The organism is Stappia sp. TSB10P1A (assembly GCF_900185725.1).
Taxonomy (GTDB): Bacteria; Pseudomonadota; Alphaproteobacteria; order Rhizobiales; family Stappiaceae; genus Stappia.
In genome coordinates this window covers 54,456-95,297 of sequence record NZ_FYAU01000003.1, presented here as the reverse complement: position 1 = coordinate 95,297, position 40,842 = coordinate 54,456, and the positions used below count along the sequence as shown (strand labels likewise).

The window sequence follows — 40,842 nt, the reverse complement described above, 5'->3', positions numbered from 1 at the left end:
CGGCGAGCCCGCCGGTGGCGGTCGCCGCGACCGCGCCCGCCGCATCGCCGGCGGCGGTCACGCCCGCCGCGAGTGCCGCCACGGCGACGACCACGGTCGCCACCGGCCCGGCGGCCGATGCCGCCACGGCGCAGAAGTCGGCCTTCGCCCCGACCGAGGAGCCGTCTTCGGGCGGCTTCTTCAGCCGGCTGTTCTCCGGCGGCGGCTCGAAGACGGCGGAAGCGGCCGAAGGCACGCCGGCGCCGGACGCACCGGTTCCCGCCGCCAAGCCGTGATCGCCAAGCCCTGATCGCCAAGCCTGATCATTGGGGTCGTTGTGGGTTCTACGCCCAGATCGCCATGCGAAGGCCCCTTGCGTCGCGCTCCGGCGCGCCCGGGAACGGCGTGGCGCGCCCCTGCGCGATGCGCTCGGCGATCACCGCGTTGACGCAGGCGTCGATCAGATCGTCGCGGCCGGCCCCTCTAGGCGGGCGCTGGCGCAGGAAGGCCTCGTCATAGCCGTAACGGCCCAGCAGGGCGATGCGTTCCTCGATGCCGGGCATGCTGGCCGTGCTTTTCACCTTCTTCGGCAGGCTCATCGCCCGTTCGCCGTTGAGCCGCCAGAAGGCAAGCTCCGGGTGGACCTCGAAGACGCGCGCCTCCAGCGCCGGGGTCATCACGGCGTCGATCTCGCGGATCTTCGGGAAGAGGTGGAAGGCCTGGCGCGAGACCTTGCGCGGCGGATCGGAGGTGGCGAGCGCGGCGGCGCAGGCCGCGCCATAGTCCTCGCAGAAGACGGCGGCGCGCGCCGGCACGGAGAAGACCGAGGACTGGCGCTCACCGAGCAGCGGACGCACACAGCGCTCCGGCCCGCGTCCGCCAGGGCCGGCGCGCTCCGGCAGGCCGATGGGCATGTCGACGGCAAGGACGGAAATGCCGGGATCGGCGAGAAGCTCGGCGAAACGCGGGAGCTGCAGCAAGGTGTGGCGCGGCGGGGCATCCTGCGCCGTATATTCGCGCAGGACCGCGATCCACCCCAAGCGGCAGCCATCGATGCCGGCGACCCGCAGCATCGCTCCCCCCGCGTCCCGGCCGCTCAGGCGCGCAGCGGCGCGTCGAGCACGCGGCGGCAGGAGACCAGCGCCATCGGGTTGACCAGCGAGGATTGCTCGTCGGCCAGCAGCAGGTCGCGGGCCCGCCGCTTGACCGAGCGGGCGACCATCTCGAACACGGTGGCGGCGGAGCGCATCAAGGCGCTCTCGTCGTCGAGCCCGGCCAGCAGCGCGGCGGTGAAGGCGGCGGCCATCAGGTCGCCGGTGCCGTGCGGCGCGTCGGGCACCAGTCCGTGCTCGGCGGCGATGGTGGCGCGCGGCGTCACCAGCAGGTTGCAGGTGGCGTTGCGGCGCAGGGCCGGGGCGGAGGTGACCAGCACCCGCTGCGGCCCGAGCGCGCGGGCGGCGGCGATGGCCTCGGCCTCGCTCTCGATCCGGCGCCCGCTCATCCATTGCAGCTCGAAGAGGTTGGGCGTCGCCACATCGGCGAGCGGCAGCAGCGTGTCGCGCACCGCCGCGGCGGTTTCCGGCGGCACATAGAGATCGCCGTTGTCGCCGCTGATCGGATCGCAGAGATAGAGCGCGCGCGGATTGGCCCTGCGCACCGCCGCGACGAGGCGGGCGACGGCGGCGGCCTGTGCCGGACTGCCGAGATAGCCGGAGACGACGGCGCCGATGCGCGGCAGCAGATCCGCCGTGATCAGGTTCTCGGCGAGGGCATCGAAGCCCGCATCGTCCTGGACATGGCGGTGGCCGCGCCCCTCGTCGGGATTCCAGGGCAGCAGGATGGTGGGCAGGAACCAGACCCGGTGGCCGAGCCGCTCCAGCGCGAAGACGGTGACGCGGCCACCGACGGATCCGCGCACCACCTGGGAATTGACGACGAGGATGTCGCGCGCGTCCGTCGCGGCGGGGGTGAGCGTGCTCATTCGGCGGCGGACCGTTCGGAGCCGAAGCGGGTGCGGATATAGTCGTCGACCATGGTCTTGAAATCCTCGGCGATGTTTGGCCCGCGCAGGGTCGCGACCTTCCTGCCGTCGACGAAGACGGGGGCGGAGGGCGCCTCGCCGGTGCCGGGCAGCGAGATGCCGATATCAGCGAACTTGCTCTCGCCGGGGCCGTTGACGATGCAGCCCATCACCGCGACGTTGAGCGCCTCGACGCCGGGATATTTCTCCCGCCACACCGGCATGGAGCGGCGGATGTCGTCCTGGATGTCGCGGGCGAGCTCCTGGAACACGGTGGAGGTGGTGCGGCCGCAGCCGGGGCAGGCGGCAACGACGGGAATGAAGGCGCGGAAGCCCATCACCTGCAGCAGCTCCTGCGCCACCTGCACCTCGCGGGTGCGGTCGCCGCCGGGCTCGGGCGTCAGCGACACGCGGATCGTGTCGCCGATACCCTGCTGCAGCAGGATGCCCATGGAGGCGGCGGAGGCGACGATGCCCTTGGTGCCCATGCCGGCCTCGGTGAGGCCGAGATGCAGGGCATAGTCGCAGCGCGCGGCGAGATCCGCATAGACGGCGATCAGGTCCTGCACCTGGCTGACCTTGGCCGACAGGATGATCTTGTCGCGGCCCATGCCGAGCTCCTCGGCCCTGGCGGCGGAGAGCAAGCCGGAGCGGACGATCGCCTCGCGCATCACCGCGCCGGCGGAAACGGGGGCGGGGCTGGCGGCGTTCTCGTCCATCAGATGGGTGAGCAGTTCCTGGTCGAGCGAGCCCCAGTTGACGCCGATGCGCACCGGCTTGTCGTGCTTCAAGGCGATCTCGACGATCTCGGAGAACTGCCGGTCGCGCTTGTCGCGAAAGCCGACATTGCCCGGATTGATGCGGTATTTCTCCAGCGCCTCGGCGCAGGCCGGATGATCGGTCAGCAGCTTGTGGCCGATATAGTGGAAGTCGCCGACCAGCGGCACATGGACGCCGATCCGCTCCAGCCGCTCGCGGATGCGCGGCACGGCGGCGGCGCTCTCGTCGCGGTCGACGGTGATGCGCACGATCTCCGAGCCGGCGCGGGCCAGCGCCGAGACCTGCGCGACGGTGGCGTCGATATCGGCGGTGTCGGTGTTGGTCATCGACTGGACGACCACCGGGGCGCCGCCGCCGACCGTGACCGAGCCGACCCTGACCGGCACCGAGACGCGCCTTGCGGCCGGTCCGGCCTGCGTTTCGCGGATGGGGCTGTTGCTCTGCATGTCGCCGACCTGTCCCGATCTTGCGGCAGATCGCGCCGCCGCCTCGCAAGGATACCGCCGATTGAATAGGGCGCGCCACGGTGTTTCGCAAGGCCGCCGCCGCCTCGCTTGACGCGGGCGGCGCGAGACCGCATCTGAAAGGGGCCGCTCGCGGGGACCGGCAACGGGGGGAGCCCGACCATGCTGCTACTGATGCTCAGCCGGACGCTCGATCTCGCCCGCGACCGGCTGGGCGCGCTGTTCGCCGCCGGCTGGGGCTACATGCTGCTGCTGTTGCTCCTGAACCTTGCGATCAGCCGCCAGATGATGCCGGAAACCGGCTTCTCCACCGGCTCCTACATGCTGGAGCCGCTGCCGGGCGAAGCCGCCGCGGCGGCGCGCGAGCGGGCGCTGCGGACGCTGGTGGTGCTGGCCAATGTCGCCACCGGCTTTTCCATCGCCGTCGCCTATCTGCGGCGGGTGCTGCTGGGCGAGCGGGCGTTTCCGCTCGCCTTCGGCCGCCGCCATTTCAAGGTGGCGTGGAAGCTGCTGCTGCTCGGCGTCCTGTTCGTCGCGTTCTTCCTGCCCTTGCTGCTGCTCGGGGCGATGCTGGCGCCGGTGACGGGTCCGCTCGGGGCGCTGCTGCTGCTGGCGAGCCCCTTCATCGCGCTGATGCTGGTGCAGCGCCTGTCGCTGGTGCTGCCGGCGGCGGCGCTCGACGACACCATGTCGCTGAAGGACTCCTGGCACCTGACCGCCGGGATCGGCTGGGCGCTGGCCTTTGCCGCGCTGGCGGTCTCCCTGCTCGCCGGGCTGGCGGCCGGGCTGTGGGTCGGCCTGGTGTCGCTGATCGGCGATGCCTTCGTGCCGGCCACCGGCATGGCCGCAGAGCTGCGCTCGGCGCTGGTGCCGATGGGGGTGATGGTGATCGTCGCCTGGCTGTTCGGCTCGCTGCACGCCACCGCCTATGCGCTGACGCGCGAGCGCTTCGTGGAAAAGGTCGGCCTCAGTCTCGCGGATGCCGAACGGGCGGCACAGCGGCGGGCCGAGGCGGAGCGGGCGCGGGCCCGCGCGGCGGTGCGTTCGGTGCTCGGCGACCGCTCCGGGCGGGAGTGAGATCCCGCGCAGGACGCCGGCCCTGCGATCATGACTTGCCTGAGGCACCCGCCTGTCGCAGAACTGGACAGTCTTTTTGAAGGGGGCTCCATGTTTGCAAGGACAACCGGCCGGCTGTTTACCGGCACGTTCAAGGCGCTGTTCGGCGATTTCGACGGCTTCGTGCGCATCGTCTGGGCCTGGTATGCGCTGGTGGCCGTGCTTGCTGCGCTCGGCCAGCTTGTCGGCGGCGAGTCCCCCGTCGTCGCCGCGGTGGTGACGCTGGTGTGGCTGTGCTCCTCCGCCTCCATTGCGGTTGCCTGGCACCGCAACCTGCTGCTGGGCGAGCGGCCGGCGGCGTTCAACCTGACCTTCGGACGGCGGGAGATCGCCTATCTGCTGAAGACGCTGCTGATCGCCCTGATCGCGGCGGTGCCGGCCCTCGTGCTGATAACCCTTGCCAGCGCCCTCGTCACGGTGGGGGTCGTGGCGCTGAGCGCGTTGGTGGTGCTGGCGGTGTTCCTCGTGCTGCCGCCGATCATGCGGCTGTGCCTGGTGCTGCCGGCCACCGCGCTGGACGAGCCGCTCGGCTTCGGCGAGGCGTTTTCCCGCAGCGCCGGCCTCGGTGTGCCGATGGCGCTGGCCGGCGTCGCCACCGGCCTGTGCGTCGGCGCGCTGGATCTCGGGCTGGCGCAGCTCGCCGGCCTGCTCGGCGGCGGGGCGGCCTTCGGCGCGATCGCCGTGTTCATCCTGTCGCTCGGGCTGCAGATTGCCATGACGGCGCTGCAGATCGGCATCCTGACCGGCGGCTATTACATCCTGCGCGAGCGCCAGATGGCGCCGCCGGCGCACACGCCCCCCGACTGAGGACGGGCCGTGAGCCGCCCGCGTGCGGCCGCGTTTCGGCCGGGGCTTGTTGCAGCGCAGCGTGATCTCATGTTCTATGTGGCGGCCTGCCGCCGGACGCTTTCCTGAGGCGGGCGCACCGCCACGCGCCGGCGGCACCGATTTTCGGACCGTTTCCAGCGTCCGCCAGGACAGGAGATCCCTTCGCATGCTCACCAACAAGTCCGCCCTCGTCACCGGCTCCACCTCGGGCATCGGCCTTGCCATCGCCCGCATCTATGCGGCGAACGGCGCCAATGTGACGATCAACGGGTTCGGCGATGCCGAGGCGATCGAGAAGGAGCGCGCCGGTATCGAGAGCGAGTTCGGCGTCAAGTGCCGGTACTCTGCCGCCGACATGACCAAGCCGGCCGAGATCGCCGCGATGGTGGCGGAGGCCGAGGCGGCGTTCGGTTCGCTCGACATCCTCGTCAACAATGCCGGCATCCAGCACGTCTCGCCGGTCGAGGAGTTTCCCATCGAGAAGTGGGACGCGATCCTCGCGATCAACCTGTCCTCCGCCTTCCACACGATCCGCGCCGCGGTGCCGGGCATGAAGACGCGCGGCTGGGGCCGGATCATCAACACCGGCTCGGCGCATGCGCTGGTCGCCTCGCCGTTCAAGAGCGCTTATGTGGCGGCCAAGCACGGCATCGCCGGCCTCACCAAGACCATCGCGCTCGAGGTCGCCCAGTGCGGCATCACCGTCAATGCGATCTGCCCGGGCTATGTCTGGACGCCGCTGGTCGAGCGGCAGATCCCCGACACGATGAAGGCGCGCGGGCTGACCGAGGAACAGGTGAAGCGCGACGTGCTGCTGGCCGCGCAGCCGACCAAGGAATTCGTCACCGTCGAGCAGGTCGCCTCGCTGGCGCTGTATCTCGCCGGCGACCAGGCGGCCTCGATCACCGGCACCATGCTGCAGATGGATGGCGGCTGGGTCGCCCAATAGGCCTTTCAGGACAGTCAGCGGCTGCGGATCGCCCGGCACAGCGCCGGGCGAGGACGCCCGCGACATATCCCCGACCGATCCAACGAGAGACCCGAGGTAACCGATGAGCAAAGGCCCCAAGCCGATCAACCTCGCCCTGCAGGGCGGCGGCGCGCATGGCGCCTTCACCTGGGGTGTGCTCGACTGGATGCTGGAAAGCAACCGTTTCGTAATCGAGGGGATCAGCGGCACCTCGGCCGGGGCGATGAATGCGGTGGTGCTGGCCGACGGCTTCCACAAGGGCGGCGAGGAGGGGGCGCGCGAGGCGCTGGAAAAGTTCTGGAAGGCGGTCAGCGACCAGGCCTGGCTGAGCCCGCTGCGGCGCTCGCCGATCGACATCATCATGGGGCAATGGAGCCTCGACATGTCGCCGAGCTATCTCGCCTTCGACATCGCCTCGCGCTTCGCCTCGCCTTACGAGTTCAACCCGCTCAACATCAACCCGCTGCGCGACGTGGTGGCGAAGGCGGTGGATTTCGAGGCGGTGCGCGCCTGCGACCGGATCAAGGTCTTCGTCAGCGCCACCAATGTGCAGTCGGGCAAGATCAAGGTGTTTTCCGACGGCGAGATCACGCTCGACGCGGTGATGGCCTCGGCCTGCCTGCCGCATCTGTTCCAGGCGGTGGAGATCGACGGCGTGCCCTATTGGGACGGCGGCTACATGGGCAATCCGCCGCTGTTCCCGCTGTTCGGCACGACCGGCACCAGCGACACGGTGCTGGTGCAGATCAACCCGGTGGAGCGCAAGGAGACGCCGCGCACGGCGCGCGAGATCCTCAACCGGCTCAACGAGATCACCTTCAACTCGACGCTCTTGCGCGAGATGCGCGCGATCGAGTTCGTCACCCGGCTGATCGAGGACGGCAAGCTCGACCTGAAGCACTATCAGAAGGTCCATATGCACCGGATCTCGGCGGTGGAGCTCAACCCGTTGCAGGCCTCGTCCAAGGTCAATGCGGAATGGCGCTTCCTGACGCATCTGCGCGACATCGGCCGCAAGGCGGCGCAGGACTGGGCGGATGAGAATTACGAGGCGGTCGGCACGCGCTCCAGCGTCGATCTGCGCACCGAATTCCTGTGAGGCACTGTGCGGAGTGATTCGCCGGACGGGGGACGAGCCGCGACCCGGCCGGCATTTTCCGCGCTTCGTTAACCGGTCTTAACCGGCTTCGCGCTTCGCCTCGCGGAATGCGTCGCAGGACCGGTTAGCGACCCGTTAACGGGGGCGATATCTTGGGCTCGGGAAGGGTGCGCGCACCAGATCTGCGAAAACCAGCGTGCCAACGATTTGGCAAGGGTTTTGCTCCATCATTGGCACGCTGATAGTCAGGTTGTGCGTCGTCAGCGATTGGCGGACGAGGGAAGGCGGCAAATGCGACCCCGCTGTCTTCCTTCGTCCCGCCAGCATCCGTCCCGCCAGCATCCGTCCCGCCAGCATCTCATCCGGACACATGAGCTTCATGCTCCGGATTGCGACTGCCGAGATCTGCGCAAGGCGCCGTGACGGCTGCAACGTCCGATGATTATTCCCCAAGTCCAGTCGCTTGCGCAACCGGCCCGGCCGGCCATCGCCGGTAAAGGTTACCGCGTGATGACGATTCGCGCATTCTGTTTGCCGGTCTCCAGGATCAGTTCGAACAGGCGGCGGGCATTGTCGGGATGCAGGCGGACGCAGCCGTGGGAGGCGGGGCGGCCGAGATTGCGGATCTCGGTGGTGCCGTGGATGGCATAGCCGCCGTGAAAGAAGATCGCATGCGGCATCGGCGAGCCGTGATACCTGCTGGAGAAATAGCGGCGATACATGCGGCCGGGACGGAAACCGCCGACCGGCGTGCGGTAGCCGCGCCGGGCGGTGGACACCGGCCAGTCGTGGATCTCGACGCCGTTCCTGTAGACGCGCATGCGCTGGTCGGACAGATCGATGCGGGCGGTGATGTCGGCCGCCGCGACCGGCGGCGTCAAGGCCAGGGAGGTGGCCAGGAAGAGCATGAGGAAGAGCAGCAGAGCGCGCACTCGAAAGACGGCCGGCACAGCGGCGCGCAGGGCCTCTGCCCCAGGCCGCCGGGCGCTCGTCGGCGAAGTCTTGCCGGCAAGTTGCCTCATGTCTTCCTCAAGGTTCGGCTGCGACATTCCGGCCCATCCATCCCCAGGATATTAACAGCGAAATATCGGAAGATGCCCTTAAATTGCCGGCCGAATGGCCTTACCTGTCAGGAACGGGAGAGGCGCCGGGCCGACGGGAGAGGTTCGAGATGACAAGATCAAGTGGCGGACTGCAATGCGCGCTCGCCTTCGCCGCGCTGATGGCCGCCGGCCAGGCGCTGGCGGAGACCGATGTGGAGCGGCTGAAGCGCAGCGGCGAATGCGCCGGCTGCGACCTGCGCCTGTCGGAACTGCGCGGCCTTGCCATCGACAACGCGATGCTGGAGCGGGCCAACCTGCGCGAGGCGGACCTCAAGGAATCCGTGCTGACCGGCGCCAATCTCAAGGGGGCGGACCTGCGCCGGACGGAGATGGAGCGGGCCAACCTGGCCGGTGCCGACCTGACGGGCGGATCGATGCGCGGCGTCGACCTGGAAAAGGCGGTGCTGACGGGTGCAAGGCTCGACGGCGCGGATCTGCGCAATGCCGACCTGATCGAGGTCAACCTGGAGGGCGCGAGCCTGGTCGGGGTGGACCTGCGTCAGGCGCTGCTCATCCGCATCTCGGCCGAGGGCGCCGATTTCAGCAAGGCGAAGATGGACAGCGCCAATCTGGAGCGCGCCAACCTGACCGGAGCCAACCTTGCCGGGGTCCGGGTGTCCTATGGCGATTTCGACCGGGTCAGCGCGGTGGGCGCCAATTTCCAGGGCGCCGACCTCACCGGCGCGCATTTTTCCAGCGCCGATCTCACCGGCGCCAATCTCTCCGGCGCCAATCTCGATGGTGCCCTGATGCGCCGGACCCGGCTGGTCGGCGCCGACCTGACGGGCGCGCGCGGCCTCGACGGGGCGCGCATGGTCGGGGCCTGCGGCGATGCGACCACGAAGCTGCCCGCCGGCATCGCGCTCAAGACCTGCAGCGATATGGATGACAAGGACCGCTAAGGCGGTCCTTTGGGATGACAAGGACCGCTGAGGCGGTCCTTTGGGACGACGAGGACCGCTAAGGCGTGGGGTGTGCGCCGGTGTGCCTTCGCCGCCGCTCTGGCAACCAATAGGCCCCGGGTCGCGCTGCGCTTGCCCGGGGTGACCTCGGAGAGGATGCGAGGCGATTCCTCCCTCTCGGAGGTCATCCCGGCCGCGCGCCAGCGCAGAGCCGGGAGCCATTGGCAACCTCGGCAGATATTGTCTCTGCTCCACCCTCCCGAGGCGTCATTCCGGGCGAGCATCGCGCGACCCGTGACCGGGGAGGCACAGCGGTCGTGGGGTGGTTCCGGAGCGTTGCCGCAATCGCCCCCGGCTCTCCGGTCCCGGATCTTCGGCCTTGCGGCCTCGTCCGGGAGGACGCCGGGAGAGGGCGGTGTGTGGGCGAGGCGGACGCGCGCCTTCGCGGGAAGATTGACGCGGCGGCTGCGATCGCCAACAAGATCACGCCATGAGCCGACCCGTCCTGCGCTTCGCCCCCTCGCCCAACGGCCGCCTGCATCTCGGCCATGCCCTGTCCGCGCTGCTCAATGCGCGGATGGCGAGGGCGCTGGGCGGCCGGCTCTTGGTCCGCATCGAGGACATCGACGCTGCCCGCTGCACGCCGGAGCTCGAAGCCGGGGTGCTGGAGGATCTCGCCTGGCTCGGGCTCGACTGGGAACGGCCGGTGCGCCGGCAATCTGAGCATTTTTCCGACTATCGGGCGGCGCTCGACCGGCTGTCGGCCATGGGGCTGTTGCGCAAGACTTTTCTCACCCGCGGCGAGATCGCCCGCGCGGTGGCGCGGCTGGAAGAGACGCGCGGCGCGCCCTGGCCCTGCGATCCCGACGGGGCGCCGCTCTATCCGGGCGACGAGGCGGTGCTGAGCCCGGCCGAGATCGCCGCGCGCGCGGCGCAAGGGGCGCCCTTCGCGCTGCGGCTCGACATGCGGGCGGCGCTCGGCCGCTGCAAGGCGCCGCTCACCTGGCAGGAACTGCCGGACGACGAGGCGCGGGGGGCACCAAGCCGGCTCGCCGCCGATCCGGCGCGCTGGGGCGACGTGGTGCTGGCCCGCAAGGACACGCCGACCAGCTATCACCTGTCGGTGGTGGTCGATGACGCGCGGCAGGGGGTGACCCATGTGGTGCGCGGGCGCGACCTTTATGAGGCAACCGCGGTGCACCGGCTGCTGCAGGTGCTGCTCGGCCTGCCCGAGCCGCTCTACCGTCACCACCGGCTGATCCTGGACGCGGACGGGCGCAAGCTGTCGAAGTCGCAGGGCGACACCGCGCTCGCCGAGTTGCGGGCGCGCGGCGCGACGCCCGACGACATCCGGCGACGGATCGGGCTCGATCCCGACGCCTGACGCCTCAAAGCCCGAGGAAGGCCATCCACAGCACGGTGGAGACGACGGCGAGGCCGGTCGTCAGGGTGATCGAATTCGCCGACATGGCATGGCCGGTGCCATAGCGGTTGGCGAAGAGGAAGGCGTTGATGCCGGTCGGGCAGGCGGCGGTGAGCGTTGCCACCGAAACCCAGAGCGGCGGCAGATGCACCACATGGGCGGCCATCAGATAGACCACCGCCGGCATCACGCCGATCTTCAGCAGGCTGAGCAGCAGGCCGGGGGCGAGGTTGCCGCGAATGCCATAGGCGACCATGCTCATGCCGAGCGAGAACAGGGCGACGGGGATGGCGGCGCTGGCGATGCGCGACAGCACATCGGCGAAGACGCCGGAGACCGGCAGGCCGGTTATCCGCCAGAGGCCGCCGGCGACAATGCCGATGACGATCGGATTGGTGGCAAGGTTGCGGGCGATACCGGCCAGCAGCTCGCCGAGCGGCTTCGCCGCCTGGGTGCCGTCGAGCACCGCCGCGCGTTCCATCAGCACGGCACAGACCACGGTCAGCACCGGCAGGTGCACCGAGATCAGCACGAAGAGCGGCACCAGCCCCTCGTCGCCATGGATCGCGGTGATCAGCGGGATGCCGACCAGCACCGTGTTGGCGAAGGCGGCGCTGATGCCGGCGATGACGCCGGCGCGCGCCTCGCGCCCGAACAGGCGGCGGACGATCAGCGTGCCGAGCGTCCAGGTCACGGCGACGCCGGTGAAATAGGAGATCCAGAAGCCCCAGGGCGAGACGCCGTCGAGCGAGCTCGTCGCCAGCGTGCGGAAGATCAGCACCGGGATCGCGATCACATAGATGAACTGGCCGAGCGCGTCGCCCACCTTGGCCTCGAGGATGCCGAAGCGGGCGGCGGCATATCCGACGCCGATCAGCGCGAAGACCGGCAGCACGATGGAAAGGATCTGGTCGACCATGACGGCTGTTTCGCACGCCCAAGGTGCGTCGACAAGTCGCTGTCAAGCATGCCCGCCATGTTCGCTTGATTTGCCCGGCAGGTCGGGCACCATGGGCCGCGTGCGAAGGCGAGGAAAGGCGGCGCCATGGTCGGAACGAGCGCAGCGGGACCCGGAGGGGAGGACGAGGGCGTCGACCGGCTGGCGGTGCTGCTGCACGACCTGCGCACGCCGCTGTCGGCGATGCGCACGGCCGCCGAACTGATCGGCGCCGATCCCACCACCCAGCGCCAGGCCTCGGCGCTGAGAACCCTCGAAATGGCGATCGACGCGCTGCTGTCGATGACGACGCAGGGCCTTGCCGGCGCCGATCCGGGCGGCGCGGGGGCGCGGGATGCCGCCTCCGACATCGCCTCGGTCTGCGACCTGTTTTCCGCCGACGCCAAGATGCGCGGCCTTACTGAGCGCCACGAGATCGCCGCCGAGCTGTCGCGCTATCGGGTCGCCGATCCGCTGGCGCTGCGCCGCATCCTCTCGGTGCTCTATGACAATGCGCTGAAATACACGGCGGTGGGCGGGATCTCGCTCACCGCCCGCGTGGCGGGCGAGGACGGGGCGGCGGAACTGGAGCTGAGCCTTGCCGACACCGGCATCGGCATCGTCGACGAGGAACGGGATCTGCTGTTCCGCGCCCGCCGGCGCGGCGCGCGGGCGCGCGACACGGCGACGGGCAGCGGCCTCGGCCTGTGGAGCGCCAGCCGGCTGGCGGTCGCCCAGGGCGGCCGGCTGGAGCTGGCCGAGAGCTCGCCGGCCGGCAGCCGGTTCCGCCTGCGCCTGCCGCTGCTGCCCTTCGACGGCGGCGCCGCGCGGCAGAGCGTGGGCGACAATACCAGGGAGGGCGCGAGGGATGGCCTGGACGGAAGGGCGAGTGGGGGGGCGATGCGGCGCGAGGCGCCCAACATCCGCTGCCTGGTGCGCCGGCGGCTGCTGGTGGTCGACGACAACGAGGCCAATCGGAAAATGATGGAGGCGATGCTCGGCGCCTTCGGCTGCGACACGCTGCTGGCGTCCGGCGGACAGGAGGCGCTGGACCTGCTCGCCCGCGAGCCGGTCGACGCGGTGCTGCTCGACATCAACATGCCGGTGATGGACGGGGTCGAGACGCTGGCGGCGATCCGGGCGCAGGCACGCTTTGCCGGGCTGCCGGTGCTCGGCATCACCGCCGCCAGCCTGACGGACCGGGACCGGGAGCGGTTTTCCGGCTTCGACCTGCTGCTGGAAAAGCCGGTGCTGCCGGCGGCGCTGTTCTCCGCCCTCGACCGGGCGATCGCCGCGCGCGCCGGCTGATTCGGGAGCCGATCCGGCGCAGGACTCGTCAGATCACCACGATGCCGGTGTGCTTGGCCTTGTGCTCCGGCTCGACATGGATGGTCGTGCGCGCGCCCGGCACGTCGCGGGAGATCGCTTCCTCGATCCGGTCGCAGATGTCATGGGCGCGCTCGACGGTCATGTCGGCGGGCACCACCAGGTGGAAATCGACGAAGATGACATGGCCGGCGGAGCGGGTGCGCAGGTCATGTGCCTCCAGGGCGCCGTCGCCGGAGGTGGAAATGACCTCGCGGATGCGCTCCTGCAGCGCCGGGGCGACGGCCTCGTCCATCAACCCGCCGAGCGATTCCTTCATCAAGCCCCAGCCCGACCACAGGATGTTGAGCGCCACCAGCGCGGCGAGCAGCGAATCGAGCTCGCGAATGCCGGTCAGCATCACCAGCACCACGCCGGCCAGCACGCCGAGGGAGGACCACACGTCGGTGTAAAGATGCTTGCCGTCGGCGACCAGCGCCATGGAGCGATGGCTGCGGCCGATGCGCACCAGCACGGTGGCCCAGAGGCCGTTGAGCACGGTGGCGAGCGCGTTGACGCCGAGGCCTTCCGGCGTGAACTCGACCGGCTGCGGGTCGAGATAGCTTTTCCAGGCCTCGTGGCCGATCGACAGGGCGGCGAGCACGATCAGCACGCCGACCAGAACGGCCGCCATGTATTCCGCCTTGTGGTGACCATAGGGATGGTTGCTGTCGGCGGGCTTTGCCGCGAACCAGACGGCGAGGAAGGCGGCGATCGCCGAGGCGACATTGACCACCGATTCGAGTGCGTCGGAATAGAGCGCCACCGACCCGGTCCAGCGATAGGCCAGGTATTTCAGCCCGAGGACGGCGATGCCGACGAAGATGCTGGCGAGCGCGACACGCAGGCGAAGGGTCATGGCAGGGCGGCCTCGCGGGTAAAACGGGGTCGGGACCCCGATTGCGGGCAAAGCCCTAACCCGTTTTTTCCGCCAAGACAAACCTCGGTTGCGCGCCGCTCAGTTGATCGCCGCGCCGAGGATCGCGCCCGGCCGGCCGGCCTCCTCGACCTGCACCAGCACGGCGCATTGACCGGCCTTGGCCTTGCGCATCTCGCTGGCGGGCAGGCGGAAGACGGCAGGTCCCCCCTCCCACATGCCGACGGCGCGGATGTCGCGCACCACCTGGTGATAGGTGATCTGCCGGCCGACATTCTCGCCGCGGTCGATCTCCACCTCGATCGGGCGGGAGATGAAGACGAAATAGACCGTCGCCATCTTCGCATCCGCCGGCAAGGCGCCGTCGACACGCACCTCGACGAGATCGCCCGACCGGGTCAGGTCGACGGTGACGGGCAGCGGCGCCTGGCGCTCGAGCTCGCGGTCGATCGCCTCCCGGTCGCTGCCGACCACATGTCTGGCGCCGTTGATGACGACCTGCGGCGTGTAGACGGCACGGTCGCCGCGCGCCTCCGCATAGGCGCGCTGACGGGCGCTGTGGCCGGGCGAGGCCAGCGTGTCGCGCCAGCCGAGATAATCCCAGTAATCCACCGGATAGGTGAGGGCGACGAGGTCGCCGCGCCGGCTGAGCTCGCCCATCAGCTTGTCGGCGGGCGGGCAGGAGGAGCAGCCCTGGCTGGTGAACAGCTCGACGACGGCGCGCTGTTCACCAGCCTGCGCGCCCGGGCCGGCGGCCGCCAGGAGCAGGAGCAGGGACAGAAGAACGTGTCGTGGCGCCCGCATCGGGGATCTGATCATGTCGCGAAAGGCCCAAGGGTTGAGGAGCACCCGCGGCGGGTGCCGCAGCCTGTGAGCCGAACAATAGGGGTGCGCGCCGGCGAAGGCCACTCACGAGGGCTTGAGATCACGCAATCGGGAACGGACATGCGGCTTGCGGCTCAGCCGCCCGGGCTTGCCAGCACCTGTTCGAGCTGCGGCAGGAACACCTCGCGATAGCTCTGCGGCGACAGCGGGCCGATGAACTTGTAGCGGATGGTGCCGGCGGCATCGACGATGAAGGTCTCGGGCACGCCATAGACGCCCCAGTCGATCGCGGCGCGGCCGTTGTCGTCGGCGCCGACGCGGGCGTAAGGATTGCCGAGCGTGCCGAGGAAGCGGCGGGCGTTTTCCGGCTTGTCCTTGTAGTTGATGCCGATCATCTGCGCCTTGCCGGAGCGGGCGAGCTCCTCCAGCAGCGGGTGTTCCTGGCGGCAGGGCACGCACCAGGAGGCGAAGACATTGACGACGCTGACCGTGCCGAGAAGATCGGCGCGGGCAACGCCGGGCACCGGCTGGCCGCCATCGGTGAGATCGGGCACCGGCGGCAGGTCGAACTCCGGCGCCGGCTTGTCGATCAGCGCGGAGGGAACCTGCGAGGCATCCTTGCCGCTGAGCAACTGCACCAGGAAGAGCGCCGACAGCAGGCCGAACACCACCAGCGGCAGCAAGGCCAGCAAGGGCACGCGGCGACGCGGGGCGGGATCGCCCTCCGTCCGCTCGCCGCCCGCTCCGCTTCCGGTGGCGCTCATGTCGGCTCTCCGGCAGAACCGCCTCGCGACGAGCGGCGGCGCACCCCCTCCGCCTCCAGCTTGGCCAGGGCGTCGGTCAGCCGCGACCGGTCGATAACGAGCCAGGCGAACAGGCCGCCGATGGTCGCCAGCGTGATCGCGTAGCAGGTGAGAATGAAGCCCGCATGGGGGCCGAGGTCGAGAAGTTCGGTCATTCGGCGGCCTGCGGTGCGGCAGTGGCGATACGGGTGCTGGCGGTTCCGAGCTGCAGCGTGCGCAGGCGGCGGCGCAGGATCTCGTTGCGCATCGCCAGCAGGTGCAGGATCACGAACAGCAGTGTGAAGGCGAGCGCCATGGTCAGCAACGGCCAGAGGATGGTCGGATGGATGGTCGGGCCATCCAGGCGGATGACGCTGGCCGGCTGGTGCAGCGTGTTCCACCAGTCGACGGAAAACTTGATGATCGGCAGGTTGACCGCGCCGACAAGCGTCAGGATCGCGGCCGCCTTGCCGGCGCGGATCGGGTCGTCCATCGTCCGCCACAGGGCGATCAACCCGAGATACATGACGAAGAGCACCAGCACCGAGGTCAGCCGCGCGTCCCAGACCCAGTAAGTGCCCCACATCGGCTTGCCCCACAGCGAGCCGGTGACCAGCGACAGGAAGGTGAAGGCGGCGCCGATCGGCGCGGCGGCCCGGGCCGAGACATCGGCGAGCGGGTGCTTCCACACCAGGGTGCCGAGCGAGGACACCGCCATGATCGAGTAGCACATCATGGCGAGCCAGGCGGCCGGCACATGCAGGAACATGATCTTGACCGTGGCGCCCTGCTGGTAATCGTCCGGCGCGACGAAGAAGGTCATGTAGAGGCCGGCGGCGAAGGCGAGCGCGCAGGCCGCGCCCAGCCACGGCAGCAGCCGGGCGGAGAACGCCATGAAGCGCGTCGGGTTGGCAAGATCCATCAGTCCCATGGAACTGTTCTAGTGTGGCCGCGTCCCGCTTTCAATCGGGGAGAATGCGACACCTTGGTCTTCGCTCAGTCGGAGGAGAAGCGCAGCGCTGCCGCAGCGGCAAACGGTCCGACCACGGCGGTGATCAGGGTCATTGCGCACAGGTAGAGGAACGGCGCCAGGAACGGGGCCGGCTCGCTCACCGCCGCACCGGCCGCGCTGACGCCGAAAATCAGCACGGGGATCGAGAACGGCACGACGAGCACGGCCAGCAGCAGCCCGCCGCGACGCAGGCTGACGGTCAGCGCCGCCCCGACCGCGCCGATCAGGGTCAGCGCCGGGGTGCCGACGGCCAGCGTCAGCGTCACCGCGCCGATCGCCAGCGGCTCCAGGTTGAGGAAGATCGCCAGCACCGGGACCGCGGCGACCAGCGGCAGGCCGGTGCCGGTCCAATGGGCCAGGCACTTGACGAGGACGACGATCTCCAGCGGTCGCCCGGCCATCAGCACGAGGTCGAGCGAGCCGTCGTCGCGGTCGGCCTGGAACAGCCGGTCGAGGCCGAGCAGGGTGGCGAGCAGGGCACCGATCCACAGCACCGCCGGGCCGATGCGGGCGAGCAGGTTGAGATCCGGGCCGACGCCGAAGGGAATGACCGTGACCACGGCGAGGAAGAACAGCACGCCGATCAGCGCGCCGCCGCCCGAGCGCAGCGACAGGCGCAGTTCGCGGGCGAAGAGGGCGGCGAGCCAATTTCCGGTCGGACCCTCCGTCATGATGCCTCGCACGCCTGCTCGCGCAGGACGGAGCCCACCATCTCGGAGGGATCCGCCGATGGGTCGAGCCAGTTCGCCCGCCCCGGATGGGTCAATCCAAACACCAGAAGGCCTGTCGATGCTTGCCAAGCATAGCTGGACCAACGCCTTCTGTTTCGTTCAACGTATTTCGCGATCTCTTGTGCCGCGCCCAACCTTTTCCTGACAGCCTGGCCAGTCGCGACACCCAGGCAGATGATGGCCCTCGGGCGAAGCCGCTGTATCACGGTCACATGGAATGGCCAGCACTTTCCGATAAGCGTCCGTTCCGTATTGTCATCGATATGGGATCTTTGGCGTGATCTGGCGAAGATGAGGTTGCTTGCTGGAGTCTCTCTCGGCGAAAGGCCAATCTTCGAGAGGAGGTGCTGGACACCCAGTTGCAGCCTGGCCTTACCAGTTGGTCGTCCTGTCCAGCTCTCATCGCAATAGGCCGACCACAGATCCGGAGCTTCGTTGCGCGCGAATTCCACGCACTGCGAAATGGTTTCCCCCGATTGCAAATCCGGGTCTCCGCCGGGGTTCCAGCCCAGGAGATAGACTGCCCCTGTGTTGGCGAAAGCACGCCTGCCGCTGTAGAAAACGCGTCCGCTGACGGTCATCAGCTCTTGCGGGATCTGGTGCGCAAGATCTTCCAGGATGCCGCTCATTCGGGAGCCTCCAGGCGCAGCTTCAGCAGCCCGTCGAGGGCGAGCGGCTGGTGGGTGGCGGCGAGGATCATGCCGCCGCTGGCGCGGTGTTCGTTCATCAGGTCGCAGAGCATCGCCTCGGAGGCGGCGTCGAGCGCGGCGGTCGGCTCGTCGAGCAGCCAGACCGGGCGCGGGATGGTCAGCAGCCGGGCCAGCGCCAGCCGGCGGCGCTGGCCGGCCGAAAGATAGGCGGCCGGAAGATCGGCGGTGTGGCCGATGCCGAGCAGGTCGAGGGCTGCTTGCGGAGACCGCGGGGGAAGTCCGCCGAGCGCCGGCAGGCCGGCCAGGAAATCGCGCCAGAAAGCAAGGTTCTCGGCCACCGACAGGCCCGGCTTCACCGCGTCGAGATGGCCGGCATAGTGGCAGTGCTCGTGCGGCTCGGCCTCGCCGTCGCCGTTCTCCACCCGCACCGCGCCCTCCGCCGGCGGCACCAGGCCGGCGAGCAGGCGCAAGAGGCTCGACTTGCCGACCCCGTTCGGTCCGGTGATCGCCATCGCCTCGCCGCTGGCAACGGCAAGCGAAAGGCCGGCGAAAACCCTGCGGCCGCCACGGTCGCAGGCGAGCTGTTCGGCAAGAAGACGCATCGGCCCCCGGATCTGCTGCCCCGGATCTGCTGCATGTGCCGGGCCGCGGGCTGCCGGCGGCGGCGGTTTTCTCGGCCGGACGGATGGTCTGCCCGGCAGGACGAGGCATGGCATGCAGGCCGGCGGCGATCAAGCGGCAATCCGTCGCTGCCGGCTGACGGGACGGCGCTTGACCTCGCCATAATGACGAGACAGATCGCGCCGCTAACCGCTGGCCCCGCGCGCGGAAATTCGCTATACGGGCGCCAACCCGCACGCGGACACGCTCAAGTGCCCGCAGACGCGAGACGGCAAACCCGGCCGGCGGCGTATCCCAAGACGACGCTTTCCGCCGGGGATGCGCATTCGTTGGGTGTGACGCGGCCATGGGGCCGCTGCCGCCCGAGGACAACAAGGGGACCGCCAGCCGTGACCAAATCACTCGACAGCTTCAAGGCCAGGAAGACGCTCCAGGTCGGTGACAAGACCTACACCTATTTCTCCCTTCCCGAGGCGGAGAAGAACGGACTGGAGGGCGTGTCCAGGCTCCCCTATTCGCTCAAGGTGGTGCTGGAGAACCTGCTGCGCTTCGAGGACAACCGCACGGTGACCGCGGACGACATCCGCGCCGTCGCCAAGTGGCTGGTGACCCGCACCTCCGAGCACGAGATCTCCTACCGTCCGGCGCGCGTCTTGATGCAGGACTTCACCGGCGTGCCGGCGGTCGTCGACCTTGCGGCGATGCGCGACGCGGCCGTCAAGCTCGGCGGCGACCCGAAGAAGGTCAACCCGCTGGTCCCGGTCGACCTGGTCATCGACCACTCGGTGATGATCGACTATTTCGGCACCCAGGACGCCTTCACCAAGAATGTCGAGCTGGAATACGAGCGCAACGGCGAGCGCTACGAGTTCCTGCGCTGGGGCCAGTCGGCCTTCGACAATTTCCGCGCCGTGCCGCCGGGAACCGGCATCTGCCACCAGGTCAACCTGGAATATCTCGGCCAGACCGTGTGGACCAAGGACGAGGACGGCGAGACCCTCGCCTATCCGGACACGCTGGTGGGCACCGACAGCCACACGACGATGGTCAACGGCCTCGCCGTTCTGGGCTGGGGCGTTGGCGGCATCGAGGCCGAGGCGGCGATGCTCGGCCAGCCGATCTCCATGCTGATCCCCGAGGTCATCGGCTTCAAGCTGACCGGCAAGCTGAGCGAGGGCATCACCGCCACCGACCTGGTGCTGCGGGTCGTCGAGATGCTGCGCAAGAAGGGCGTGGTCGGCAAGTTCGTCGAGTTCTACGGCCCCGGCCTCGATAATCTCAGCCTCGAGGACGCGGCGACCATCGCCAACATGGCGCCGGAATACGGCGCGACCTGCGGCTTCTTCCCCGTTGACGACGACACGCTGGAATATCTGCGCTCGACCGGCCGCGACCCCGAGCGCGTCGCCCTGGTCGAGGCCTATGCCAAGGCGCAGGGCATGTTCCGCACCTCCGATGCTGCCGAGCCGGTGTTTACCGACACGCTGGAACTCGACATCTCCACCGTCGTGCCCTCGCTCGCCGGCCCGAAGCGCCCGCAGGACCGCGTCGCGCTCGACGAGGCGGCGGCCAAGTTCGCCGTTGCCCTCGACGAGATCAAGGGCGGCAGCAAGGACCCGTCGACCCTGCCGGAATCGCGCGGCGAATCGCGCTATGTCGATGAAGGCGCCACCGGCGTCACCGGACGGGCGCGTCAGCGTTACGACGTCAACGGCAAGAGCCATGGCCTCGCCGATGGCGACGTGGTGATCGCGGCGATCACCTCCTGCACCAACACCTCCAACCCGTCGGTGCTGATCGGCGCCGGCCTCGTCGCCCGCAACGCGCTGAAGAAGGGCCTCAAGGTCAAGCCGTGGGTGAAGACCTCGCTCGCCCCCGGCTCGCAGGTGGTCACCGACTACCTGAAGAAGGCGGGCGTCCAGGCCGATCTCGACGCGCTCGGCTTCAACCTCGCCGGCTATGGCTGTACCACCTGCATCGGCAATTCCGGTCCGCTCGACCCGGCGATCTCCGAGGCCGTCAACGAGAACGATCTGGTGGTCTGTTCGGTGCTGTCGGGCAACCGCAACTTCGAGGGCCGCGTCAATCCGGACGTGCGGGCGAACTACCTCGCCTCGCCGCCGCTGGTCGTCGCCTATGCGATCGCCGGCTCCCTGTTCGTCAACGTGGCGGAGGATCCGCTCGGCGAGGACCAGGACGGCAACCCGGTCTACCTCAAGGACATCTGGCCGACCAACCAGGAGATCACCGACCTGATCCGCTCCTCGATCACCGAGGAGATGTTCCGCGAGCGCTATTCCGACGTCTTCAAGGGCGACGAGCACTGGCAGGCGATCAAGGTCGAGGGCGGCATGACCTACAAGTGGCCGATGAACTCGACCTATGTGGCCAACCCGCCCTATTTCGAAGACATGACCATGGAGCCGAAGCCGCTCGAGGACATCGAGAGCGCGGCGGTTCTGGGCCTGTTCCTCGACTCCATCACCACCGACCACATCTCGCCGGCCGGCTCGATCAAGGCGGAGGCGCCGGCGGGCGTCTACCTGCTGGAGCACCAGGTCGCCAAGAAGGACTTCAACTCCTACGGCGCCCGTCGCGGCAACCACCAGGTGATGATGCGCGGCACCTTCGCCAACATTCGCATCAAGAACCAGATGGTGCCGGGCGTCGAAGGCGGCGTCACCATGAAGGATGGCGAGCAGAAGTGGATCTACGACGCGGCGATGGACTACAAGGAGGCGGGCACGCCGCTCGTCATCTTCGCCGGCAAGGAATACGGCACCGGCTCGTCGCGTGACTGGGCCGCCAAGGGCACCCGCCTGCTCGGCGTGCGCGCCGTGATCGCCCAGTCCTTCGAGCGTATCCACCGCTCCAACCTGGTCGGCATGGGCGTGCTGCCCTTCACCTTCAAGGAGGGCGAGAGCTGGCAGTCGCACGGCATCACCGGCACCGAGCGGGTGACGATCAAGGGCGTTGCCGATCTCAAGCCGCGCCAGATGGTCGACATCCTGGTGGAGTATGCCGACGGCACCAGCAAGACCATCGAGGTGCTGTGCCGCATCGATACGGTGGACGAGCTGGAATATGTCCGCGCCGGCGGCATCCTGCACTACGTGTTGCGCAACCTCGTCACGTCGTGATCCGCAGGAACGCGGTCTGACGGCCGCCTAGTGCGGTTTTCCGGACGCCACGCAAAAGAACAGAAGGGCCGGCATTCGCCGGCCCTTTGCTTTTGGGGAGGTTGATGCCTTTCCTCGCGCGGTCCGGGAGGACGAGAGGAGAAGGCCGTGCTTGCGGGAGGCGCGAGGCGGGACGGCCTTGGCCACTCCCTCCGCTGTCACGCCTGCGAAGGCAGGCGTCCAGTATCCGCCGGGGCGGATGGCGGCGCGCAGGCAGCAACCTCCGGCCTTGCGGCGGCAACTTTGCGACCTGAGCCGAACCGTTCGGGCTTACTGGTTCCCGGTCTTCGGCTTCGCCGAAACCGGGACGACACTCTGTGGGCGGGGCGGGCGATGTGCTTTCCCCGCCGACTTGCCAAAGATCGTCGCCCTCTTCAAAGCCGGACCAAGAGGCCAGCTCGACACTGTGAGTTGATGACGCAGTGGAAGGGGGCGGGCGGTGCCGAAGGCCCTCAGGGCGCCAGCAGCGCGTCCAGCAGGTCGGCATAGATCGCCTCGACGCGGGCGGCGGCCTGCGCGCCCATGCGGTGGAAATAGGCAAGGCCGGGAGCGGCGTTGACCTCCAGCGCCACCGGCGGCGAAGCGGGCTCCACGAGCAGATCGACGCCGGCAAAGCGCAGGCCGAGCGCGGCGGCGGCGCGGATCGCGGCGTCCGCCGCGGCGGGGGCGAGCGTGTCGGTGATATCACTGGCGCTGCCGCCGGTGGAGAGGTTCGCATTGGCGAGCAGGGCGACGGTCCTGCCCGCCGCCGGGACGCTGGCCGGCGTCAGGCCGCAGGCCGCGAGTTCGCCGAGGATGCGGGGGTCGTCGCCGGCGATGCGGGCGCCCTTGCCGCCGCTGGCGAAGTCCGCAAGGCGGGCGGCGATCAGCGTGGAGAGCGGGCTGACGCCGTCGCCTGTCACAGAAAGAGGGCGCCGGGCAAAGGCGGCCTTGACCTTTCCGTCGAGCACGACGACGCGCAGGTCCTCGCCGGGGACCGCCTGCTGCACCAGCACCCGGTCATGCAGCGCCAGCAGCGCGTCGAGGGCAAGGTCGAGGCCGGCGGCATCGCCGACGCGGGTGACGCCGTCGCCTTCCGAGCCCTCGTTCGGCTTGACGAAAACCGGATAGCCGACCTCTTCGGCGAAGGCGCGGGCCGCCGTGCGGTCCGGCAGGCGCTGCGCGACCGACGGGTTCTTCAGGGCGAGCTGGGCCGTGCGGCGCGCCCCGTGCAGCAGAAGCCCACGCGGCGTCGCGAGCCCGGCGGCGGCCAGGAAGCGGGCGGCATAGTCCTTGTCGCGGGCAAGGGCGGCGGCGCCCGCCCGGTTGATGTCGAAATGGGTGCCCTTGAAGAGATGCCGGCGGCCGGCGGCGTCGATCACCACGCCGGCATAGCCGTAGAGCGGCTCGGTCTCGATGCGCGCGCCGCGCTGCGCGGCGAGGCGCTCGAGGATCTCGACGAAGACCGGCCGTCGCGCCGTCGCCTCGGCTGTGTTCACGCGAAAAGCGCCTGTCGAACGCGCGCCCCGCCTTACTTGCCGCGGCGCTGCATGGTGTTGGCGTTGTAGTCGATGGTGAACAGCGTCGGGTTGGTCGGCCCGTTCACCGTGGTGTTGTAGATCGCCACGGAGGTGTCGTAGCCCTGCGCGTCGGTCACCGTCCACTGCTTCAGCTCGGTGGTCGAGGCATCGAAGATCAGCGTCAGCTTGCCGGTGCCGAAGGTGGAGGTGTCGGCCAGCACGACGGTGACCAGATCCGGCTCGACCGAGACGCTGGCGACCTGCGCATCGGCCTCCAGGTTGATCCGGTCGGCGAGCAGGAAGCGCAGCGGCGTCTCCTTCAGCGGCCAGATGTCCTGGGTGGCGAGCTTGCGGTCCTTGACCGAGACCGACTTGCCGTCGGCGACGATGTCCACCTTGGCCGGCGGGTTGTAGTAGAAGCGGATCTTGCCCGGCCGGGCGAGGTAGAACTTGCCTTCCGCCCGCTCGCCATTGGGCCCGAACTGGATGAAGTCGCCATGCATGGTCTTCACCGAGTTGAAGTAGGAATTCACCTCGGCGAGCTTGGTCTTCTGCTGCGAATCGAGCGCGGCCGCAGCCGGCGCGAGACCGGCAAGGGCCAGCGCGCCGGCGGCGGCAAGGGCAAGCAGGGTGCGGCGGGCGATGCTGGTCATCGAAACGGCTCCGTCGGCTCGGTCTGGCGGGGCGCGGCGCGCCGCCATCATTGTCAGAATGCGCGTTGTCAGGATGCGCTTTGTCAGGATGCGCTAGCAGGCGGCTGTGGCAAAGTTGCGACGGACCGCATCCACCTGCTCCGCGACGTCAATAATCGTCCTCGACGCCGTTCTGCACCAGGATCTCGCGCTTGCCGGCATGGTTGGCGGCACCGACCAGCCCCTCGCGCTCCATCCGCTCGATGATCGAGGCGGCGCGGTTGTAGCCGATCGACAGGCGCCGCTGGATGTAGGAGGTCGAGGCCTTCTTGTCGCGCAGCACCACGGCGACCGCCTTGTCGTAAAGGTCGTTGCCGTCGTCGTCGCCGCCACCGCCGCCGGCGAGCGCGTCATAGGGGCCCTCGCCCCCCTCGTCCTCTTCCGTCACCGCCTCGAGATATTGCGGCGTGCCCTGGCGCTTCAGGTGGCTGACGATGTCCTCCACCTCCTCGTCGGAGACGAAGGGGCCGTGGACGCGCTGGATGCGGCCGCCGCCGGCCATGTAGAGCATGTCGCCCTGGCCGAGAAGCTGCTCGGCGCCCTGCTCGCCGAGAATGGTGCGGCTGTCGATCTTCGAGGTCACCTGGAAGGAGATGCGGGTCGGGAAGTTGGCCTTGATCGTGCCGGTGATGACGTCCACCGACGGGCGCTGGGTCGCCATGATCAGGTGGATGCCGGCGGCACGGGCCATCTGCGCCAGGCGCTGGATGGCGCCCTCGATGTCCTTGCCGGCGACCATCATCAGGTCGGCCATCTCGTCGACGATGACGACGATATAGGGCATCGTCTCCAGCGGCAGTTCCTCGTTCTCGAAGATCGGCTCGCCGGTGTTGCGGTCGAAGCCGGTCTGCACCGTGCGATTGAAGACCTCGCCCTTTTCCAGCGCCTGGGCGACGCGGGTGTTGTAGCCGTCGATGTTGCGCACGCCCATCTTCGACATCTTCTTGTAGCGCTCCTCCATCTCGCGGACGGTCCACTTGAGCGCGACGACGGCCTTCTTCGGGTCGGTGACGACCGGCGTCAGAAGATGCGGGATGCCGTCATAGATCGACAGTTCCAGCATCTTGGGATCGATCATGATCAGCTTGCACTGCGACGGCTCCAGCCGGTAGAGCAGCGACAGGATCATTGTGTTGATGGCGACCGACTTGCCCGAGCCGGTGGTGCCGGCAACGAGCAGGTGCGGCATGCGCGCAAGGTCGGCGATCACCGGCTCGCCGCCGATGGTCTTGCCGAGCGTCAAGGCCAGCTTGGCCTTGGTCTTCTCGTAGTCGGTGGCGGCCAGCAGCTCGCGCAGGAACACCATCTCGCGGCGCTGGTTGGGCAGCTCGATGCCGATGGCGTTCTTGCCCGGGATCACCGCGACGCGGGCGGAGATGGCGCTCATCGAGCGGGCGATGTCGTCGGCAAGGCCGATGACGCGGCTCGACTTGATGCCGGGCGCCGGCTCCAGCTCGTAAAGGGTGACGACCGGGCCGGGACGGACCTCGATGATCTCGCCGCGCACGCCGAAATCCTCCAGCACCCCTTCCAGGATGCGGGCATTCTGCTCCAGCGCGTCGGTGTTGACGGCGGCCTGCTTGCCGGCGGTCTTCGGCTCGGCGAGCAGGTGCAGCGGCGGCAATTCGTAGACGGCGGGGTTGCGCAGGAAGGAGGGCTGCGCCTCCTCGGTGGCGCGGCGGCCGGGCTTGGGACGGCCGGCCGGCGGCACCACGCGGCTGGCGATCTGCGCGGCCGGCCCGCGGCTGACTGGGCCAGCAATGGCGCGCGGCAGCGGCGTCGACAATTCGTCGAGCGGTCCGTCCTCGTCGAGGTCCGGCAGATCGTCGATGGTGACGTCGTCGTCCTCCGCGTCCTCGTCCGGGTCGTGGAACATACGCGGGTCGGCGTCATAGTCGTCGGCGAAGGCCGGCTCGGCGGGCGCTGTGGTGTCGTAGAAGGCATCCAGCCCGTCGTCTTCCCTGGGCAGCAGCTTGCTGGCAAGGCGGCGGCGCAGGGCGGAGAAGCCGCCGCGGCGGCCGACCGGATCCTCGTCCTCCTCCGCGCCCTCAGCCTCGGTCCAGTCCTCGCCGTCCTCGTCGATGAAGGCATCGTCATAGGGGTCGGAGGTCCGGCGCGGAGCGGCGCGGCGGCCGAGCAGGCGGCGGGCATTGGCGCGGGCCAGCAGGCCCCAATGGGTCACGGCACCCCGCAAGGCGCCGAAGCGGCTCTCGCCCGCGTCCTCGTCGTCGTCCTCGTCGCCGAAATCCGGCACCGCGCCGACCGAGCGGGCGTGGTGCGAGGGCTCGGGCAGCGGCGCGCGCACCGGCTCGGGGTCGCGGCCGAGCCAGCCGGCGGCGCGCAGCATGAAGATCGCCGCCGGGACGCCGAGGCCGAGCGTGCCGGCGATCATCGCCATGCCGTCGGTCAGATCATGGGTCAGCAGTGCAGGCAGGCGGTGGACGAAATCGCCGAGGAAGCCGCCAAGGCCGGTCGGCAGCGGCCAGCTCGCGGGGACGGGCAGGGCGGCGAGCGCCCCGGCGGCCAGCAGCGTGCCGAGGCCCCAGAAGACGATGCGGCGGATGGCGATGCGGGTGGCGCGGGCGGCGACCAGGCGCCAGCCCCACAGCACCACGGGGATCAGGAACACGGCGGAGGCGAGGCCGATCGCCTGCATGAACATATCGGCGATGATTGCGCCGGGCTGGCCGAGCGCGTTGCGCACCGGCGCGGAGGTGGCGTGGCTGAGGCTCGGGTCGCCGGTCGACCAGGTGGCGAGCGCGGCGGCGAGCGCGGCGCAGAGCGCGATCAGCGCGAGGCCGGCGGCACCGATCAGGTTGCGCTTGACGAAGCGCTTGAGCGGCGCCTCGGTGTCCTCGAGGCCGAGCGCGGCGGCGCGGCCGCTTCTCAACGGTGTGGCGCGACGCATCCTCTAGTCCCCCAATGTCGCGACCAGGCGGGCCAGGGCCCGCTCGATGGTCGTCACGTCGTCGACGAGGGCGATGCGGATGTAATCCGCGCCCGGATTGCTGGAGGCCCCGTCCAGCGCCAGATAGGCGCCCGGCAGCACCTTGACGCCGGCCTCGGCCCACAGACGGCGGGTCACCGCGACGCCGCCGCCCCAGCGGGCGACGTCGAGCCACAGGAAGAAGCCGGCCGGCGGCACGACGGCGCCGAACAGCGGCGCCAGCAGGCGCTGCGCCACGTCGAATTTCGCGTTGTAGAGCCGGCGGTTCTCGATCACATGCGCCTCGTCGGCGAAGGCGGCGGCCGCCACCGCCTGCAGCGGCATGGAGACCTGCGGCGCCGCAAGGCCGCGAAAGCGCGCCCAGGCGTCCAGGAACGCCGCATCGCCGGCGGCAAAGCCGACGCGCAGGCCGGCAAGGTTCGAGCGCTTCGACAGCGAATTGATGCTGATGACGTTGGCGAAGCCCTCGCCCAGGGCATGGGCGGCCTCCAGCACGCCGGCGGGCGGCGCGTCGCGGTAGATCTCCGAATAGCACTCGTCGGCGATCACCAGGAAACGATGGCGGCGGGCGAGGCGAATCACCTCTTTCCAGGTTTCCAGATCGGCGGCGACGCCCTGCGGGTTGGCCGGCGAGGCGTAGTAGAAGGCGATGGTGCGGTCGAGCAGGTCCGGCGACAGGGTCTCGAGGTCGGGCAGGAAGCCGGTACCGGCGCTCGCGTCGAGCGCCACCAGCTCGGCCCCCGCGACATGGGCGCCGGCGGCATAGGTCTGGTAGAACGGGTTGGGCATCAGCACCGCCGGGGGGGCAGCGACTTTTGCCAGATAATCGCGGGCGCCGAGCGCGGCGAAGGTCAGCCCCTCACGCGAGCCGTTCAGCGGCAGGATGCCGCGCCCGACATCCAGCGTGCCGCCGAGGCGGTAGCGGCGGTCGAGCCAGGCGCCGACCGAGGCGCGAAAGCCGTCGGTGCCGCGAATATTGGGGTAGCGGCTGAAGTCGCCGATCGACCGGGCGAGGATCGGAGCGACGAAATCGGGCACGGCATGGCGCGGCTCGCCGATGGTCATCACGACGGGATCCATGCCCGGCGTGAGGTCGGCGATCAGCTCCGCCAGCCGCTCGAACGGGTTCGCGGAAGGCAGGGACGAAGACCTTGCGGCCTTGGGGGCGGCGTCAGAAGACATTCGGCTCGAACCATTCACCGGGACGCCGCCGGCCCTGCGGCGGCCTTCCCGGCCTGTTGACGTCAGGCCGACCGCGCCGCGGCCCGTCAGGGCGCGGCGGACGGAGGACCGGCTGCGTCGCCAAGCCTATGCGCCGATGGTAAATCCCTCATTAACCAAGCCGGAAACAGCCGCGCCGCCGACGTTTTGCACCGCAGTCAGAAATCGCAGGCGATGCCCTTGATCTCCCAGTCCTCGTAGCGGGTCGGCTCCAGCCCGCCGCGCCCGTCGATCTCGCGCGGCAGGGTCTCGCCCTTGGCGTCGATCTCGTGGCGGCGCGCCTCGGCCTCTTGCAGCGCCCGCTGGGCGGCCGGCGGCAGGTCCTCGAAGCGGCGCGGCGGCGCGTCATCGTTTGCGGCGCCCTGCGTCGCGGTCATGGCGGTGTCTTTGGTCTCGGTCATGCTCCGGTCCCGATCGGTCTGGCTCATTCGGCAGGCGCGCTGCTCTCTTGCAGAATGCCGCGCCGCGCCAACATATAGGAGCGAAGCGGCCGTTGTCGCCCTCCCTGCTCTTCATGCAGGCAGACGGCACGGGTCCCAGCAAACACAGGCAGGCGAGATGAACTACTTCCGCACCGCACTTCTTCTTGCCGCGATGACGGCGCTGTTCATGGGCGTCGGCTTCCTGATCGGCGGCGAAAGCGGCATGATGATCGCGCTGGTCGTCGCCGCGGCGATGAACCTGTTCAGCTACTGGAATTCCGACAAGATGGTGCTGCGCATGCACCACGCGGTGGAAGCCAACGAGCGCCAGGCGCCGGAGCTGTTCCATATGGTGCGCGAGCTCGCCGCACGCGCCGACCTGCCGATGCCCAAGGTCTATATCATCAACAATCCGCAGCCCAATGCCTTCGCCACCGGGCGCAATCCGCAGAACGCCGCCGTCGCCGCGACCACCGGACTGCTGGAAAGCCTGAGCAAGGAAGAGGTGGCCGGCGTGATGGCGCATGAGCTTGCGCATGTGAAGAACCACGACACCTTGATCATGACGCTGACGGCGACGATTGCCGGCGCGATCTCGATGCTCGCCAATTTCGCCTTCTTCTTCGGCGGCAACCGCGAGAACAACAATCCGCTCGGCTTCATCGGCGTGATCGTCGCGATGATCGTCGCCCCGCTCGCCGCCATGCTGGTGCAGATGGCGATCAGCCGCACGCGCGAATATGCCGCCGACCGCATGGGCGCGGAGATCTGCGGCAACCCGATCTGGCTCGCCTCGGCGCTGGGCAAGATCGCCGGCGGCGCGGCGCGCATCCACAATCCGGACGCGGAGCGCAATCCGGCGACCGCGCATATGTTCATCATCAACCCGCTGTCGGGCGAGCGGATGGACAATCTCTTCTCCACCCATCCCAACACCGAGAACCGCATCCGCGCGCTGCAGGAGATGGCCGGCTCGATGGGCGGTGGGGGCGGGTATTCCAGCGCTGGCGCGGCCTATGGCGGCCGCGGCCCTGCCAGCGAGGGACCGGTGCGCCGCGATCCTCCGGGCCCGTGGGGGCGCACGCGCCGCCACGACGACACGGGCAGTGGCGGCGGAAGCTCGGGCCGGAGCGGCCCCTGGGGCTGAAGCGGTCCCGATCGCCTCGACCGTGCTTTAGGGCTTGTGATCGCCTGCCGTTTGCGGGCATACCGGCTATCCTTCCGATGCGGCGGGTCCCTGCGCGCCAAGCGCAAGCCGCCCCTTGAGACGATCCGATCCCGTGAGCGACGACAGCAACGACCGCCCCGCCCGCGCCCGCTCCGCCCGTGCCCGTAAGGGGCCTGGGGGAAAGGGCGCGCGCCCGCGCCGGGAGCCCGACCCGTCGACGGTGGGGCTGGCGGCGCGTCGGGCCGCGGTGGAGATCCTCGGCCGGGTCGTGACCGGACGCCGGCCGCTCGACGACGAGTTGCGGGAGACCGGCGGCCATTCCGGCTTCGCCGCGCTGGCCGCCCGCGACCGGGCCCTGGTGCGGGCGATGCTCGGCACGGCGCTGCGCCGGCGCGGCCAGATCGCCGCGATCCTCGGCCGGCTGCTGGAGCGGCCGGTGCCGGAAAAGACCGGTATCGTTCTGGACATCCTGCATGTCGCGGCCGCGCAAGTGCTGTTCATGGAGGTGCCGGACCGGGCGGCGGTCGCCATCGCCGTGGCGCTGGCCGATGCGGACGACCGGGCGCGCCGCTACAAGGGTCTGGTCAACGCCGTGCTGCGGCGGCTGGTGGCCGAGCGCGACGACCTGCTCGCCGCGACCGCGCAGCCCTGGCGCAACGCGCCGGTCTGGCTGTTCGCCGGCTGGCAAAAGGCCTATGGCGAGGAAGCGGCGCTGGGCACCGCCGAAATGCATCTGCTGGAGCCCAATCTCGACCTGACCGTCAAGGCCGACCCGCAGGGGTGGGCGGAGCGGCTCGGCGGCACGGCGATCGGCGGCAACACGGTGCGGCTTGCCCGGCCCGGCGGGCGAATCGAGGCGCTGGAGGGCTATGACGCCGGGGCCTGGTGGGTGCAGGACGCGGCCGCGGCGATCCCGGCGCGGCTGCTCGGCGATGTCGCGGGCCTGCGCGTTGCCGACCTGTGCGCCGCGCCCGGCGGCAAGACCGCGCAACTGGCGGCGGCCGGCGGCCGCGTCACCGCCATCGACATTTCCGCCCGCCGCCTGGAGCGGCTGTCGCAGAACCTTTCCCGGCTCGGCCTGAGCGCCGAGGTGGTCGCGGCCGACCTTGCCGACTACGAACCGGCCGCCCCGTTCGACGCCATCCTGCTGGATGCGCCCTGTTCGGCGACCGGCACGATCCGCCGCCATCCGGAGGTCGCCTGGAACCGGCGGGCCGAGGACGTTGCGAGCCTTGCCGCCGCCCAGGCGCTGCTGCTGGAGCGGGCAGGCGGCTGGCTGAAGCCGGGCGGGCGCCTCGTCTATTGCACCTGCTCGCTGGAGCCGGCGGAAGGAGAACTCGTCGTCGCCCGCTTTCTCGCCGCCAATCCGAATTTCGCGCGCCTGCCGGTCGAAGAGGCGGAGACCGGTTTCTCGGGTCTGGTTACGGCGGAGGGCGACCTGCGGACCCTGCCGGTGTCGCTGCCGCGCGAGCCGCGCCAGGACGGCGGGCTCGACGGGTTCTTCGCCGCGCGCCTCGTGCGTCGCTGATCCCGGTCGGACGCCTGTTGCATGCGCCGCGAATCCCTCGAATCGTGCTGAAATGGGTAACGGATCGCTAACCCTGTTGCCGGAAACTGCAATTTGCAGGCGAAGTGGATTCGCGAAAGGGATCGGCACGACGACGACGGCGGCGCTGGAGGGAGTGTGGCACAGGTGACGCTAATGTCGGTGACCGAACGGGCACGGGTGTGGCGTCTCCTCGCGCAGACCGCCTGGCAGTCCCTGCTCAGATGGGTGCATGGCGGACCGATGTTCCGCTGGCGGCTGTTTTCCGCCACGCCCGCCCGGCTGATCATCGCCCCGCAGGATCTGCGCACCGCCGACGGCACCAACGCCGCCGACATCTATGCCGGGCGCTTCCTGTTCGCCGGTCAACTGGTCGAGACCTCCGGCCAGTCCCCTTTCGAGGTCGAGCCGCCCTCCGCCGACTGGGCCCGCGCCCTGCACGGGTTCGGCTGGCTGCGTCATCTCAAGGCGGCGGAGACCGTGGTCGCGCGGCAGAACGCGCGGGCGCTGGTCGACGACTGGATAAGAAGCTGCGGCTACTGGCAGCACACGGCCTGGGAGCAGCAGGTGGTGGCGCGCCGGGTGCTGGCCTGGCTGTCGCAGTCGCCGCTGATCCTGGAGGGCTGCGACCGCGAATTCTACCGCCGTTTCCTGCGCTCGCTCGCCCGCCAGGTCCGCTACCTGCGCCGCACCATGAACGAGACGCCGGACGGGGTGCCGCGGCTGCAGGCGGCGATCGCCGTTGCCGCGGCCACCGTCTCGATGTCGGGGCAGGGGCGCTTCGTGCGCCAGAGCCTGCGCCGGCTCGACCAGGAGCTCGCCCGCCAGATCCTCGCCGATGGCGGTCACGTCTCGCGCAATCCGGCGGCGCTGCTGGATATTCTCGTCGACCTGCTGCCGGTGCGCCAGGCGCTGATGGTGCAGGGCATGCCGGCCTCGCCGACGGTGATGCAGGCGATCGACCGGATGATGCCGATGATCCGCTTCTTCCGCCATGGCGACGGCACCTTCGCGCATTTCAACGGCATGGGCGCGACGCCGGCGGACCTCGTCGCGACGATCCTGGCCTATGACGACGCGCGCGGCGGCCCGCCGGGCAACGCACCGCATTCGGGCTACCAGCGCGTTGCCTGCGGTGACACCCTACTGCTGATGGACACCGGCGTGCCGCCGGAGCCGGCGCTGAGCCTGACCGCCCATGCCGGGTGCCTGTCCTTCGAGATGTCGTCGCGGCGCACCCGCATCATCGTCAATTGCGGCGTGTCGAACAGCGAGCGCGGCGCCTGGCGCGCGGTTTCGCGGGCAACGGCCGCCCATTCCACCGCCACCCTCGACGACACCTCCTCGGCCCGCTTCCTGCCGGAGAGCCGCTTCGGCGGCTGGCTCGGCGCGCCGATCCTCACCGGGCCGACCAGCGTGCCGGTGGAGCGCGAGGAGGGGCCGGCCGGCGTGCGCATCGTCGCCAGCCACAACGGCTACCAGGACAGCATGCGCATCGTCCACGAGCGCGACATCACCCTGTCGCAGGACGGCAGCGTGCTGGACGGCATAGACCGCTTCCTGCCCACCGGGCGGATCGGCCGCGACCACGAGTTCGCCATCCGTTTCCACCTGCACCCCTCGATCAAGGCCAGCTCGATCCGCTCGGGTACCGGCATCCTGCTGGTGGCGCCGGATGGCGAGGCGTGGGAGTTCGCCGCGCCGGGCTGTGAGATGGCCATCGAGGAATCCATCTATCTCTCCGACAGTTCCGGCCATCGGCGCTGCGAGCAGATCGTGCTCTACGGCCGGCTTGCCCATCGCCGGGAGGCGGCCTGGCAGTTCTGCCGCACCGCGTCCGGGCGGGCGATGCGGCGGCGGGTCAGCGACACGGCCAGCGGCGAGTTGGACCTGTAGCCAGAGCGGCCTTCTGCCGCGCCTTGCGCATTTTTTACCCAATCCCCCTTCGTCGGCTTCCGGTTTTCCGCGCTTCGTGCTAGGCGCACCAACATCACTGTCCCGCCGAAAACCCGAAGGACCCTCCGCAATGGCCGTGGTGTCGAAACGCATCCCCGTTCCCGATCTCGTTCGCGTCAGGCGCGCGCTGCTCTCCGTCTCGGACAAGACGGGCCTCGTCGAGTTCGCGACCGCCCTGGCCGGCCTCGGCGTCGAACTGGTCTCCACCGGCGGCACGCGCAAGACGCTGTCCGATGCCGGACTGACGGTGCTCGACATTTCGGAAGTCACCGGCTTTCCCGAGATCATGGACGGGCGCGTCAAGACGCTGCATCCGGCGGTGCATGGCGGGCTGCTCGCCATTCGCGACGATGCCGAGCATGCCGCGGCGATGAAAGACCACGGGATTACCGGCATCGATCTCGTCTGCGTCAATCTCTATCCCTTCGAGGAGACGGTCGCCTCCGGCGCCGATTTCGCGCTCGCCATCGAGAACATCGACATCGGCGGTCCGGCGATGACCCGCGCCGCGGCCAAGAACCACGCCTATGTGACGATGGTCAGCGATCCGGCCGACTATGCCGAGGTGATCGAGGCGCTCGGCGAGAACGACGGCCAGGTACCGCTGGCGCTGCGCAAGCGGCTGGCGCAGAAGGCCTTCGCCCGCACGGCGGCCTATGACGCGGCGGTTTCCAACTGGTTCGCCGCCGCCATCGGCGAGGACGCGCCGGCCCATGTCGCCTTTGGCGGACGTCTCGCTTCCGTCATGCGCTATGGCGAGAACCCGCATCAGAAGGCGGCGTTCTACCTGACGCCGGAGCGGCGCTTCGGCGTCGCCACCGCCCGCCAGGTGCAGGGCAAGGAACTGTCCTACAACAACATCAACGACACGGATGCCGCCTTCGAACTGGTCAGCGAGTTCGATCCGGGCGTGTCGCCGGCGGTCGCCATCATCAAGCACGCCAACCCCTGCGGCGTCGCGATGGGCGCGAGCCTGAAGGAGGCCTATCTGAAGGCGCTGGCCTGCGATCCGGTCTCCGCCTTCGGCGGCATCGTCGCGCTCAACAGCAAGCTGGACGCGGCCGCGGCCGAGGAGATCGTCAAGATCTTCACCGAGGTGATCATCGCGCCGGAGGCCAGCGACGAGGCGCTCGCCATCGTCGCCACCAAGAAGAACCTGCGCCTTTTGATCACCGGCGGCCTCGCCGACCCGCGCGCCGGCGCCCGCATCGTCAAGTCGGTGGCCGGCGGTCTCCTGGTGCAGGATCGCGACACCGGTACGGTGGAGGATCTCGACCTCAAGGTGGTGACCAAGCGCGCGCCCAGCGAACAGGAGATGGCCGATCTCAAGTTCGCCTTCCGCGTCGCCAAGCACGTCAAGTCGAACGCCATCGTCTATGTGCGCGAGGGCGCGACCGCCGGCATCGGCGCCGGCCAGATGAGCCGCATCGACAGCGCCCGCATCGCTGCGCGCAAGGCCGAGGACGCCGCGGAGGCGGCCGGTGCCGACCGGCCGAACACGATCGGCTCGGTGGTGGCCTCCGATGCCTTCTTCCCCTTCGCCGATGGCCTGCTGGCAGCGGCTGCCGCCGGGGCGACAGCGGTGATCCAGCCGGGCGGCTCGATGCGCGATGCGGACGTGATCGCGGCGGCCGACGAGGCCGGGCTCGCCATGGTCTTCACCGGCATGCGGCACTTCCGCCACTGACGGCTCTCGTGGCGGCCGGCTCAGGCCTTTCTCGCCCGGATCTTTGAAAATGCACCGCGCCCGCCCCACATAAGGGGCGGGCGCGGGCCGTTCCGGCCCAATTCTAGGGTAATGCGGGCCGTTCCGGCCCAATTCTAGGGTAATGCGGGCCGTTCCGGCCCGTCGGGGGGCTGTCCGCAGGACCTTGATGAGGTCCGGCAAGGAGACGGCAGGCATGGCGGCACGCTACGACGATCTCGGCATCAATCCCGAATTCCTCGGCCCCGAAGAGGGCCGAGAGGAGCGGGTCGGCGCGCGCCTGTTCAAGGTGGCGCGCAAGGCGGCGCGGCAGATCCCGTTCATGGAGGATGTCATCGCCGCCTATTACTGCGCCATCGACCCGGCGACGCCGGTGCGCGTGCGCGGCACGATCTTTGCCGGCCTTGCCTATTTCGTCATGCCCTTCGACCTGATCCCCGATGCGATCCTCGGCATCGGCTTTACCGACGATGCCAGCGTGCTGCTCGGCGTGCTGGCACTGATCGGCAGCCATATGCGGGAGGAGCACCGGGAGGCGGCGCGTGTCGGGCTCGGCAAGGACGAGAACAAGAGCCAGAACAAGAACAAGAACGAAAACAGCCGGGGCTGATCACACCGGCAGGCCGGTGCCGCGGCCGGTGAGGCGGCGGTAATGCGCCCAAAGCAGCCGCGCGGCGACGCCGCGCCAGGGCGACCAGCGCCGGGCGAGCCGCTCCGCCTCGCGGGTGCTGGGCCGGGCGTCCAGCGCAAGGGCATCGCGCAAGGCTTCCTGCAGGGCGACATCGCCGGCGGGAAAGACATCCGGGTGCCCAGCACAGAACAGCAGGAAGACATCCGCCGTCCACGGCCCGATGCCGCGCAAGGAGACGAGACGGGCGCGGGCCTCCTCCGCCGGCAGGTCGACGAGACCGGCGAGGTCGAGGCCGCCGGCGACGGCCTCGGCAATGGTGCGAAAGCTGGCGATCTTGGCTCGCGACAGGCCGGCCTGGCCGAGGTCGTCGTCGGCAAGGCGCAAGACGGTTTCGGCTTCGAACGGGGCGATCAGGGTTTCCAGCCGGCCGTAGATGGCGGCGGCGCTGGCCAGCGAGACCTGCTGCGCGGTGACGATGCGGGCAAGCTCGGCGAAGGTCGGCGGGTGGCGGCGCAGCGGCAGCGGGTCGCCGGCGGCGGCGAGGCGGCCGAGATCCGGCGCGAGGACAAGCAGCGCGGCAAGACCGACGGCGAGGTCCTGCTCGTCGTCGATGCGCGGAGGAAGGCGGCCGTGATCCGGCATCGGAATGCCGCCGGTCCCGGTCGTTTCGTCAGTCGAACAGGTCGAAGGCGAAGCGATAGGTGACGCCGACGCCGACGGAGAACTGGTTCTCGTGGCCGCGGCGGACGATCGGGCTCTTGCGGGCATCGCCGATATAGCGGTCCCAGCCGGCCTGCAGATGCAGCGCGGTGGTGTCGGTGACCGCGTAGCTGGCGCGGCCGGACAGGCCGACGGACTTGAAGCCGCCGCCGATCGTGTAGGGCGTCAGGTTGCCGAGCGAGGCGGCCGCCTCGGCGGCGGTGACACCGAGATAGGTGCTCATGTATTTGCCGCTGGCGAAGTCGGCGCGCGGGCCGAAGGCAAGTTCCAGCCGCTCCATCGGATTGAGGATGATGTCCGCGCCGACCTGACCGACCTGGCCGGTATGGCCGTTCATGCCCTGGCGAAGCTCGACGAAGGCGCTGAACCAGTCGTAGCGGAAGCCGGCGCCAAGGCCCAGTTCCAGCGCCCAGTCGATCTTCTTGGTGCCGGTCAGCTTGACGCTGTCGGAGGCCTTGCGCTCGCCCAGGAAGTTGATCGAGGGGAAGACGAAGAAGCCGCGGGTGGTCTTCTCGCCGTCCGAGACCTGGCCGAGGCCCGGCAGATAGAAGCGGCCGAAGGAGATGATCGGCAGCGGCGACACCATCATCTTGTCCGCGCCTTCGTATTTCGGCGAGACCAGGGCGCCGACGCCGACGTCGATCACATATTGCTTCGACGGCAGCGGCATGTCCTGCGGCGCCGCCATGCCGTCCTGGGCAAGGGCGGAGGGAGCGGCAAGGCTCGCACCGGCCAGAAGGGCGGTGGCGGTGAGGGCGGAAACGAGGGAGGTCTTGCGCATGGCGGTCGGGCCTGCTCCGGCTGTCGGCGTCTGAGAAGACTTGTGTAATCCGGTTTAGCTGACCGAACCCTTACCAAGAAGCGATTTCGCGGCATTGTGACCGGCTTGCGTCGCCCTGTTGCAGGCTTGCATCGCCTCACACGATGTCAGCGGGACGTGGCGCTGCGATACCAGGCCGCGAGGATGGCGCGCTCGTCCGGCTCGATCGAGGTGATGTTGGCCGGCGGCATCGCATGGGTGATGCCGGCCTGCAGGTAGATCTCGCGGGCATGGGCGGCGATTTCCTCGTCGCTTTCCAGCCGCACGCCCTTGGGCGCTGCCGCCATTCCCTCCCACAAGGGCTCGGCCGCATGGCACATGGAGCAGCGCGTCAGCACCGTGTCGCGGGCCGCCTCGAAATGCCCGTCATCGACGAAGCGGGCGATCTGCGGCGGCAGCCGGCGATAGGTCTGTGCCGTGTCGCCCGCCTCTTCGTCCGGGCGCAGGGTCGACAGCCAGACGACGGCGAGGAAGAGCGCGGCGGTGACGAACCAGGTCCACCACGGCGCTTCCTTGCGGGCGTGGGTGGTGTTGAAGAAGTGCCGTATCGTGACGCCCATCAGGAAAACCAGCGAGGCGATCGCCCAATTGTACTGCGTCGCGAAGGCCAGGGGATAATGATTGGACAGCATCAAAAAGACGACGGGGAGAGTGAGGTAATTGTTGTGCAGCGAGCGCTGCTTGGCCTGGGCGCCAAGCGAAGAGTCCGGCGTCTGACCGGCCAGCAGCGCGGCGACCACCTTCTTCTGGTTGGGGATGATCAGCAGGAAGACATTGGCCGACATGATGGTGGCGGTGAAGGCGCCGAGATGCAGGAAGGCGGCGCGGCCCGTGAAGACCTGGGTGTAGCCCCAGGCCATGGCGACCAGCACGACGTAGAGCAGCAGCATCAAGCCGGTGGTGCTGCGCCCCAGCGGCGAGCGGCAGAGCAGGTCGTAGACGATCCAGCCGAAGGCGATGGAGGCGATGGAGAGCGCGATGGCGCCCGGCCGCGACAGCTCCATCACGGACGGATCGATCATGTAGAGATCGGCGCCGGCATAATAGACGACGCACATCAGCGCGAAGCCGGAGAGCCAGGTGGCGTAGCTCTCCCACTTGAACCAGGTCAGGTGCTCGGGAAGGGTGGCGGGCGCAACCAGATATTTGCGGATATGGTAGAAGCCGCCGCCATGGACCTGCCATTCCTCGCCATGGGCGCCAGGGGGTAGGTCGGGTGCCTTGCGCAAGCCGAGATCGAGGGCGATGAAATAGAAGGACGAGCCGATCCAGGCGATCGCCGTCACCACATGCAGCCAGCGCAAGGCGAAGGACAGCCAGTCCCAGGCAATCGCCACTTCCATAACTCTTTCCCTCCCAAGGGGCCGCGCCCCGAGCCACTGCGCCGGCCGCCGGCTGCGCGTCAATCCCAATCACGAAACGTGCCAACCGCCCGCAGATCGCCAGGCGGGATGTCGCGCGAGAGTGGCAGATCCGCGATTTGCAAAAAAGTCGCGATATGCTTCGATCACTATCAAGAATTTCTTGAAAGCGATACGAGCCGCCCATGTCCTATGTGAACACTCTCCGGGTTTTCGTGCGGGCTGTCGATCTCGGCTCGATGTCGGCGGCGGCGCGCGACCAGCGGGTCTCGCCGGCGGTGGTGTCGAGCCGCATCGGCGAGCTGGAAAAGCATCTCGGCGTGCGCCTGTTCAACCGCACGACGCGCAAGCTGACGCCGACCGAGCACGGGGCGATCTTCTACAAGGGCGCGGTGAAGATCCTCGACGCCATCGAGGAGGCGGAGGCGGCGGTGGCCGATGTCGCCCGCCATCCGCGCGGCTCGATCTTCGTCGCCGCCCCGCTCGGCCTCGGCCGGCGGCTGGTGGCGCCCTTGATCCCGGCGTTCAAGGCGGAATATCCGGATATCGACGTGCGGCTGCGGCTGTCCGACCGCAAGGTCGACGTGCTGGGCGAGGGGCTGGATATCGCCTTCGTGCTGGGCCAGCCGGCCGATTCGGCCCTGAAGATGCGCCCCGTCGTCGACTGCGCGCGGGTGCTGTGCGCCGCGCCCGCCTATCTGGCCGCCCATGGCACGCCGGAAAGCGGCGCGGAGCTGGTGCGCGGCCGCCATTCCTGCCTGCTGCTGCGCTTTCCCGGCACCAGCGAATTCAACTGGACGCTCCAGGGTCCGAACGGGCCGGAGCGCCATGAAGTGTCGGGGCCGTTCGAATCCGACGACGGCGACGTGCTCACCGATTGGGCACTTGCCGGCTGCGGCATCGTCAACAAGCCGCTATTCGAGGTGGCGCATCACCTGCGCGCCGGGCGGCTGGTCGAGGTCTGCCGCACGACGCCGCCGCTGCCGGTGCAGCTCGCCTGCCTCTATCCGCACAAGCGCTACCAGGACCCGAAGATCCGCCTGTTCATCGACTTCGTGACGGCGGGCTGCAAGGCGGCGGTCGATGCCGCCCTTGCCGGAGACTGAGGAGGGGACTGAGCGGGGATCGGCTGCATGCCGGACCGGGAGTGGCGTGGGCACAAATCGGCGCCACGGGGCGTTTTCCTGCCGGCGGGGGGGCAAATCGAGGCCGAATCTATCCCCGTCCGCCCCGAAAAGAACCGGAATCCGGTTGAAGTATTCGCTGAAATCGGCGGAATTTGCGCGGGTTTGCGACGGATTTTGCGAGATTTCGAGAAAGCTGCGCAAAATCCGTCGCAAACTCGCATCACTCTCGCGCAAACGGGGACAAGGGTGGCGGCGCGCCCTGAGTAAGGTAGCAAGCCCCGGCGCGGCGGACATGTCTTTCAAGAAAATTTTGAAAGAGGTGGTCATTGTTTTGCATTACCAATAGACCAACCCATCCGGAGAACCCGTCCGTGACCGTCAGCGAGCATCCCGATCCGTCTTCCGCGACGCGTCCCTCAAGCTTGGACCGCGCCGCCTTTCTCGCCCGGTTCGGCGGGGTCTTCGAGCACTCGCCGTGGATCGCCGAGCGGGCCCTGGCGAAGGGGCTGGCCAAGGGGGCGGGACCGGACGCCGATACGGCCGCGGGTCTGCATGCGCGGCTGGTTGCAGAGTTCCGCGCGGCGAGCGAGGAGGAACGGCTCGCCGTATTGCGCGCCCATCCCGATCTTGCCGGCAAGCTGGCGGCGGCGAAGCGCCTGACGGCGGAGTCCGCCGGCGAGCAGGCCTCCGCCGGGCTCGACGCGCTGACCGATGCGGAGCGCGCCCGCTTCACCGCCCTCAACGAGGCTTACACCTCCCGCTTCGGCTTTCCCTTCATCCTGGCGGTGAAGGGCCGCAGCAAGGCGGAGATCCTGGAGAATTTCGAGGCGCGCGTCGGCAACGACCGGGCTGCCGAGTTTGCGACCGCCTGTGCCCAGGTGGAGCGGATCGCGCTGCTGCGGCTCAAGGATCTCGTTCCCGGCTGAGCCGGGTTTCTGTCGCCCTTTTCGGCGCGCCGCCCGCGCGTCTTATCATGAAGGACCCTGTCATGACGTCTCCTCAGCCGGACAGCCGTCCGGACTTCGCCCGCAAGGACATCAACCTCGCCTCCGCCGGCCTTGGGGCGGCCGCGGTGTCGGTCACCGACGACTTCTTCGCCGAGGTCTCGCGGATGCTCGCGGACGATGCGGCGGTGTTCTATCCGGATCGCTACGACGACAACGGCAAGTGGATGGACGGCTGGGAATCGCGCCGCCGCCGGGGGCCGGGCCACGACATCGCGGTGGTGCGCCTGGCCGTGCGCGGCCGCATCACCGGCTTCGATGTCGACACCTCGCATTTCACCGGCAACTACCCGCCGGCCTGCCGCATCGAGGCCGCCGCCTGTGCCGGCGAGCCGGACGCAGGGACCCGGTGGACCGAGC

The 40,842-nt window shown here is 69.2% G+C and carries 36 protein-coding genes and 2 pseudogenes (1 of these 38 cut by a window edge); 17 read left to right on the top strand and 21 right to left on the bottom strand.

Annotated features, from left to right (window positions below):
- Positions 1-275 (top strand): annotated as a pseudogene (locus TSB10P1A_RS00725) (hypothetical protein); the annotation flags it as partial.
- A 48-nt stretch (positions 276-323) separates the two neighbouring features.
- Here TSB10P1A_RS00725 and TSB10P1A_RS00720 read toward each other — a convergent pair.
- From TSB10P1A_RS00720 to ispG, 3 genes are read right to left on the bottom strand one after another with little or no spacing between them, the layout of a single operon-like run.
- The gene (locus TSB10P1A_RS00720; RefSeq protein WP_186385979.1) at positions 324-1,052 is read right to left on the bottom strand and encodes a DUF429 domain-containing protein; all 729 of its coding nucleotides are present in this window, start codon (positions 1,050-1,052) and stop codon (positions 324-326) included.
- A 23-nt stretch (positions 1,053-1,075) separates the two neighbouring features.
- Positions 1,076-1,960, bottom strand: coding sequence for a pyridoxal kinase (gene pdxY, locus TSB10P1A_RS00715; RefSeq protein WP_186385978.1), 885 nt, complete (start codon positions 1,958-1,960; stop codon positions 1,076-1,078).
- Positions 1,957-3,225 carry a flavodoxin-dependent (E)-4-hydroxy-3-methylbut-2-enyl-diphosphate synthase gene (ispG, locus tag TSB10P1A_RS00710; RefSeq protein WP_186385977.1) on the bottom strand — a complete coding sequence of 423 codons (1,269 nt, stop codon included), beginning with the start codon at positions 3,223-3,225 and terminating at the stop codon, positions 1,957-1,959. The genes pdxY and ispG overlap by 4 nt, the downstream gene beginning before the upstream one ends.
- Positions 3,226-3,405: 180 nt before the next feature.
- Here ispG and TSB10P1A_RS00705 point away from each other — a divergent pair, with 180 nt between their 5' ends.
- The 4 genes from TSB10P1A_RS00705 (at position 3,406) to TSB10P1A_RS00690 (ending at position 7,256) form a co-directional block, all read left to right on the top strand.
- Complete coding sequence (locus tag TSB10P1A_RS00705) at positions 3,406-4,320, top strand: 4-hydroxy-3-methylbut-2-en-1-yl diphosphate synthase (protein WP_186385976.1); 915 nt, start codon at positions 3,406-3,408, stop codon at positions 4,318-4,320.
- A 90-nt stretch (positions 4,321-4,410) separates the two neighbouring features.
- Complete coding sequence (locus TSB10P1A_RS00700) at positions 4,411-5,166, top strand: hypothetical protein (protein WP_186385975.1); 756 nt, start codon at positions 4,411-4,413, stop codon at positions 5,164-5,166.
- Positions 5,167-5,353: 187 nt separating this feature from the next.
- Complete coding sequence (locus TSB10P1A_RS00695; protein ID WP_186385974.1) at positions 5,354-6,136, top strand: 3-hydroxybutyrate dehydrogenase; 783 nt, start codon at positions 5,354-5,356, stop codon at positions 6,134-6,136.
- A 103-nt stretch (positions 6,137-6,239) separates the two neighbouring features.
- Complete coding sequence (locus TSB10P1A_RS00690; protein ID WP_186385973.1) at positions 6,240-7,256, top strand: patatin-like phospholipase family protein; 1,017 nt, start codon at positions 6,240-6,242, stop codon at positions 7,254-7,256.
- A 500-nt stretch (positions 7,257-7,756) separates the two neighbouring features.
- On the opposite strand, the gene TSB10P1A_RS00685 is transcribed toward TSB10P1A_RS00690, so the two are convergent.
- The gene (locus TSB10P1A_RS00685) at positions 7,757-8,305 is read right to left on the bottom strand and encodes a L,D-transpeptidase (protein ID WP_244292887.1); all 549 of its coding nucleotides are present in this window, start codon (positions 8,303-8,305) and stop codon (positions 7,757-7,759) included.
- Between the two features lie 122 nt (positions 8,306-8,427).
- Between TSB10P1A_RS00685 and TSB10P1A_RS00680 the strand changes: the two genes are divergently transcribed.
- Together TSB10P1A_RS00680 and gluQRS are read left to right on the top strand one after the other, a co-directional pair.
- A complete protein-coding gene (locus TSB10P1A_RS00680; RefSeq protein ID WP_186385972.1) occupies positions 8,428-9,261 on the top strand; it encodes a pentapeptide repeat-containing protein in 834 nt (277 codons plus the stop codon).
- Between the two features lie 490 nt (positions 9,262-9,751).
- Positions 9,752-10,645: a tRNA glutamyl-Q(34) synthetase GluQRS gene (gluQRS, locus tag TSB10P1A_RS00675; protein ID WP_186385971.1), complete on the top strand. Its 894-nt coding sequence runs from the start codon at positions 9,752-9,754 to the stop codon at positions 10,643-10,645.
- Positions 10,646-10,649: 4 nt separating this feature from the next.
- Here the strand turns inward: gluQRS and TSB10P1A_RS00670 are convergent, their stop codons facing one another.
- Complete coding sequence (locus TSB10P1A_RS00670; RefSeq protein ID WP_186385970.1) at positions 10,650-11,603, bottom strand: AEC family transporter; 954 nt, start codon at positions 11,601-11,603, stop codon at positions 10,650-10,652.
- A gap of 126 nt (positions 11,604-11,729) precedes the next feature.
- On the opposite strand from TSB10P1A_RS00670, the gene TSB10P1A_RS00665 reads away from it, so the two are divergent.
- Positions 11,730-12,929 (top strand): response regulator, encoded by a 1,200-nt coding sequence (locus TSB10P1A_RS00665; protein ID WP_186385969.1) that lies wholly within the window; start codon positions 11,730-11,732, stop codon positions 12,927-12,929.
- A 28-nt stretch (positions 12,930-12,957) separates the two neighbouring features.
- On the opposite strand, the gene TSB10P1A_RS00660 is transcribed toward TSB10P1A_RS00665, so the two are convergent.
- From TSB10P1A_RS00660 to ccmA, 8 genes are all read right to left on the bottom strand, one after another.
- On the bottom strand, positions 12,958-13,845 hold the full coding sequence (locus TSB10P1A_RS00660) for a cation diffusion facilitator family transporter (RefSeq protein ID WP_186385968.1): 888 nt from the start codon (positions 13,843-13,845) through the stop codon (positions 12,958-12,960).
- Positions 13,846-13,944: 99 nt separating this feature from the next.
- Positions 13,945-14,682: a thioredoxin family protein gene (locus tag TSB10P1A_RS00655; protein WP_244292886.1), complete on the bottom strand. Its 738-nt coding sequence runs from the start codon at positions 14,680-14,682 to the stop codon at positions 13,945-13,947.
- 140 nt (positions 14,683-14,822) lie between these two features.
- Positions 14,823-15,452, bottom strand: coding sequence for a DsbE family thiol:disulfide interchange protein (locus TSB10P1A_RS00650; protein WP_186385967.1), 630 nt, complete (start codon positions 15,450-15,452; stop codon positions 14,823-14,825).
- Entirely contained in the window at positions 15,449-15,646 is a 198-nt protein-coding gene (gene ccmD / locus TSB10P1A_RS00645; RefSeq protein WP_186385966.1) for a heme exporter protein CcmD, read from the bottom strand. The genes TSB10P1A_RS00650 and ccmD overlap by 4 nt, the downstream gene beginning before the upstream one ends.
- A complete protein-coding gene (locus TSB10P1A_RS00640; RefSeq protein WP_186385965.1) occupies positions 15,643-16,401 on the bottom strand; it encodes a heme ABC transporter permease in 759 nt (252 codons plus the stop codon). The genes ccmD and TSB10P1A_RS00640 overlap by 4 nt, the downstream gene beginning before the upstream one ends.
- Before the next feature lie 65 nt (positions 16,402-16,466).
- The gene (gene ccmB, locus TSB10P1A_RS00635; protein ID WP_186385964.1) at positions 16,467-17,153 is read right to left on the bottom strand and encodes a heme exporter protein CcmB; all 687 of its coding nucleotides are present in this window, start codon (positions 17,151-17,153) and stop codon (positions 16,467-16,469) included.
- Positions 17,150-17,842, bottom strand: coding sequence for a hypothetical protein (locus tag TSB10P1A_RS00630; RefSeq protein ID WP_186385963.1), 693 nt, complete (start codon positions 17,840-17,842; stop codon positions 17,150-17,152). Before TSB10P1A_RS00630 ends, ccmB begins: the two co-directional genes overlap by 4 nt.
- A complete protein-coding gene (ccmA, locus tag TSB10P1A_RS00625; protein ID WP_186385962.1) occupies positions 17,839-18,465 on the bottom strand; it encodes a heme ABC exporter ATP-binding protein CcmA in 627 nt (208 codons plus the stop codon). The genes TSB10P1A_RS00630 and ccmA overlap by 4 nt, the downstream gene beginning before the upstream one ends.
- 408 nt (positions 18,466-18,873) lie before the next feature.
- On the opposite strand from ccmA, the gene acnA reads away from it, so the two are divergent.
- Positions 18,874-21,624 carry an aconitate hydratase AcnA gene (gene acnA / locus TSB10P1A_RS00620; RefSeq protein WP_186385961.1) on the top strand — a complete coding sequence of 917 codons (2,751 nt, stop codon included), beginning with the start codon at positions 18,874-18,876 and terminating at the stop codon, positions 21,622-21,624.
- A gap of 491 nt (positions 21,625-22,115) precedes the next feature.
- Here acnA and TSB10P1A_RS00615 read toward each other — a convergent pair whose 3' ends face one another.
- The 5 genes from TSB10P1A_RS00615 to TSB10P1A_RS00595 all read right to left on the bottom strand — a co-directional run bounded on the left by TSB10P1A_RS00615 (position 22,116) and on the right by TSB10P1A_RS00595 (position 28,423).
- Positions 22,116-23,141, bottom strand: coding sequence for an ATP-dependent carboxylate-amine ligase (locus TSB10P1A_RS00615; RefSeq protein ID WP_186385960.1), 1,026 nt, complete (start codon positions 23,139-23,141; stop codon positions 22,116-22,118).
- A 32-nt stretch (positions 23,142-23,173) separates the two neighbouring features.
- Complete coding sequence (locus TSB10P1A_RS00610; protein WP_186385959.1) at positions 23,174-23,815, bottom strand: outer-membrane lipoprotein carrier protein LolA; 642 nt, start codon at positions 23,813-23,815, stop codon at positions 23,174-23,176.
- 148 nt (positions 23,816-23,963) lie between these two features.
- Complete coding sequence (locus tag TSB10P1A_RS00605) at positions 23,964-26,762, bottom strand: DNA translocase FtsK (protein WP_186385958.1); 2,799 nt, start codon at positions 26,760-26,762, stop codon at positions 23,964-23,966.
- A 3-nt stretch (positions 26,763-26,765) separates the two neighbouring features.
- Complete coding sequence (locus TSB10P1A_RS00600) at positions 26,766-27,983, bottom strand: aminotransferase class I/II-fold pyridoxal phosphate-dependent enzyme (protein ID WP_186385957.1); 1,218 nt, start codon at positions 27,981-27,983, stop codon at positions 26,766-26,768.
- Positions 27,984-28,180: 197 nt separating this feature from the next.
- Positions 28,181-28,423, bottom strand: a complete 243-nt coding sequence (locus TSB10P1A_RS00595; protein WP_371515060.1) for a DUF1674 domain-containing protein — start codon at positions 28,421-28,423, stop codon at positions 28,181-28,183.
- 157 nt (positions 28,424-28,580) lie between these two features.
- Between TSB10P1A_RS00595 and htpX the strand changes: the two genes are divergently transcribed.
- From htpX to TSB10P1A_RS00570, 5 genes are all read left to right on the top strand, one after another.
- Positions 28,581-29,591: a zinc metalloprotease HtpX gene (gene htpX / locus TSB10P1A_RS00590; protein WP_186385956.1), complete on the top strand. Its 1,011-nt coding sequence runs from the start codon at positions 28,581-28,583 to the stop codon at positions 29,589-29,591.
- Between the two features lie 133 nt (positions 29,592-29,724).
- Positions 29,725-31,140 (top strand): RsmB/NOP family class I SAM-dependent RNA methyltransferase, encoded by a 1,416-nt coding sequence (locus tag TSB10P1A_RS00585; RefSeq protein ID WP_186385955.1) that lies wholly within the window; start codon positions 29,725-29,727, stop codon positions 31,138-31,140.
- A 174-nt stretch (positions 31,141-31,314) separates the two neighbouring features.
- Entirely contained in the window at positions 31,315-33,054 is a 1,740-nt protein-coding gene (locus tag TSB10P1A_RS00580) for a heparinase II/III family protein (protein WP_208986980.1), read from the top strand.
- 130 nt (positions 33,055-33,184) lie between these two features.
- Complete coding sequence (gene purH / locus TSB10P1A_RS00575) at positions 33,185-34,801, top strand: bifunctional phosphoribosylaminoimidazolecarboxamide formyltransferase/IMP cyclohydrolase (RefSeq protein ID WP_186385954.1); 1,617 nt, start codon at positions 33,185-33,187, stop codon at positions 34,799-34,801.
- Between the two features lie 214 nt (positions 34,802-35,015).
- Positions 35,016-35,429 (top strand): YkvA family protein, encoded by a 414-nt coding sequence (locus tag TSB10P1A_RS00570; RefSeq protein WP_186385953.1) that lies wholly within the window; start codon positions 35,016-35,018, stop codon positions 35,427-35,429.
- Here the strand turns inward: TSB10P1A_RS00570 and TSB10P1A_RS00565 are convergent, their stop codons facing one another.
- The 3 genes from TSB10P1A_RS00565 to TSB10P1A_RS00555 all read right to left on the bottom strand — a co-directional run bounded on the left by TSB10P1A_RS00565 (position 35,430) and on the right by TSB10P1A_RS00555 (position 38,333).
- The gene (locus TSB10P1A_RS00565; protein WP_186385952.1) at positions 35,430-36,092 is read right to left on the bottom strand and encodes a DNA-3-methyladenine glycosylase; all 663 of its coding nucleotides are present in this window, start codon (positions 36,090-36,092) and stop codon (positions 35,430-35,432) included.
- Between the two features lie 28 nt (positions 36,093-36,120).
- Positions 36,121-36,951 carry a MipA/OmpV family protein gene (locus TSB10P1A_RS00560; protein WP_186385951.1) on the bottom strand — a complete coding sequence of 277 codons (831 nt, stop codon included), beginning with the start codon at positions 36,949-36,951 and terminating at the stop codon, positions 36,121-36,123.
- Between the two features lie 146 nt (positions 36,952-37,097).
- Positions 37,098-38,333, bottom strand: coding sequence for a urate hydroxylase PuuD (locus TSB10P1A_RS00555; RefSeq protein ID WP_186385950.1), 1,236 nt, complete (start codon positions 38,331-38,333; stop codon positions 37,098-37,100).
- Between the two features lie 203 nt (positions 38,334-38,536).
- Here TSB10P1A_RS00555 and TSB10P1A_RS00550 point away from each other — a divergent pair, with 203 nt between their 5' ends.
- The 3 genes and pseudogenes from TSB10P1A_RS00550 to alc form a co-directional block, all read left to right on the top strand.
- Positions 38,537-39,457, top strand: a complete 921-nt coding sequence (locus tag TSB10P1A_RS00550) for a LysR family transcriptional regulator (protein WP_186385949.1) — start codon at positions 38,537-38,539, stop codon at positions 39,455-39,457.
- 404 nt (positions 39,458-39,861) lie between these two features.
- Positions 39,862-40,404 (top strand): annotated as a pseudogene (gene uraD / locus TSB10P1A_RS00545) (2-oxo-4-hydroxy-4-carboxy-5-ureidoimidazoline decarboxylase); the annotation flags it as partial.
- 62 nt (positions 40,405-40,466) lie between these two features.
- Positions 40,467-40,842, top strand: partial view of an allantoicase gene (gene alc / locus TSB10P1A_RS00540; RefSeq protein WP_186385947.1) — the 5' end (the start) only. Its footprint extends 638 nt past the window's final position; 376 of the gene's 1,014 nt are visible here — the first part of the coding sequence; it begins with the start codon at positions 40,467-40,469; the stop codon falls past the right edge of the window.

Excerpts from the sequence above, each read along its gene's own strand:
- TSB10P1A_RS00720 (WP_186385979.1), bottom strand. The coding sequence starts at position 1,052 with ATGCTGCGGGTCGCCGGCATCGATGGCTGCCGCTTGGGGTGGATCGCG.
- pdxY (WP_186385978.1), bottom strand. The coding sequence starts at position 1,960 with ATGAGCACGCTCACCCCCGCCGCGACGGACGCGCGCGACATCCTCGTC.
- ispG (WP_186385977.1), bottom strand. The coding sequence starts at position 3,225 with ATGCAGAGCAACAGCCCCATCCGCGAAACGCAGGCCGGACCGGCCGCA.
- TSB10P1A_RS00705 (WP_186385976.1), top strand. The coding sequence starts at position 3,406 with ATGCTGCTACTGATGCTCAGCCGGACGCTCGATCTCGCCCGCGACCGG.
- TSB10P1A_RS00700 (WP_186385975.1), top strand. The coding sequence starts at position 4,411 with ATGTTTGCAAGGACAACCGGCCGGCTGTTTACCGGCACGTTCAAGGCG.
- TSB10P1A_RS00695 (WP_186385974.1), top strand. The coding sequence starts at position 5,354 with ATGCTCACCAACAAGTCCGCCCTCGTCACCGGCTCCACCTCGGGCATC.
- TSB10P1A_RS00690 (WP_186385973.1), top strand. The coding sequence starts at position 6,240 with ATGAGCAAAGGCCCCAAGCCGATCAACCTCGCCCTGCAGGGCGGCGGC.
- TSB10P1A_RS00685 (WP_244292887.1), bottom strand. The coding sequence starts at position 8,305 with ATGTCGCAGCCGAACCTTGAGGAAGACATGAGGCAACTTGCCGGCAAG.
- TSB10P1A_RS00680 (WP_186385972.1), top strand. The coding sequence starts at position 8,428 with ATGACAAGATCAAGTGGCGGACTGCAATGCGCGCTCGCCTTCGCCGCG.
- gluQRS (WP_186385971.1), top strand. The coding sequence starts at position 9,752 with ATGAGCCGACCCGTCCTGCGCTTCGCCCCCTCGCCCAACGGCCGCCTG.
- TSB10P1A_RS00670 (WP_186385970.1), bottom strand. The coding sequence starts at position 11,603 with ATGGTCGACCAGATCCTTTCCATCGTGCTGCCGGTCTTCGCGCTGATC.
- TSB10P1A_RS00665 (WP_186385969.1), top strand. The coding sequence starts at position 11,730 with ATGGTCGGAACGAGCGCAGCGGGACCCGGAGGGGAGGACGAGGGCGTC.
- TSB10P1A_RS00660 (WP_186385968.1), bottom strand. The coding sequence starts at position 13,845 with ATGACCCTTCGCCTGCGTGTCGCGCTCGCCAGCATCTTCGTCGGCATC.
- TSB10P1A_RS00655 (WP_244292886.1), bottom strand. The coding sequence starts at position 14,682 with ATGATCAGATCCCCGATGCGGGCGCCACGACACGTTCTTCTGTCCCTG.
- TSB10P1A_RS00650 (WP_186385967.1), bottom strand. The coding sequence starts at position 15,452 with ATGAGCGCCACCGGAAGCGGAGCGGGCGGCGAGCGGACGGAGGGCGAT.
- ccmD (WP_186385966.1), bottom strand. The coding sequence starts at position 15,646 with ATGACCGAACTTCTCGACCTCGGCCCCCATGCGGGCTTCATTCTCACC.
- TSB10P1A_RS00640 (WP_186385965.1), bottom strand. The coding sequence starts at position 16,401 with ATGGGACTGATGGATCTTGCCAACCCGACGCGCTTCATGGCGTTCTCC.
- ccmB (WP_186385964.1), bottom strand. The coding sequence starts at position 17,153 with ATGACGGAGGGTCCGACCGGAAATTGGCTCGCCGCCCTCTTCGCCCGC.
- TSB10P1A_RS00630 (WP_186385963.1), bottom strand. The coding sequence starts at position 17,842 with ATGAGCGGCATCCTGGAAGATCTTGCGCACCAGATCCCGCAAGAGCTG.
- ccmA (WP_186385962.1), bottom strand. The coding sequence starts at position 18,465 with ATGCGTCTTCTTGCCGAACAGCTCGCCTGCGACCGTGGCGGCCGCAGG.
- TSB10P1A_RS00610 (WP_186385959.1), bottom strand. The coding sequence starts at position 23,815 with ATGACCAGCATCGCCCGCCGCACCCTGCTTGCCCTTGCCGCCGCCGGC.
- TSB10P1A_RS00605 (WP_186385958.1), bottom strand. The coding sequence starts at position 26,762 with ATGCGTCGCGCCACACCGTTGAGAAGCGGCCGCGCCGCCGCGCTCGGC.
- TSB10P1A_RS00600 (WP_186385957.1), bottom strand. The coding sequence starts at position 27,983 with ATGTCTTCTGACGCCGCCCCCAAGGCCGCAAGGTCTTCGTCCCTGCCT.
- TSB10P1A_RS00595 (WP_371515060.1), bottom strand. The coding sequence starts at position 28,423 with ATGACCGAGACCAAAGACACCGCCATGACCGCGACGCAGGGCGCCGCA.
- htpX (WP_186385956.1), top strand. The coding sequence starts at position 28,581 with ATGAACTACTTCCGCACCGCACTTCTTCTTGCCGCGATGACGGCGCTG.
- TSB10P1A_RS00580 (WP_208986980.1), top strand. The coding sequence starts at position 31,315 with ATGTCGGTGACCGAACGGGCACGGGTGTGGCGTCTCCTCGCGCAGACC.
- purH (WP_186385954.1), top strand. The coding sequence starts at position 33,185 with ATGGCCGTGGTGTCGAAACGCATCCCCGTTCCCGATCTCGTTCGCGTC.
- TSB10P1A_RS00570 (WP_186385953.1), top strand. The coding sequence starts at position 35,016 with ATGGCGGCACGCTACGACGATCTCGGCATCAATCCCGAATTCCTCGGC.
- TSB10P1A_RS00565 (WP_186385952.1), bottom strand. The coding sequence starts at position 36,092 with ATGCCGGATCACGGCCGCCTTCCTCCGCGCATCGACGACGAGCAGGAC.
- TSB10P1A_RS00560 (WP_186385951.1), bottom strand. The coding sequence starts at position 36,951 with ATGCGCAAGACCTCCCTCGTTTCCGCCCTCACCGCCACCGCCCTTCTG.
- TSB10P1A_RS00555 (WP_186385950.1), bottom strand. The coding sequence starts at position 38,333 with ATGGAAGTGGCGATTGCCTGGGACTGGCTGTCCTTCGCCTTGCGCTGG.
- TSB10P1A_RS00550 (WP_186385949.1), top strand. The coding sequence starts at position 38,537 with ATGTCCTATGTGAACACTCTCCGGGTTTTCGTGCGGGCTGTCGATCTC.